This window comes from Citrobacter sp. Cb080, assembly GCF_030334745.1.
GTDB lineage: Bacteria > Pseudomonadota > Gammaproteobacteria > Enterobacterales > Enterobacteriaceae > Citrobacter > Citrobacter braakii.
In genome coordinates this window covers 57,672-105,106 of sequence record NZ_JAOWDG010000072.1, presented here as the reverse complement: position 1 = coordinate 105,106, position 47,435 = coordinate 57,672, and the positions used below count along the sequence as shown (strand labels likewise).

Here is a 47,435-nt window from a genome sequence, read left to right as displayed (position 1 = left end):
TGATCTTGACCCTCCATCTCCGAACAGCTTTTGTATCTTAAGTTAACGATGTCCGCTGCCGCCGGTATTCCCTCGGGGAGTGATATCCCAGCGCGCTGTGCGGGTGGTTTTCATTGTAATGCGTGAACGCTACTGCAAGGTTTCGCAGTGCTGTTCTCACATCCGGTTTTGGCATGAACGCGATATAGTCTTCTTTCATCGTTTTCACGAACCGTTCGGCCATGCCATTACTCTGCGGGCTGCTCACCGCTGTTGTGCAGGGCTCCAGATTCAGCTCTCTCGCGAACCTCCGCGTTTCATACGCGGTATACGCTGAACCGTTATCCGTCAGCCACTGCACCGCTGTGTCGGGCAACCTGTCGCCGAAGCGCTTTTCCACCGACCTCAGCATCACATCCTGCACGGTCGAACTGTCATAGCCTCCCGTGCTTGCTGCCCAGTCTATGGCCTCACGGTCGCAGCAGTCCAGCGCGAACGTTACCCGCAGTTTTTCGCCGTTGTCGCAGCCGAACTCGAAGCCATCTGAACACCAGCGCATATCGCTTTCTGCCACCGCTATCTTGCCCTTATGTTCACGCTTCGGTCGCTCTGGTTTGTGATGCAACAACAACAGGTTATGCTCACGCATTATCCTGTAAAGCCGTTTGGCATTCACAGGTAGCTGTCCCTCTGTGCGACGTTGCTTGCGCAGGATGCCCCACACGCGTCGATAACCATAACTCGGCATATCGCTGATAATGTTGAGGATAGCCGACAGTATTTCTGCGTCTGCTTCTTCATTACGCCGGTTACAGCGCCTGTCCTGCCAGTCGGCAGAACGGTTAATCCGCAGTGACAGTTGCGCACGCGACACGCCCATGGTCCGGCAGACCATGGCTATTCCCCGTCCTTTGGCAACAAGGGCGCGTGCGCTATCCATTTTCGCGACTGACCGTACTCCACGGCTTCTTTCAGGATCTCAACTTCCATCGTCTTCTTGCCCAGAAGGCGCTGAAGCTCCCGGACCTGCTTCAGAGCAGCAGTAAGCTCAGAAGCAGGAACGACTTCCTCTCCAGCCGCAACGGCGGTGAGGCTGCCTTCCTGATATTGCTTCTTCCACTTAAACAGCAGGCTGGGCTGGATACCATGCAGGCGGGCGACATGGGAGACATTCATACCCGGCTCCATCGTCTGCTGGATAATGGCGATCTTCTCCTGAGGAGTTTTACGTTTACGGACTTCTTGCCCTAACAGGATCCCGGTCATCTCAAAATTGGCGTTAGTGTTAGACATATATTCAAGCCTATCTCTTATCTGGAGATACAGCTACTGTCCGGTGTTTCAGGGGGCTACATCAGAATGATGAATGTACTCATTACCAGCACCACCTTTTCGTAAGTGAAAAACAAACAACTCGTATAAGCCAGTTCGATAACTGGTTCTATCAGATAGAAATAATCCTACTCCTGAGTTCACAACAATCCAACTTTTTGAATATCAACTTTGTATCTTATCGAAGTATTAAAGGAGCGCTAATTTAGCCGCGCTGGAAAGGTATCCAAGGTTATGGAATCGTTGGCACTTTACAACGTCCTGTCATTGAAAGGATAATTGATCCGGTATAAATAAGGTGGGCGGAAGCCTTGTTTGGCTATCAATTTACCCGCAGCAAATCACTGTATCTCGTTGTATAACGTGGTGAAAGCATGTCTCGCTTCATCGCCCACGGCTGCTGTATCCCTTGCCCGGCAAAGTAGAGCGTTCCTTTCCCCTGTTCAGCATTAAGAGTATCCAGTAGGTCCATCAATTTATCGCTGTTACGCCGCGGGACGTTATTATCAAAAAGATTCAGCTGTGCAACGCCAGAGCTAAAAAAATCCCCCAGCATAACGCCCGCTTTTTGATAACGTAGCCCCTCTCGCCAAACGGCGTCCAGGCTGCGCGTGGCTGCTGTAATAATGTCCCGGCTATCCTGAGTTGGCGTCAGCAGTTTTATCGATGCGCTGTTACCGTAATAAGGTTCATTCAGGGCAAACGGACTGGTTTTGATAAACGTAGAAATAAACCGGCAGTACTGGTGTTCTCTGCGCAGCTTTTCCGCAGCACGTGAAGCATAGGTGCAAATGGCCTCTCTCATGGCGTTGTAATCCGTGAGTTTTTCACCAAACGATCTTGAGCAGATAATTTCCTGCTTATCCGGCGCAAACTCTTCCAGCGCCAGACAAGGCTCACCGCGCAATTCCCGGACGGTTCGCTCAAGCACGACGCTGAAATGTTTACGAATGAAGCGAATATCGGTATCCGCCAGGTCGAGAACCGTTTTAATACCCATAACGTCCAGTTTTTTGCCGATACGGCGTCCGATGCCCCAGACTTCATCAACCGGGAGTGCTGCCATCAGCTTACGCTGGCGTTCAATATTTGAGAGATCCACGACTCCGCCCGTCTGTTCCTGCCACTTTTTGGCCGCATGGTTCGCCAGTTTGGCCAGGGTTTTGGTCTGAGCGATGCCGACCCCAACCGTGAGACGTGTTTTCTGCAAAATAGTTGCTCTGATTTCCTGACCAAAATCCGTAAGATCCCTGCAGTTTCGCACGCCCGTTAAATCACAAAAGGCTTCATCAATACTGTATATCTCCACGCGTGGCGACAACTCCTCCAGAATCGACATCACCCTGCTGCTCATATCCGCATACAGTTCGTAGTTCGAACTAAAACAGAACACGCCATAGCGCCTGAACAGATCTTTCTGTTTGAAGTACGGAGCGCCCATATTAACGCCAAGCGCCTTTGCCTCTACGCTACTGGCAATAACGCAGCCATCGTTATTTGAAAGAACGACAACGGGCTTCCCTTTCAGATCAGGCCGGAATGCCGACTCACAACTGGCATAAAACGCGTTAACATCCACCAGTGCAAACATCATCAGCCCGCAGCTTTAATGATAAATGTCACCACGCCAAATATATCCAGCGTGTCCTCGCTGCTAATCATGATCGGCGCGTAGGCGCTGTTCTCTGGCTTCAGCATCACAACCGGATGTAATTGCAGGCGTTTAACGGTGAATTCGCCCTCAACGGCGGCAATAACGATGTCTCCATGGGCAGGTTTTCTGGCGCTGTCGACAATCAGTAAATCACCCTCGCCGATCCCTGCTCCCCTCATAGAGTCGCCAGATGATTTAACAAAATAGGTTGCGCTGGGATGCCGTACCAGCAGGTCATTGAGGTCGATACGTTTCTCAACGTAGTCCTGCGCAGGAGATGGAAAACCGCAGGGCACAAGATCGCTAAATAACGGAAAGTGTTTAATTTCGCGGCGTTCCGCAGGCTGGAAAAACAACATAATAATCTGCCTCTCATTTACTGTATTTATATACAGTAGTTTTAATAAGAGCAGCAATCAAGTAGCGAGTGTGATGAACTGGACGTTGTTTAACCATCTTGTCGGTAAGTTTTTATGATGTCTGGAAAAATAATCGGCTAAAAAAATACCCCACATTTGCGGGGCATTACATCAGGAGCGTTTTCGCGGCATCATGCGCAGCAGCGTATTGTCCTTCCAGAAATAGTGGTGCATCAGGGCCGCAGCGGCATGCAGAGCAATAACAAAATAGCCCAGATTTGCCAGCGTCACGTGCCAGGACTTCAGCATATCCACTACATCAAAATTGGCCTCTGCCGCATGCGGCATAACGATGCCGAATGCAATCCACGGGTTACCCCGGTTGTACATCATCACCAGTCCAATAATCGGCAGAACAATAAACAGCAGATAGATAACCAGATGCCCCAGATGCGCCATTCCGGTCATCATCGGCTTCGGTTTTGGCACAATCGGCGGTGCCGGATATTTTAGCCTGACCAGCAGACGCGCCACCATCAGCGTTAAAATAGTGATGCCACAGGATACGTGCACCATGTTAAATAAGGGACGATAGCTGCGCGGGAAAAATCCGCGAAACTCCATAGCGCTGTAGGCCACAATGACCAACAAAAAGACCAGCCAGTGAATGCCAATTTGCAGGCCAGAATACTTATTCCCCATAACACTTCCTGAATAAAAACAATAATGCGTCACCATAACGGGCTTTTGTTAAAAATTCATTAACTTTTGCTCACTCGGCTTATTCTTATGGATCGCCAGCAAAGTGTGAGAATTGCGCCGGGTGGCGTACAGGCTCACCCGGCGAAAACTTAGGACTGCAGATACACCACCTGCGTTTGCAGATATTCGTTCAGACCGTGTTTACCGTCAGCCCCGCCAATCCCGGACTTGCGCCAGCCAGCATGAAAGCCCTGCATCGCCTCGAAGTTTTCACGATTAATATAGGTTTCGCCAAACTTCAGCCCTTTGATCGCCTTCATCGCCGTATTCAGATTCTGCGTATAGATCGATGAGGTCAGACCGTAATCGCTGTCATTGGCCATCGTCAGCGCCTGTTCCAGCGTATCAAACGCTACCACCGGCAGCACCGGACCAAACGTCTCCTCGTGCATAATCGCCATCTCCTGGCGCACGTCTAACAGTAACGTCGGTGGATAGTAATACCCTTTGCCGGAAACGGCCTTACCGCCCAGCACCACTCTGGCGCCTTCCTGCACCGCTCGTGCAACTTTCTGCTCTACACGCTCCAGCGCAGCGGCGTTAATCAGCGGCCCCATCGCAATATCATTGCGCTCAGCCGGATTACCAAACTGCACGGCTTTCATCGCCTCACCCAGACGATTGACGAATTGGTCATAAATACCTTTCTGAACGTACACGCGCTCGGCACAGTTGCATACCTGTCCGGTGTTGATCACCCGCGAGTCAACAATTGCCTTTACGGCCAGTTCAAGATCGGCATCATCCATCACGATAGCCGGGGCCTTGCCGCCCAACTCCAGACAAACTTTGGTGATATTTTTAGCCGCCGCAGCCATAATTTTCTCACCCGCCCCGACGCTACCGGTCATGCTCACCATGGCCACCTTCGGGTTTGCGGCTAGCGCCTGACCGACCGTTTCACCACGTCCCAGTACCAGATTAAATACGCCGCGCGGCAAGCCAATATCATCAACAATTTTGGCAAAGGCGATGGCGTTATTCGGTGTAAATTCACTCGGCTTAATGACAATGGTATTACCCGTCAACAGTGCGGGAGCCAGTTTGCGGGCAATCAGGAAAAATGGAAAGTTCCACGGCAGAATGCCCGTAGTCACGCCCAAAGCGCGCTTAAACAGCAGAATATTCTCGCCCGGACGATCGCTTTGCAGGATCTCGCCTTCATAGCGACGCGCCCACTCCGCCATATAATCGATATAGTCGGCGGTAAACGAGACTTCGACCTCAGCCAGTTGCTGTATTTTTCCCCCCTCCGCCACAATCAGGGCGCTGATTTCACTGGCTCGCTGACGGATACCCGCAGAAATTTTGCGTAACCAGTTCGCCCGTTCAATGGCAGGCAGCGCTTCCCATTGCGGCTGAGCGCGCTGTGCAGCATCGATCGCTTTACACGCATCCTCGGCACGTCCATCGGGAATACGTGAGATCACCTCTTCCGTGGCAGGATTGACGACATCAATCCAGGCATCATCGTGCCAGGTCACAAACTGCCCATCGATATACATAGGATGTTGTACGGGTACTGACATGCGGCTCTCCTGTGATTGATTTGTTTTTAACAAGTAAAACTATTGTTAATTAATATCAATCATGCAGGTCGTATTATGGCTGGAGTGGCTGTTCTGTGAGCGGCTTCATAAAAGCGTCTGGCAAAGTGATGATGAAGGGAAAAAACAGGTGTGATTTTTGCCCGTTTGCCGCAAAACGCCGACAAACGGGCAACAGGAATTACAGAGAGCGGCTCTCCAGTAAGTCAGTCAGCACGATGTCATTTTGCAACTGCTGCCAGGCTTGCTCAACGTTCTGAGGAATATCAACATGGGCGATAAAATCGCGGCCGCACGGCCCATAACCGGTGGCATCATCACGCAGGCGAGGAAGTTCACCGGTTATGAGAGACAGATAGCGATCCACTGACCACAAACCTTCTGCTGCTGGCACAAAATCCACGCCGTCTTGCTGTTGGGCCAGCTCAGGGATGAATCCAGGGAAACTCAACCAGCGCGGCGCATGCGGCTCATCGCGGGTTACGCGCTGAAAGGTTGCCATCGTGCGACGTTGCATAGTGGGATCCTGTACCACAATGACGGTATGAATACTTTCCGTCGCCTGATTCAATAATGCACAGCTAAAACGGGCATTCTCACCGCAGTTTGTTGACTGGTCTTCCACCCAAATCTTCTCACCCGGGATTTGCCAGAACTGATGTGCGATATCGGCAAGGATCGCCGCTTCCGCGCGCCCGGTGGTACGAATGATGTTGTAACGAGGATGCTCTGCAATCGCGTCATACAGAAATCGTGTGGAGTGACCGATGCCACCGCTAATCAACAAGGGAACCTGTTGCTCTTTCGCGATCCGGCAGGCGGCATCGATGGTCGGAATAACCGCGTTCCCTGCCAGAATCACGCAATCTGACCGAACGGTGATATTCCCCGTAAAATCATTCTGCGTCAACCATCGCCCAACGGTATTGATCGCCGCAAGCGTGGTTGCGGAAAGTGTCGGAAACTGGCTCATACTCATGACTCCTGATCTTAATACTTTATCGGGTTGCATACCGGGCGGTGACGTCACCTTACCCGGTATGCTGTCTGGTACCGATTTATCCCGAAATCTGCTCCATCGCCTGCAAAATACGTTTATCGGAAATCGGATACGGCGTACCAAGCTGCTGGGCAAAATAGCTGACGCGCAGCTCTTCTATCATCCAGCGAATCTCTTTGACATCGTCATCTTCACGGCGCGCGGGAGGTAGTTTATTGAACCACTGCTGCCAGGCCTGCTGCACGCTATCCACTTTCAGCATCTGCGCACGGTCACGATGCGGATCGATAGCCAGTTTTTCCAGACGCTTTTCGATAGCCTGCAAATAACGCAGCGTATCGCCCAGACGCTTGAAACCATTGCCGGTAACAAATCCACGGTACACCAGCCCGCCCATCTGCGATTTGATATCCGCAAGCCCCAGCGCCATGGTCATATCCACGCGCCCTTTCAGACGTTTGTTGATATTAAACACCGCGGTCAGGATCTGTTCGACCTGCTTAGCAATATCCACCACCGTATCGTTCAGTTCAGCCCGCACTTTCTCATGCAGCGCCGCAAAGCCTTCTTCGGTCCACACCGGACCACCGTTGGCGTCGATCAGTTGATCCACACCACAGGATATACAGTCGTCAATCAAATCCAGCACTTTACCGTACGGGTTAAAATACAGCCCCAGCTTGGCTTTGTTGGGCAGTTTCTCATGCAAATATTTGATTGGTGAAGGAATATTCAGTAACAACAGGCGGCGTAAACCGCACCACATCGCCTGCTGTTGCTCCAGCGGGTTATCAAACAGTTTGATGGCAACGCTATCACGCTCATCCACCAGCGCTGGCCAGGCTTTGACCTTATAGTTACCGCGTTTTTGCTCGTAACTCTCCGGAAGCTGACCGAAGCTCCAGATGTGCAACCCGCTCTGTTCGATACCGTCATCCGCCACCGCAGACAATGTTTCCTGAACTTTACCCTTCAGTGCGTCTTTCAGATCCTGCAGCGAACGTCCTTCCTGCAGCTTTTTGTTCTTATCATCCACTACCCGGAAGGTGATTTTTAGGTGATCGGGCACCTGATCCCAATGCCAGTCTTCACGGTCAACGGTCACGCCGGTCATGCGGCGCAGTTCACGCTCCAGCGAGTCCAGCAGCGGCAGTTCCAGCGGCGTCACGCGGCCTAAAAACGCTTCCGCATAGTTCGGCGCGGGCACAAAGTTGCGTCGTACCGGTTTCGGCAGAGACTTAATCAGGGCGATAACCAGTTCACGGCGCAGCCCCGGAATTTGCCATTCAAAACCGCTCTCTTCGATCTGATTGAGCAGCGGGAGCGGAATATGTACGGTCACACCGTCCGCATCGGCTCCGGGTTCGAACTGGTAACTTAACCGTAGTTTGAGATTGCCCTGATGCCAGAAGTTCGGGTAATCCAGCTTACTGATTTTTTCCGCACCCTCTTTGATGAGCATGCTCTTTTCAAAGTTGAGCAGATCCGGCGTTTCACGGCTGATCTTTTTCCACCAGCTGTCAAAGTGACGCGCGGAGACTACATCATGGCTGATGCGTTGGTCGTAAAACTCAAATAGCGTCTCATCATCAACCAGAATGTCGCGACGGCGCGATTTGTGCTCTAACTCTTCCACCTCTGCGCGTAACTTCAAATTGTCACGGAAAAACGCATGGCGCGTTTGCCAGTCGCCTTCCACCAGAGCATGGCGGATGAACAGTTCACGCGACAACGCGGGATCGATCTGGCTGTAGTTCACCTTACGAGCTGCAACAATCGGTAAACCGTAGACGGTAACCTTTTCTGTTGCCATCACTGCGCCCTGCGCACGTTCCCAGTGCGGTTCACTGTATGAACGTTTGATCAGATGCTGGGCAACCGGTTCGACCCACTCAGGATCGATGCGTGCAGCAATACGTCCCCACAGGCGGCTGGTTTCCACCAGCTCCGCTACCATCGTCCACTTCGGCGGTTTTTTAAATAGACCAGAGCCTGGGAAGATCGAGAAGCGAGCGTTACGCGCCCCGGTAAATTCCTGTTTATCGGCATCTTTCATCCCGATATGTGACAGTAAACCGGTCAGCAACGCGACGTGGATCTCTCTGTATTCAGCGGGTTCGCTGTTAACAGGAATCCCTAACTCTTTCACCACCTGACGCAGTTGCGTGTAGATATCCTGCCATTCACGCACGCGCAGGTAGTTCAGAAAATCAAGTTTGCACTGACGACGGAACTGGTTTGACGACAGCGCTTTCTGCTGCTCGCCGAGATAGTTCCACAGATTCACAAATGCGAGGAAATCAGACTCTTTGTCGTGGAAACGGCGATGCTTCTCGTCGGAGGCCTGCTGCTTGTCCATCGGGCGCTCGCGCGGATCCTGAATAGACAGCGCCGAGGTGATAATCATCGCCTCACGTACACAGCCATGTTTTTGCGCTTCCAGCACCATGCGCGCCAGACGTGGATCCACCGGCAATTGCGAGAGCTGACGGCCCAATGGCGTCAGTTTGTAAGCGGTTGCCTGTTCGTCGGTGGTTATCGCCCCCAGTTCTTCGAGCAGGCGTACACCGTCCTGAATGTTACGTTTATCCGGCGCTTCAACAAACGGAAACGCCGCGATATCGCCCAGCCCCAAGGCGGTCATCTGCAAAATAACGGACGCCAGGTTGGTACGCAGGATCTCCGGGTCGGTAAACTCCGGGCGCGACAGGAAATCGTCTTCAGAATACAGACGAATACAGATCCCCTCCGAAACACGACCGCAACGGCCTTTACGCTGGTTGGCAGAGGCCTGTGACACCGGTTCAATCGGCAAGCGCTGAACTTTGGTGCGGTAACTGTAACGGCTGATACGCGCAGTACCCGGATCAATCACATACTTGATCCCCGGAACGGTCAGCGAGGTTTCCGCCACGTTGGTCGCCAGCACGATACGGCGACCGCTGTGCGACTGGAACACACGGTTCTGCTCGCTGTTGGAAAGACGCGCATACAGCGGTAGCACTTCGGTATGGCGCAAATCCAGCTTATTCAGCGCATCGGCGGTATCGCGGATTTCGCGCTCGCCGCTCATGAAGATCAAAATGTCGCCCTGACTTTCACGGCCTAACTCATCTACGGCATCAAAAATTGCCTGCAATTGGTCACGCTCGGTGTCATCTGCGTCTTCAACAATTGGACGATAGCGAACTTCCACCGGATAGGTTCGACCAGAGACTTCGATAATTGGTGCATTATTGAAATGCTTTGAAAAACGCTCCGGATCGATGGTTGCCGAAGTGATGATAATTTTTAGATCCGGACGGCGCGGCAGAAGCTCTTTCAGATAGCCGAGCAGAAAATCGATATTCAGGCTGCGCTCATGCGCTTCATCGATGATGATGGTGTCGTACTGCATCAGCAGCCGATCCTGCTGGATTTCCGCCAGCAAGATACCGTCCGTCATCAGCTTAACCATGGTGTTGTCGCTGACATGATCGCTAAAACGGACTTTATAACCGATACAACCGCCCGGCTCGGTTTGCAGCTCTTCTGCAATACGGTTCGCCACGGTACGCGCCGCCAGACGACGCGGCTGGGTATGGCCGATCAGCCCTTTTACCCCGCGCCCGAGCTCCATACAGATTTTGGGTAACTGAGTGGTTTTCCCTGATCCCGTTTCCCCAGCGACAATCACCACCTGGTTATCGCGGATCGCTTCCAGAATATCCTGTTTTTTCTGACTGACGGGCAGGTTTTCCGGGTAGCTGATGACCGGACGCGCGGCTTCACGCAGCACAACTTTACCTGCAGCGTGATCAATCTCTTTTGCCATCTCCTGGTAAATGGCCTGTTGTGCATCAGGATTTTTAACCTTCTTCACGCCATGCAGGCGGCGGGCAAAACGCTGTCTGTCACGCAGCATCAGTGAATCCAGCTGTTGCTGCAACATGTTGAAGGTTAATTTTTGTTGTTCTGTCATAGCGTTAAAAGGCAGTGCTCTGCCGGGTTAAATCTCTTTTAGATGATAGGTATAGAGTACCACATCAGCGCTTTTCATGTGTTGTTCAATAATTTCGAACATAGGATTCGATATATTGCGCTATCACTGCGACAGGATTGTGAATAAAGTGTCAACAAGCAACGGGGCACCCCCCCTTCAAACACATAAAAGGAAACACCCATGAGCAAGGTATTAGTTCTTAAATCCAGTATTCTGGCAGGGTACTCTCAGTCTGGTCAGTTGTCTGATTATTTTGTTGAACAGTGGCGTGAAAAGCACTCCGCTGATGAAATCACCGTCCGTGACCTGGCTGCAAATCCTGTTCCGGTACTGGATGGCGAACTGGTGGGTGCGCTGCGCCCGAGCGATGCACCGCTGACACCGCGTCAGCAGGAAGCGCTGGCGTTGTCCGATGAGCTGATTGCTGAGCTGAAAGCGCATGATGTGATTGTTATCGCCGCGCCGATGTATAACTTCAACATCCCAACCCAGCTGAAAAACTATTTCGATCTGATTGCCCGTGCAGGTGTGACTTTCCGTTATACCGAGAAAGGTCCGGAAGGTCTGGTGACGGGTAAACGCGCAGTCGTGTTGACCAGTCGTGGTGGTATCCATAAAGATACGCCGACCGACCTGATCACGCCGTATCTGAACGTATTCCTGGGCTTTATTGGCATCACCGACGTGAACGTCGTCTTTGCTGAAGGCATTGCGTACGGCCCGGAAGTGGCGTCCAAAGCGCAGTCCGATGCGAAAGCCGCTATCGACAGCGTCGTCGCTGCCTGATAATTCACCCTCTCACCATCCGGTGGGAGGGTTTCTCCAGCATTTACTTCTTTACCTGCACCTGTTTGCCGTGAATGCGGTTAATATCGCGCCAGATGGTTGCATAATCTCTGCACTTCGCCAGATTTTCTTCCCAGCAATGCAGCAAAAATTGTTCTGGCTCGGCAACATCCCGGCTTAACAGCTTGAATATCCAACGATTCCAGACATACCACTTGAAAAGCCACATGATTTCACTCCGCAACGCGACCGGTGTTGAACTATATCAGCCTCAGTTTGATGCCGTGTGGCAACTATTGCGATGTCGATGAATAAGTCAGCGTCGTGCCTCTCTGGTTGTGTGCAGAGAAGATTTATTATTTTCTCAACCACTTACCATTGATGCCCTGGACGTACTCCCCTGGTTTAGCCCGAGCGACCAGCTTTTGTCCGGCCATTTTCGCCACTTCATCTGGAGGAATGTTATTGCTCTCAGCCAGTTGCTGATAGCTGGCGCTGCGTGCTTTATTAATCTCACTCACCAGCGCCTGCGTTTCGGCGTCGGTTTGCAATGCCACCAGATAACCATTAAGCGTTTCGCCCACCCGCCCCTGGGATCTGGCTTCATTCAAGGTCAATGCCCACACATTGCCACTGAATAAACTCAATGCCACCAGGATCACTGCAAGCTGTTTTTTCATCGTGACCTCAGAACAAATCGCTGCGCGATTTTAATAAGCTCTCAACGTCTTTATCGACTTTGATATGGATCTCATGCTCGATTTTGACGTTCATATTAATAGTGATCGGCTCTTTAGGCGCAGCCACTTCGATTCTGGGTGTGCACCCGATCAGCAGAGATGAAGCCAGCAGACCCAGCATGGCAGCTATCGTTTTCATTGTTGTTCCTCACATTCCTTGCCTTCCGGGCAATGGGATTCCGGCAGCGCTGCATTTTGTTCAAGCCATGCCTGTAAATTGTCGCCAAAACGCAAACTACGCCATAGCGTAAAGACGTTTTCCTCATGGGTGTAATTCAAATTAACCGTCCCCACTTTGCCATCCACCCGGCTATTGCCAGTTACGGTTGCCTGCATGGTTAAGACACCGAGATTATCCAAATTTATTTTCGTCCAGGAATGGCTTATTTCCATATAGCGCAGCCAGTTAATGGCCGCACCGGCTGCCATATTATCTTTGACGACGGCATCCGCCGTGTCTTTATCAATACGCAGCGTCATAGGCCCCGGGTTGGTCAGCCAGCCGTCTTTAATGATCCACTTTTCGTTATCCAGCCATAACGGCAACGCACCGCTGACCGGGCCAGACATAGCGAATTGCTTGGGATTAACCGCGCTGATAAGCTCGCTGGAAGAGATATTCTGCACCCGTAATAATGCCGGATCGTGCTGCGGCATCCGCAGTTGTTGCATGATGACTTTGCCCCCCAGCAGTTCGGCGCTGACATCGCTTAACAGTAACGGATTGTCTTCACTCCAGGGATACGCCCCCTGTAGATCGGCGGCGATATTTTTCACCGTCACCTGATTTACCACTTCCGCAATACGCAGTGAAATAGGTCCACGCGTACCCAGTTGCCATGCGCCTTCACTAAACCGGAAAGGCAACACAAAATCGACGCCATTAATTTGGTTATCGGGCATCCAGGCGCTACCGCCTTTTAATACCCCATGGCCGCCCGCTTCAAAGCCCTGTTCCGGGGCAGCCGAAAACGCAACCTGCGCATACAGTTCACCTTCACGTAGCTTCATTTTCCAGTCTGGTGGGATGAGAGGTTGGAATACGGTGAGCGATTGTTTTGGCCACCAGGCCTGTCCGCGCAGGCGGATCCCGTCCCAACGTCCATTTACCTGTACTGGACCTATCGCGCCCGCGTGAAGCTGGCCTTTAAACTGGAAAATCGTCGGGTCGGTGCCTTCCACGCTGAACTTCAGGGTTGACGGCGGTAACACGCTCCCCCCGGTAAAAGTGGTGTTCCCTGCGTCCAGCGACAGCGCGCCGCTAAAAGTCGGTTTGTTGGCATCCCGTACCCAGACGATCGGCTCGTCCATCACCAGGCGTGGGGTTTCCACCTTCATGGTGCCGTATTGCAGGTGGTCAAATCCGGTGGAGAGATCAAAAAGCTTCAGGGTGTTGTCATGCCATTCGCCCTTACCCGCCACGTCCCAACGCGCATGCATTGGCGTAAAGCTGCCTTTGCCCCAGTACCGCCACTGCCAGCGACCCGCGTCAGGGAGAAAATCATTTGCCAGACCATCCAGATGCAATTCAAAACCGCCCATCTGGTTTTCATGCGCGCGCAATATAGCCTGCAGACGGCCATCTACGCCGCGCTGTGTTACTTTTACGCCCGCCAGCGGCCAGCGAATTTCGTCAATATCCAGCGAGTCAATCACCCGTCCACGCGAACGCAGCAGCGCTCCTGGCTCGAAAGTAAGCTGCGGGTCGTTCAGGCTTCCGGTGAGTCTGGCGGGTAATTTGGCGTAGAAGATCAGGTCACCCTGTTTCGCCTCGCCTATCAACTGTAACGGCATATCACTACTATCCACACCCAGCTTACCCGGCCCCAGCGTTAATACGGCGTTTCCTTTACCTGCATCGCCTTGGGTCAATATGTTCAGACGCCCGCTCACCACCGCATTTTCCAGCCCGGCCTGCCAGTTTTCAACTTTCATGCCCAACCGCCCGCTGAGCGGGAATCCCTGATAAGGCCAGTTCCAGCGACCGTCGCTGATGGTTAATTGCTGACGGGTTATTTCCCACGGAAGATCGAGCAACGGATCGGCATTGTCCCGCGCCATAACGATCAGTTGTCCGCTGTTTTCTTGCCACTCCAGTTCGGCGTCCACCAGTGAGGGCTCCTGCGGCAAGCTCAGAGTAGCAACCGCATGACCGCTCACCGGTAGTCCATCAGGAACCAGTGGCATGGTAAATTCACCGACCAGTTTTACCGGCGGTTGCCCTTCAAACGCGGCTATATCCAGCTCATTTACCGTGAGATTTTGCCCGTGCAGACGCCCCTGGAATTTCACTTTTTCACCCTGGTAGCGCAGTTGCTGGGTCGATGGCGTTAGCGAGAGAGACAGTTTTCCCTGCCACTCCTGCCAGGGGGAGAGAATAACTTTGTCGATGTTAATCCAGGTATTGGGCAGCATCGATTGCCATTCAGCCAGCGTTTTGGGCGCTGCCGGAGACGCTTCTGTCTGCGGTAATTTAGCCAGGCAAGCGGAATCCAGCTCAATTGTCCCGACATTGAGCAACCAGCGGCTGGGATGGGAAAGATCGGCCTGAGTAATGCGCGCTAGCGGGCAATCATCGACCAGATAGCGGAGTTCCGGGATATGCAGCCCATGCCGTGTCAACCGTGGGCTCTCATCCAGCGCGATGCGCGTGCCAACAGGTAACCAGACGCCCACCAGCGTAGGAACCCACAGGCCAAGCGTCATGACCAACGTCAGCGGCACGAGAATCAATAATAAGAGAAGTGCCAGAGCGGCTTTATATTTACCCTTCATGGGTAGTTAATATCCTGATTTAGCGAAAATTTAAGCCGGTTTAGGCCAGTATTGTGGCATGTTTAACAGGATATGCCCACATTAAGAATAAATTCCCATGAAGTATATGCACTATTTATCAATCAACGAGAATTAATAAAATAATAATCAATTCAATAAGATAGTGCGTTATTTTATATGGCACGCTGTTACACGTGCCGTCGGGAATATAAAGAACTCAGACTCAATGAGGCCTCAGTTCTCCATCGCTATGTTTAGGTCCTAAACGACCAGCTTCTATCAGAATTTCCTCAATGAGCTCTTCGAGGCACTCCCTACCATGATGATCGCAGACCAGATGTACCTGCCGGGAAATCTCCTCAGGTTTCATACCATCACATAATGCCGCCTTAAGCATTAAGGTGGCCCATCGCTTTGCTTCAGAGTGAGTTAACATGACCCCTCCCGATATTTGCTACCTGTATAAGCGTAGCTGTCTGGATGTGATTCGGCTGGCTTTTTACCTGCATCGATTACGGGTATTGAGTTGGACGGAAAAATATCCAGTTGTTGAAATTGAGTAACCTGCCCACACTAACAACAGATGCGCTGAAATTATTCATTACGCCTATGACTATCAATAACTTTTTAGATTTTGTAAAATAATTTGAATTGGATTAATGTGACGTCAAAATCACTGGAGAAAGTCTTATGAAACTCGCCATCTATAGTACAAAACAGTACGACAAGAAGTATCTGCAGCAGGTTAACGAGGCTTTTGGTTTTGAACTTGAATTCTTTGACTTTCTGCTGACGGAGAAAACAGCCAAAACAGCCCATGGCTGTGAAGCCGTCTGTATCTTCGTCAACGACGATGGCAGCCGCCCGGTTCTGGAAGAGCTGAAAAAGCATGGCGTGAAATATATTGCGCTGCGTTGCGCCGGCTTCAATAACGTCGATCTCGACGCGGCAAAAGAGCTCGGCCTGCAGGTCGTCCGTGTGCCAGCCTATTCACCGGAAGCCGTCGCTGAACATGCGATTGGCATGATGATGACGTTGAATCGCCGTATTCACCGCGCCTATCAGCGTACTCGTGATGCCAACTTCTCTCTTGAGGGGCTGACCGGCTTTACCATGTATGGCAAAACGGCTGGGGTGATCGGTACCGGTAAGATTGGGATTGCGGCACTGCGGATCCTGAAAGGTTTTGGGATGCGCCTGCTGGCGTTTGATCCCTATCCAAGCGCTGCCGCACTGGAGTTAGGCGTTGAATATGTCGATCTTAAAACGCTGTTCGCGGAGTCCGATGTCATCTCCCTGCACTGTCCGTTAACGCCGGAGAATTATCACCTGCTCAATCACGAAGCCTTTGAGCAAATGAAAAATGGCGTGATGGTTATTAACACCAGCCGTGGGGCATTGATCGATTCACAAGCCGCTATCGATGCGCTGAAAAACCAGAAAATTGGTTCTCTGGGTATGGACGTGTATGAAAACGAACGCGACCTGTTCTTTGAAGATAAATCCAATGACGTGATTCAGGATGATGTGTTCCGCCGCCTGTCGGCCTGTCATAACGTGCTGTTCACCGGTCACCAGGCGTTCCTGACTGCCGAAGCATTGACCAGCATTTCTGAGACCACACTGCAAAATCTGGCACAGATCTCCAAAGGCGAAACCTGTCCAAACGCCCTCTTCTAATCCCTGTGCTCCCCTGGATTCAGGGGGGCATTTTCAGATAATCACCGATGCTAAAATCTTCAGTATCATTATTATATTGAATGTATTCCCGTCACAAACGTAGAGAAATTGAATGAAAAAAGTTGTCACGTTGATTGCGCTCAGCATGCTGATGGCTGGCTGTGTGAGCAATGGAAAAGTTTCCGTCAATCGCGAACAGTTGCAGCATCACCGCTTCGTTTTGCAGAGCGTGAATGGTAAAGCCGTCACCGTCGCTAATAACCCACCCGAATTGAGTTTTGGCGAAAACATGACGGTATCGGGAAAGATGTGTAATCAATTCCACGGTCAGGGCAAACTGTCCGACGGCGAGTTGAAGGTTAAAGATATGGCGATGACCCGCATGATGTGCGCCGATCCGCAGCTTAACGCGCTCGACGGGATCGTCAGCGACATGTTTAAGCAAGGCGCACAGGTCGATCTGACTGCTGACCAGTTAACACTGGCGACAGCAGAACAAACGCTGACGTATAAACTCGCGGATTTAATGTAGGAAACGCGGTGGCTTAATAGTTGCCACAGCTTCCGGCGGCAAGCGACTGCTCACTACAGCGTTTGCCGTTGGGTAACGCACACATTCCGATAGCTGAACCATCCAGCTGACGGGCAACGGAGAGCGAACCACCAATCATGGCGCAATTAGCTTCTCCAGAACTGGACATTGCGGCCTTCATCCCCGGTGCGACATGCGCGGCGGTTGCCTGCTGAACAGGTTCACTACTACAAGCCGATAATAATAACGCGGCACACCCTACCCAAAACGCTGCGCGCATCTTACTCCCCTCTGAATATTAACCAAACGACACAGCCATAAATAATAGGCAGCGGAAACACCGCCGTCGAGAGGCAATATGCGCATTTATGCGCACTGTTTACATTTTCTGGCAATTTTTTGGCTGCTCCTTTGATCAAACCATTCATTCTGTTTATTCGAGGGACACAAAAGCGAAAATCTGTCTTTAGCGCTTTTGCTAAACTAAAAGGATAACTACAGGATTCGCCGCTGTTACGCGTGTCCCTTTTTTTGCGCAATGTAAGGGTGTCAGTATGATCACAATTGACGGTAATGGTGCGGTTGCTTCGGTCGCATTTCGTACCAGCGAGGTTATCGCCATCTACCCGATTACGCCCAGTTCGACGATGGCTGAACAGGCGGATGCCTGGGCCGGGAACGGGCTTAAAAACGTGTGGGGGGATACCCCTCGTGTCGTAGAAATGCAGTCGGAAGGCGGTGCGATAGCGACCGTTCACGGCGCGTTGCAGACCGGTGCGCTCTCTACGTCGTTTACTTCATCGCAGGGCCTGTTGCTGATGATCCCGACGCTGTACAAACTGGCCGGTCAGTTGACTCCGTTTGTGCTGCACGTTGCGGCGCGTACGATTGCCACTCACGCATTATCCATCTTTGGCGATCATTCCGACGTGATGGCGGTGCGCCAGACGGGATGCGCAATGCTGTGCGCCAGCAGCGTTCAGGAAGCACAAGACTTTGCGCTAATTTCGCAAATGGCCACCCTGAAAAGCCGGGTCCCGTTTATTCATTTCTTTGATGGTTTCCGCACATCGCATGAAATCAATAAAATAGTGCCGCTGGCCGATGACACAATCCTCGGGCTGATGCCGCAGGCGGAAATCGATGCTCATCGCGCGCGCGCGCTCAACCCGGAGCATCCGGTTATTCGCGGTACGTCTGCGAACCCGGACACCTACTTCCAGTCACGCGAAGCAACAAACCCGTGGTACAACGCGGTTTACGATCACGTAGAACAGGCGATGAACGATTTCGCTGCTGCGACGGGCCGTCAGTACCAGCCATTTGAATACTACGGTCATCCGCAGGCAGAACGCGTCATTATTTTGATGGGCTCGGCGATTGGAACCAGTGAAGAAGTCGTCGAAGAGCTGCTGGCACGCGGCGAGAAAGTAGGCGTTCTGAAAGTGCGTCTGTTCCGCCCATTCTCTGCCAGACATTTACTGCGCGCCCTGCCGGAAACGGTACGGAGCATCGCCGTCCTGGATCGCACCAAAGAGCCCGGCGCGCAAGCTGAACCGTTGTATCTGGATGTAATGACCGCGCTGGCGGAAGCCTTTAACTGCGGCGAACGAGAAACGCTACCGCGCGTGATTGGCGGGCGTTATGGCCTTTCTTCCAAAGAGTTTGGCCCGGACTGCGTCATGGCGGTCTTTAATGAGCTGAGTAGCGCGAAGCCGAAATCTCGCTTTACGGTCGGTATCTATGATGATGTCACCAACCTGTCGCTACCGTTACCGGAAAACACTCTGCCCGGTACCGCGAAGCTCGAGGCACTGTTTTACGGGCTGGGCAGTGACGGTAGCGTGTCGGCCACCAAAAACAACATCAAGATTATCGGTAACTCTACGCCGTGGTATGCGCAGGGTTATTTCGTCTATGACTCGAAAAAAGCAGGCGGTCTGACGGTTTCTCACCTGCGCGTTAGTGAACAACCTATTCGCTCAGCGTATCTGGTGTCGCAAGCCGATTTTGTTGGTTGTCACCAGTTGCAATTTATCGATAAGTATCAGATGGCTGAGCGCCTGAAACCTGGCGGTATATTCCTGCTTAATACCCCGTACAGTGTGGATGAAGTCTGGACACGTCTGCCGCAGGAAGTTCAGGCTGTTCTGAATCAGAAGAAAGCGCGTTTCTACGTGATTAATGCGGCCAAAATTGCCCGCGAATGCGGTCTGGCTGCACGTATTAACACCGTTATGCAGATGGCGTTCTTCCATCTGACGCAAATCTTACCAGGCGACAGCGCTCTGGCTGAATTGCAGGGTGCGATTGCGAAAAGCTATAGCAGTAAAGGACAGGATCTGGTTGAACGTAACTGGCAGGCGCTGGCCCTGGCGCGTGAATCCGTCGCCGAAGTGGCGCTTCAGCCGGTTGACTCACATAGCGCTAATCGCCCACCGGTGGTTTCTGATGCCGCACCTGATTTCGTGAAAACCGTCACCGCGGCAATGCTCGCCGGTCTGGGCGATGCTCTCCCCGTTTCAGCGCTGCCGCCAGACGGCACCTGGCCGATGGGCACCACGCGTTGGGAAAAACGCAATATCGCCGAAGAGATCCCCATCTGGAAAGAAGAGCTGTGTACCCAGTGTAACCACTGCGTAGCCGCTTGCCCGCACTCGGCTATCCGCGCCAAAGTGGTTTCACCAGAAGCGATGGAAAATGCCCCTGCCAGCCTGCATTCTCTGGATGTGAAATCACGCGATATGCGCGGTCAGAAATATGTCCTGCAGGTTGCGCCAGAGGATTGCACCGGGTGTAATCTGTGCGTCGAAGTATGCCCGGCGAAAGATCGCCAGAACCCGGAGATCAAGGCCATCAATATGATGTCGCGCCTTGAGCACGTGGAAGAAGAAAAAGTTAACTATGACTACTTCCTCAATCTGCCGGAAATCGATCGCACTAAACTGGAACGCATTGATATTCGTACCTCGCAGTTGATAACACCGCTGTTTGAGTACTCTGGGGCCTGCTCTGGCTGTGGTGAAACGCCGTATATCAAATTGCTTACGCAGTTGTACGGCGACCGCATGCTGATCGCCAATGCGACCGGCTGTTCATCAATTTATGGCGGTAACCTGCCCTCAACGCCTTATACTACCGACGCCAATGGTCGCGGGCCTGCGTGGGCAAACTCCCTGTTTGAGGATAACGCCGAGTTTGGGCTGGGCTTCCGCCTGACGGTGGATCAGCACCGTGTACGCGTCATGCGTTTAGTGGAACAGTTTGCCGATAACATTCCGGCTGAACTGAATGACGCCCTGCACGCTGAAGCTACGCCAGAGGTGCGCCGTGAGCAAGTTGCAGCACTGCGCCAGCACCTGAAAGATGTCGACGGCGCACAGCAGTTGTTAACCGATGCCGATGCGCTGGTCGAGAAATCTATCTGGCTGATTGGCGGTGATGGCTGGGCTTACGATATTGGTTTTGGTGGCCTGGATCACGTCCTGAGCCTGACCGAGAACGTCAATATTCTGGTTCTGGATACCCAGTGTTACTCCAATACAGGCGGACAAGCGTCGAAAGCTACGCCGCTCGGGGCCGTCACTAAATTTGGTGAGCATGGCAAGCGCAAAGCTCGCAAAGATCTTGGCGTCAGTATGATGATGTACGGGCACGTGTATGTTGCACAAATCTCTCTGGGCGCGCAGTTGAACCAGACGGTGAAAGCTATCCAGGAAGCGGAGGCCTATCCAGGTCCGTCGCTGATTATCGCCTATAGCCCATGTGAAGAGCATGGTTACGATCTCGCACTAAGCCATGATCAGATGCGTCAGCTCACGGCAACCGGGTTCTGGCCGCTGTACCGCTTTGATCCACGTCGAGCAGATGAAGGTAAGCTGCCGCTGGCGCTGGACTCTCGCCCACCGTCAGACGCCCTGGCCGAAACATTGCTTAACGAGCAGCGCTTCCGTCGCCTGAATGCCCAACAGCCAGAAGTCGCAGAACAGCTCTGGAAAGACGCCGCAGCCGATCTGCAAAAACGCTACGACTTCCTTGCGCAGTTGGCTGGAAAAGCGGAAAAGAGCGGTACCGAGTAATGCGTTTATCTCAGTATTAACCTGGAACTCAAAAAAAAAAGCCCGAACGGTTGTTCGGGCTTGTCAATTTATTCGCTGGCTAATTAATAATAGCTATCAATACGTCAACGAAAAATAAAACGTGACAATAAAGGCATATAACACGCGCAGAATAGCCCAACACAATTCACTTGTATAATTTTTATTTCATATATTTACCACCAATACATTCACCATAATTATCATCATTTCCGTAGAATTATTTCTTTAAGGTTTTACTTAAGGCGTAACAATTCATATTTATCCCTTTACGGAACTTCTCCTTTAGCATGCTTTTACTCCCTACATGGGTAGTCACAGGTTAATAAAAAAACTAAAGGATTATTTCAATGAACAGAAAGGTACTGGCTCTCGTAATTCCTGCCCTGCTGGCTGCAGGCGCTGCTCACGCTGCTGAAGTTTATAATAAAGACGGCAACAAATTAGATCTCTATGGCAAAGTAGACGGCCTGCATTATTTCTCTGATGACGCTAACAGTGATGGCGATCAGACTTATATGCGTATGGGCTTCAAAGGCGAAACTCAGGTTAACGATATGATCACCGGTTATGGCCAGTGGGAATATCAGGTTCAAGCTAACGGCACCGAAGGTGATAAAGGCGACTCCTGGACTCGTCTGGCATTCGCAGGTATTAAAGTCGGCGACTACGGCTCATTCGACTACGGCCGTAACTACGGCGTAATGTACGACGTTGAAGGCTGGACTGATATGCTGCCGGAATTCGGTGGCGACTCTTACACCAAAGCAGACAACTTCATGACCGGTCGTGCGAACGGCGTGGCGACCTACCGTAATACCGACTTCTTTGGTCTGGTTGACGGTCTGAACGTGGCGTTGCAGTACCAGGGCGCGAACGAAAATCAGTCACCAGAGCAGGAAGGTACCAATAACGGTGGCGACGATCGTAACATGAAGAACTCCAACGGTGACGGCTTCGGTATCTCCTCGACCTACGATTTGGGTATGGGTGTAAGCTTCGGTGCAGCATACACTTCTTCTGACCGTACTAACGAGCAGGTTAACAATTCTACCGCGGGCGGTGATAAAGCTGACGCGTGGACAGTCGGTCTGAAATACGACGCGAACAACATCTACCTGGCAACCATGTACTCCGAAACCCGCAACATGACCCCTTATGGTGGCTCAAACGGTAGTGATAATACGATTGCCAACAAAACTCAGAACTTTGAAGTGACTGCGCAATACCAGTTCGACTTCGGTCTGCGTCCGGAAGTTTCTTTCCTGATGTCTAAAGGTAAGGATCTGGGTGTAAACGGATCTGATGGCGACCAGGATCTGGTGAAATATGCATCCGTTGGCGCTACTTACTACTTCAACAAAAACTTCTCCACCTATGTTGATTACAAAATCAACCTGCTGGATGAAGATAAAAACTTCTACAGCCAAAACGACATCTCTACCGATGACGTAGTAGCACTGGGTATGGTTTACCAGTTCTAATCCGTCAGCCCGCTGGCAACAGCGGGCTCTCTTTATGTTCTAACAATTCTGTTTTATCCAGATCAAAACATTATATCTGTTGCGCTAAAACACATCTTTGATAGATGATATCTTGCATTAAGACCTGTAGTAGAGGATACCTGCAATGAATCATCATCCTGTAAAATCATCCCGTATTGCATCCGTCGGCTATGACGAATCCTCCCGCACGCTAGAAATTCGCTTTCACCAGTTGTCTACTCTGCAATATCAGCATGTCCCTGCTCGTATTTTTCGTGATTTCCTGAGCGTCGTTTCTAAAGGTCGATTTTACGATGGAGTAATAAAAGGGAAGTTTCCTGAAATAAAAATAAAGTGATGCCAAAATGTGATCTTTGTCATTGTACATAAAGTGCCATTACGCGGTAAGCTTTGGGTGGATACTTAAACAGGAGGTTTTATGAACAGAACGATTCTTGTACCCATCGATATTTCAGACTCAGAATTAACTCAACGTGTTATTGCCCATGTTGAAGCAGAGGCAAAAATTGACGATGCACAGGTTCATTTTTTGACCGTAATTCCGTCACTGCCCTATTATGCTTCCCTGGGATTGGCCTACTCGGCAGAGTTACCGGCCATGGAAGATCTGAAAGCCGAAGCAAAATCTCAACTGGAAGAGATTATCAAGAAGTTCAATATCCCAACGGACAGAGTGCACGTTCATGTCACAGAAGGTGCGCCAAAAGATAAGATTCTGGAGATGGCCAAAAAATTACCGGCTGATATGGTCATTATTGCCTCACATCGACCTGACATCACTACCTACCTGCTGGGGTCTAACGCCGCAGCCGTGGTGCGTCATGCGGAGTGTTCGGTACTGGTAGTCCGCTAAGCTGTCTGGCCCGCACATCGCTGCGGGCTTTTTGTTTCTACCTCTTATACCCCACGATTCCTGTCCTAAATGTGCTGACATTTTTCCCGCTTATCCGTACCATACACGCCACAGTTTTTATATCAGACTTCTTTTGCCGGACTATCCGGCGTGATGCATACTCTTCTGATGCCACACTATGAATTGAGCCTCTATTAAATGTCGCAAAATCAAGATATTAGCAAGAAAGAACAATACAACCTGAACAAATTGCAAAAACGTCTGCGCCGTAACGTGGGCGAAGCCATTGCCGACTTCAATATGATCGAAGACGGCGATCGCATTATGGTGTGCCTTTCCGGGGGGAAAGACAGCTATACCATGCTGGAGATCTTGCGTAATTTGCAGCAAAGCGCCCCGATCAGTTTTTCCTTAGTTGCGGTTAACCTCGATCAGAAACAACCTGGCTTCCCGGAGCATATTCTGCCGGAATATCTGGAACAACTGGGCGTGGAGTATAAGATTGTCGAAGAAAACACCTACGGGATCGTCAAAGATAAAATCCCTGAAGGCAAAACGACCTGCTCGCTCTGTTCTCGCCTGCGTCGCGGCATTCTGTACCGCACGGCAACTGAGTTAGGCGCCACCAAGATTGCGCTCGGTCACCATCGCGACGACATCCTGCAAACGCTGTTTTTAAACATGTTCTACGGCGGGAAGATGAAAGGTATGCCGCCGAAGTTGATGAGCGATGACGGTAAACATATCGTTATCCGTCCGCTGGCTTACTGCCGTGAGAAAGATATCGAGCGTTTCTCCGAAGCGAAAGGTTTCCCGATTATTCCATGTAATCTGTGCGGCTCACAGCCTAACCTGCAGCGTCAGGTCATTGCCGATATGCTGCGCGACTGGGACAAACGCTATCCAGGGCGTATTGAAACCATGTTCAGCGCAATGCAGAACGTTGTACCTTCACATCTGAGCGATATCAATCTGTTCGATTTTAAAGGCATCAGGCACGGTTCAGAGGTTGTGGACGGCGGTGATTTAGCGTTCGATCGTGAAGAGATCCCGTTGCAGCCTGCGGGGTGGCAGCCAGAAGAAGATGATGCTCAACTGGATGAGCTGCGCCTGAACGTCGTGGAAGTGAAGTAAGTCGATAGTGCCGGATAAGCGGAGCGCCATCAGGCGCTCCGACGAGTGGTTATTTCAATAACCGAACCCGGCAAGTCTTGCCTTTTATCTTACCGTTTTGCAATTGCTTCCATGCCTTATGCGCTACAGTCTGGCGAACAGCGACATAGACATGCGCCGGATGAACGGCAATTTTGCCGATATCGGCGCCTTCCAGACCAATATCACCGGTCAGCGCACCGAGAACATCGCCGGGACGCATTTTAGCCTTTTTACCGCCATCAATGCATAACGTCGCCATCTCAGCTTCCAGCGGCAGGATTGGGCCGTTAGCTGGAGCTGGCAGCCAGTTCAGCTTCAGTTGCAGCATTTCAGAAAGAATATTGGCCCGCTGCGCTTCTTCCGGTGCACAGAAGCTAATCGCCAGACCACTGTTGCCGGCACGCGCGGTACGTCCGATACGATGGACGTGGACTTCCGGATCCCACGCCAGTTCGAAGTTAACCACCAGCTCAAGTGATTTAATATCCAGACCACGCGCGGCCACATCGGTAGCAACCAGAACGCGCGCGCTGCCGTTGGCAAAACGCACCAGCGTCTGATCGCGATCGCGCTGCTCAAGATCGCCATGCAGTGAGAGAGCGCTTTGCCCCGCCGCATTCAGTGCGTCACACACGGCCTGACAATCTTTTTTGGTATTACAAAAAACTACGCATGATGCAGGTTGATGCTGACTGAGCAATTTTTGCAGCAGCGCAATTTTGCCGTGGCTGGAAGTTTCGAAAAACTGCTGCTCAATCGCCGGCAGCGCGTCAACGGTATCAATTTCGATCGTTAATGGATTTTGTTGCACCCGGCCACTAATGGCGGCAATGGCTTCCGGCCAGGTCGCAGAAAACAGTAAGGTCTGACGCGAAGCCGGCGCAAAGCGAATGACATCATCAATCGCATCGCTAAAGCCCATATCCAGCATGCGATCGGCTTCATCCATCACCAGCGTATTCAGGGCATCCAGAGAAACAGTGCCTTTTTGCAGATGGTCGAGTAAACGCCCCGGCGTTGCGACAATAATATGTGGCGCATGCTGCAGGGAGTCACGCTGTGCGCCAAAGGGCTGCCCACCGCACAACGTTAAGATCTTGGTGTTAGGCAGAAAGCGCGCTAAGCGACGCAGCTCACCCGCCACCTGGTCAGCAAGCTCGCGCGTTGGGCACAGCACCAGGGACTGCGTCTGAAACAGCGCGACATCAACATGCTGTAATAATCCAAGACCAAAAGCCGCCGTTTTGCCACTGCCGGTTTTAGCCTGCACGCGAACATCTTTCCCCGCCAGAATTGCCGGTAACGCAGCAGCCTGAACAGGCGTCATTTCAAGATAACCCAGCTCGTTAAGATTCTCGAGTTGGGCAGCAGGTAAAACATTCAGGGTTGAAAAAGCGGTCACAATTTAATCTCGCGGTAAAAACTCACAATCAGCAGGCGCGTATCCTCGCAGATCTGCGCCCGCGATGCGACAATTTAATCGGCTCTTCATCCGGTGGGGGATCCGGCATTGGCTGCGGACGAGGTATGGGATCGGGAATGGGAACCGGGTCGGTCGGTAGCGAATCAGTGTGCGGCGTTGCAATCAGACAGTTCATATACCCCTCCAGTTATTCAGGTTGGCTCTTTTAGGGTAGACGCTGATTTCCTGCAGGCAAAAAAAAGCCGACTAATCTAAGTCGGCGTCGTACGAATCAATTGTGCTATGCAGTAATTCAAAAAAGGAAGTAAGACAATATGGAGCGCAACGCCCATCGCTTGACGTTGCATTCACCTGCGAGAGAGATATTGCCCCGAATAGGTAGATGGTTTATTGACTTCGCTCAAAAACCAGGACGTTTTCATGCGCAAAAGTCACTAAAAAACGTTGTTGTTACAACCATTTACTACGATGCAACCATAAAGTAACACCACCAATCAGGACCACTAACAGAATACAAAAAAGTGAGAAGCCAAACTGCCAGCCACCGCCAGGGATACCGCCGAGGTTAACGCCAAACAGCCCGGTTAAAAATGTGCTGGGAAGAAAAACCATTGCCATCAATGACATTGTATACGTTCGGCGAGCCAGAGACTCCTGCATAACCTGCGCAATTTCATCCGCCATAATACCGGTCCTGGCAATACAGGCATCTATTTCATCCAGCCCTCTCCCTAGCCTGTCAGCGATATCCTGCATCCGCCGCCGATGGTCGTCGGTCATCCAGGAAAAACGTTCGCTCGCCAGCCGGGAATAGACATCGCGTTGAGGCGCCATATAGCGGCGCATCACAATTAACTGCTTACGCAGCAATGCCAGGAAACCACGCGGCGGAATCTGCTGATCAAGCAGGTTATCTTCCAGATCGATAATCTTATCGTGCAGTTGTTCGATAAACTCACTGGCATGATCGGTTAGTGCATCGCAAACATCCACCAGCCAACTACCACAATCAGCCGCTCCCGTGCCTTCCTGGAGATCGCTGACCACATCATCCAGCGCCAATACTTTACGCTGACGCGTTGAGACAATCAGACGTTCATCCATATATAAGCGCATCGCAACCAGTTGGTCAGGTCGCTCGTCGGTGCTGCCGTTAATACAGCGCAGCGTAATCAACGTACCTTCCCCTACCCGGCTTACGCGTGGGCGCGTGCTTTCACCCGCCAGCGCATCACGCACGTTATTGGGAAGTAAAGGCGTTGTCGCCAGCCATTGCGCGCTTTCAGGATGGGTATAATTAAGATGCAGCCAGCAGGGGTGTTGACTGTCGATAACATCGTTATCTTCCAGTGGCTTCACCCCACCACGGCCATCCAACAGCCAGGCAAACACGGCATCCGGCACATTAACATCCGTTCCCTTAATGGCTTCCACAGCGCCTCCACAAACATTCAGCTTTTTTCGTTAGTCTAGCTGTCAGAATATGTTAAGCAATATCTCATTGTCCCATTGTGCTGAAATGATTCATAAAAAGTATCTGATAATAAGAAAAGCGCCGACGAATGCGGCGCTGGTTACGAGATGCCCCTCTCAGGCCCGCTGGCGTCTCTCTGATTCAAGCGCATGACTTAAGCGAAATTTATGCGTTCGCGATTGAAGGTCAATCACCTGGTTTTTCAGGATACCTGAGGAGTCAGAAAGCTCATCAACCATAATGGCATTACTTTGGGTGACGTTCTCCAGTTCGGCCAGAGCATGGGTAATTCTGATTATTCCTTTCTCCTGCTCCTGCGTAGTGGTTAATATCTCGCCCATCAGTTGGTTTAATTGCCCGGCCCCCCCGACAATATCATGCATGTTTTTCTCAGCTTCACGCACAATAGCAGCGCCTTGCTGAACATTTTGATGGGTTTGGGCAATCAGTTGCTTAATATTCTTAGCTGCATCTGCACTGCGGTGTGCAAGCATTCTTACCTCACCGGCCACCACAGAAAAACCTTTGCCATGTTCACCGGCCCTTGCAGCTTCCACAGCAGCATTCAATGCCAGAATATTGGTCTGGAATGCAATACCATCTATCAGCGTAATAATTTCTGTCATTTGCTGTGCGCATTCGGTAATTGAACGCATATTTGTCGCAACCTGCACCATTAATTCGCCACCCTGACGTGCGCATTGCGTGGCAATTGTTGCCTGGGCGCTGGCTATTTGCGTGTTATCAGCATTATTCCGCGTATTAACCGCTATTTCATCCATGTTGGCAGCCGTCTGCATTAATGCTCCGGATTGCTGTTCTGTTTTCACTGAAAGCTCGGCGCTGCGTTCCGCCAGCTGTTCAGAAAGCGCCATCGCCGTTTGCGAGGATGTTCTGATCTCATTAACGAGTGCTGAAATATTACTTGATAAACTATTGATGCCAGGAATTAGTCTACCCGCACAGTTATTACCAAATTCGGGAATACTGATTGCCAGATTCCCGGATGTTACTTCTTCAATGCTTCTTTTAACCGTATTAATCGGCATGACCAGATATTTCGTCATGTACCACCACAAACATAATATAGAAATAATGCTTACCGCATTAGTGCCAATAATAATTTCTGGGGTAGCCGAAAAAATCATTTCAACAACATTGAGCACAACCGCCGTAATGAGCAGAAATAAAATAATAAAGGTTCTGACGCTAATATCATTTAACATTTTAACCCTGTGCACCAAGAAATAACGTGGATGTTATTTTTATAGCATCTGCAATACAGATTTCCATTGCTCTGTGACGAAAGCTGAACTTTCAATGAGAGCCAACAGACCTTTTACTTAAGTCAATAAATTACACTGGCCATTCATAATAGTTCAGCACTTTATCCCACCAATGGCGGTAATGTTCCCCACCATCAGATTATTGTGATGGCGAGCACGTGACGAGCATAAAACACACAGAAACATAGTTTTTATGAATGTTTATATAAGTAAAGGCTTGTCATTTTCAATATCTTGCCCTTCGCTCTAATACTCATTGTAAAAACACAAGAACATTCCTGGTTTTATCAGGTTAACTGGACAAAACCTGCTAGATTTATCATCACGGCTTTTTTTCGATAGGTAGCAAGATGTTGCACGTGTCGTGGGACCCTGTATTGATTGGGATTTCCTTTGTTGTCGCATTTATTGCCTCCTTTATTGCCCTCGACAGTGCGGGTAAGGTAGCAATCTCCAGCAAACGTGAATCTACCTTCTGGCGGCTATCTGGCGGCGCTACGCTGGGTATGGGGATCTGGTCGATGCATTTTATCGGTATGCTGGCCATGAAAATGACTATGCCGATCAATTATCACCTATCACTCACCGCGTTTTCGTTCTTTATTGCGCTCATTTCTGCAACCCTCGCCATCAATATCGCTATTTCCGGTAATACGTTATCAACAAAACGACTGGTCATTGCCACCAGCATATTGAGTGCCGGCGTTGTCACGATGCACTACGTTGGCATGTATGCCATTATCGAACATGTGGCCATCTCATGGGATCGCTCGCTGATTTTGCTCTCTGTAATTATTGCCGTCGTTGCGTCTGGCGTAGGTTTATGGCTGGCCTTCCATTTACGCCAAAACACCCGTCGCGTGCTGATTAACCGACTTATTGCTGCCCTTATTATGGCGCTGGCAATTGCTTCTATGCATTACACCGGTATGGGAGCGGCAACGTTCACCCATTTTGGACACACTGCGCACGATGGGCTCAGTACGCTGGAACTCTCTGTCTGGGTCTGCGCCGTCACGCTGATTATTTTGGGTATCATGCTGGTCGTCTCGATGGTGGATTCACAACTGCGCACTTCCCGACTGGCTGACAACCTGCATCAGTTGAACTGCCAGCTTGAACATCAGGTCCACTTCGACGCGCTGACCGGACTAGCTAATCGAACGCAAATTGATACCTGCTTACAGGCCTGCCTGCGGCATTCCAAATTGCATCAACAGCATTTCGCGTTGGTATTTATCGACCTCGATCGTTTTAAAGTCGTTAACGATACCTGGGGGCATCACATCGGTGATCAACTGCTGATTGCCAGTACACAGCGTATCTACAGTTGCCTTGATGACTCAATGACGCTGGCAAGACTGGGGGGAGATGAATTTATCCTGCTGGTTCCAGACTGCAACCCGCAGGCTATCTCCGCCTTGCTTGCGCAAATTTCAGATGCGATCGGTGACCCCTTTACCTTATTCGGTCATACCATTCGGGTTTCGTTAAGTGCGGGGAGCAGTATTTATCCCGAACATGGCTCGACACTGCATGAGCTAAAAGTGAAGGCCGATATGGCGATGTATCATGTCAAACAGGCGGGCAGAAACGGCTGGGCTATTTATAGTCCCAGATGGAAGCTATCGCTGATACGCCGCCGACATTTCTACAGGAACTTTCACAAGCGCTTGAACGCAACCAGTTTGAGCTATGGTATCAGCCTAAATATACCGCCGGAGATCATTCCCTGACTGGTTTTGAAGCATTATTACGCTGGCATCATCCGGAGCGCGGCATGCTGCTACCGGCTGAATTTCTGCCTGCGCTGGAAGAAACGGGCCTGATTATTCCCGTCGGCAAATGGGTTATCCAACAGGCATGTTTGCAGTTGCATCAGTGGACATTACAAGGGAATACAGAATGGACGCTCGCCGTTAACCTCTCCCCCGCCCAGTTTGAACAGCATGATATTATTGATGTTGTTTGCAACGCCCTGGCGCAATACCAACTTTCACCTGCCTGTCTCACGCTGGAGCTCACGGAGAGCACTGCACTTAAAAATTTAAAACGCAGTATTGAAATCCTGAATGCTTTCTCTGCTTTGGGGATCACCGTTTCTATTGATGATTTCGGCACTGGTTATTCAAATATACTGATGTTGAAGTCACTTCCGGCACGGGAATTAAAAATCGACAGGATATTTGTCAAAGATATTAGCGAGAACAGTAAAAATACAAAAATTGTGTCTACCATTATTGACATAGCTCACTCCATGAATATGCGCGTGGTGGCTAAAGGAATAGAAACCCAGGAGCAGGAATTACTTCTTACCCAGATGGGATGTAGCATGCTGCAAGGTTTCCTGTTTGCAAAACCGCTGCCAGCGCATAAGATTCATGAACTGATACAACCAGAAAACAGCATCAAACAAAAGCCAGTCGTACAACCCTTGTCTCACCGACAATCAATAACTTTGTGAGACTGTAATATCTAAAATATTCGCCATTAAACGGGCAATACAGCAGATAAAGATAACGGGATTATCGATGAGCACAACCGAGCTGCATTCACTGGATTTGTTAACCTTTCCGGTGTGGATTGTTTCGCCACAAACTGAAGAACTGGTGTTCGCTAATATCGTTGCACGTGAGCTAATGCAGGATCTCTGTTTTTCCCCACTGCGCAAGGGCATATTCTCAACGCATTCTCAACATGATTTAACCATGTATCTCAGTGACTTGAGCAATCATCATCACGTTGTTGAGATCCTCACGGTTTACCGCGATGGTGAGGAAATCGCGTTGGCTAGCCGCCTGTCCATTAAATCTCTGCCGGGCGTGGGGGATGTTATCCTTTTCGAAGGCATTGAAACGCCTACTGCGCAAGGTCTGAAAGCCAGCCGTTCAGCAACTTATCAACGAAAAAAACAGGGCTTTTATGCGCGTTTTTTCCAGACCAACTCCGCGCCAATGTTACTGATTGATCCGTCCCGCGATGGCCTGATCGTTGATGCAAACCTCAGTGCCCTGAATTTTTATGGTTACAACCTTGATGTGATGTGCCAGAAACATACCTGGGAGATCAACATGCTGGGCCGCCATATATTGCCGGTGATGCATGAAATCGCCCATCTGCCCGGCGGCCATAAGCCTTTGCACTTTGTCCATAAACTGGCAGACGGCACCTCACGTCATGTGCAAACCTACGCCGGACCGATTGAAATTTACGGTAATAAACTCATGTTGTGCATTATTCATGACATTACCGAACAAAAACGGCTGGAACAGGAGCTTGAGCATGCCGCTCTGCGTGACCCTTTAACGGGATTACTTAATCGCCGACATTTTTATCAGGTAACCGAGCCGGAGCAGACGCATGCGGTATCATTGACGCAGGACTACAGTCTGTTGTTGATCGACATCGATCGTTTTAAAAGCATTAACGATCTCTTCGGTCATTTAAAAGGCGATGAAGTGCTTTGCGCTCTGGCCCGCACGCTGGAATCCTGTGCACGAAAAGACGATCTTATTTTTCGCTGGGGTGGTGAAGAATTTGTGCTGCTGCTACCGCGAACCTCGCTGGATGTCGCCCTCAATCTTGCAGAAGTGATCCGCGCAACGGTAGCCAAGGTTACTCTCCCTGGTCTTCCCCGCTTTACCGTCAGCATTGGCGTTGCGCGGCACGAAACGAACGAAAGTATTGATGAATTATTCAAACGCGTGGACGACGCGTTGTACAAAGCCAAGCACGAAGGCAGGAACAGAGTACTGGCCGCCTGATGAATACGTTGATCAGCGGCTGCGCTTAGCGTGACGCTCCCAGTTTTCCTGTTTTGCCTGCGCGGTTTTACGTAATGCCACATAGCATGCCCCGCTGCCGCCGTGATGCGGCAAAGCGGCGCAGTAGGCCTGGACGTCATCAAATTCTGTCAGCCAGCGCGCCACATAGCTGCGAACAATATTGGCATGAGCATTATCGTCACGCCCCTTACCGTGTATCACCAGCACGTTACGTAATCCATCTTGCTGTGCCTGTAGAATAAAACTGAATAGCATCTGGCGGCATGTTTCTACGGGCTGGCGGATGAGATTAAGGCTCGCCTGCTGCGGATATCTTCCGGTTCGCAGTTTGTCAGTCACGCCGTGCTGTAAACCTTCGCGACGAAACTCAAGCGGCTCGTTCAACGGGATAATATCGAGAAACCCCGTCGTGAGAAAGTTATCCAGTTGAAGCGTATCGATACGCGCCGGAGTGCGGATATTACGCGTTGGCTGCCAGTGTACATCGGCGCAGCCCTTCAGTGGTTGGACATCCCCCATAGCATCCAGAAACAGCGAAGCATCATCAAGATTCATGTTTCTTCCTCCAGCGAATTACGACGAGCATTATCATAACCGCGCACTATTATACCGACAACGGTTTACGATTATTTCCAATAATTCACCTGGCTCGCTCCGCTGAAAAGATCTACTCACGACATACAGATATCCGTTTTTAGGGGTATAGCTGCAACTGTTGCTGCCGTGATAATGTGTAACCTCGCCTGAACGCTGTAATGAGAGAAACGGATGCTGAACTTACTGGAAGACACCATCGACACGCCGCTGGGCCCGCTGTGGGTTATTTGTGATGAGCAATTTCGCCTGCGCGCAGTGGAATGGGATCAGCACCGCGATCGCATGGAACAATTGCTGGATATTCATTACCGCACAGAAGGTTATCAGCGTATTACAGCCAAAAACCCTGGCGGATTAAGCGATAAACTGTCGGAGTATTTTGCCGGGAATCTCAGCATTATTGACACGCTGGAAACGGCAACGGCTGGCACGCCTTTCCAGCGTGAAGTCTGGCAAGTATTACGCACTATCCCGTGTGGGCAAGTCATGCACTATGGTCAACTGGCCGAACAGTTAGGGCGCCCCGGTGCAGCAAGAGCCGTCGGTGCGGCCAATGGCGCCAACCCGGTAAGCATTGTGGTCCCCTGCCATCGCGTCATTGGGCGTAACGGCACCATGACTGGATATGCTGGCGGCGTGCAGCGAAAAGAGTGGTTATTGCGTCACGAAGGTTATTTGCTACTCTAGATTCCAGGCAATTAATGCCTTATCCGTCACACTTTCGCATAATGTGACCACAAATTTAATGCGGTTAATCAAGGAGTTACAAACATTCATTCCGGTTATACCTGAATTATTCTCTATTGGGAGTAGCTCAGGCTTACGTGCTCACCAAAAAGATGTTAAAATTGACAAATATCAATTACGGCTTGAGCAGACCTATGATCCCGGAAAAGCGAATTATACGGCGCATTCAGTCTGGCGGTTGCGCTATCCATTGCCAGGATTGCAGCATCAGCCAGCTTTGCATCCCGTTCACACTTAACGAGCATGAGCTTGACCAGCTCGATAACATCATCGAGCGCAAAAAGCCTATCCAAAAGGGGCAAACGCTCTTTAAAGCAGGTGATGAACTTAAATCACTCTACGCTATCCGCTCCGGAACGATTAAAAGCTATACCATTACCGAACAAGGCGATGAGCAAATTACCGGCTTCCATCTGGCGGGTGATCTGGTCGGTTTTGACGCGATTGGCAGCGGACATCACCCGAGCTTTGCCCAGGCGCTGGAAACCTCAATGGTTTGCGAAATTCCTTTCGAAACCCTTGATGACCTGTCCGGAAAAATGCCGAATCTGCGTCAGCAGATGATGCGTCTGATGAGTGGCGAAATCAAAGGCGACCAGGATATGATCCTGCTGTTGTCGAAGAAAAATGCAGAAGAGCGCCTGGCGGCCTTTATCTACAACTTGTCTCGCCGCTTTGCCCAGCGCGGATTCTCGCCTCGTGAGTTCCGTCTGACCATGACCCGCGGCGACATCGGTAACTACCTGGGTCTGACGGTTGAAACCATCAGCCGCCTGTTGGGTCGTTTCCAGAAAAGCGGTATGCTGGCAGTGAAAGGCAAATACATTACTATTGAGAATAGCGACGCGCTGGCAGTTCTTGCTGGCCACACGCGTAACGTTGCGTAATCTTTCCGCAAGCATTTCTGTTATCCTTCTGTCAAATCGCTAAATTTTCCCGATTTATTGATCTGGCAGGAGGTTCTCCCCTGTTTCAATCCACATTATTGGGTTACTCTTTTAATTACAAACTGCGATGACAGTTGTAAGGAGACCCTGTATGGCTATGTATAAAAATATGCTGGTCGTCATCGATCCAAACCAGGACGATCAACCAGCATTACGGCGAGCTGTTTATTTGCATCAACGGATTGGTGGCAAAATTAAAGCCTTTTTGCCAATCTATGACTTTTCCTACGAGATGACTACCCTGCTGTCGCCCGATGAGCGTACGGCAATGCGTCAGGGGGTCATCAGCCAGCGAACAGCATGGATCCGTGAACAAGCAAAATACTACATCGAAGCAGGGATCCCTCTTGAAATTAAAGTGGTATGGCATAACCGTCCCTTTGAAGCCATCATCCAGGAAGTCATTAGCGCTCAGCATGACCTGGTCCTCAAAATGGCACACCAACACGACCGCCTCGAAGCCGTAATTTTCACCCCTACCGACTGGCATTTATTGCGCAAATGTCCAAGCCCGGTATGGATGGTTAAAGATCAGCCATGGCCTGAAGAGGGTAAAGCGCTGGTTGCGGTGAACCTCGCCAGTGAAGAGCCTTATCACAACGCGCTCAATGAAAAACTGGTCAAAGAGACGCTGCAACTAGCAGAACAGGTTAACCATACTGAAGTGCATCTGGTTGGCGCCTACCCTGTTACGCCAATCAATATCGCAATTGAACTACCTGAGTTTGACCCCAGCGTTTATAACGACGCGATCCGTGGACAGCATCTGCTGGCCATGAAGGCATTGCGCCAGAAATTCAGTATCGATGAGAAAGTGACGCACGTTGAAAAAGGATTGCCTGAAGAGGTCATTCCTGATTTAGCCGAGCACTTGCAGGCGGGTATTGTAGTACTGGGTACCGTCGGTCGTACCGGTATTTCTGCCGCGTTCCTTGGTAACACCGCTGAACAGGTTATCGATCACCTACGCTGCGACCTGCTGGTCATCAAGCCGGATGAATATCAGACGCCAGTTGAACTGGATGATGAAGAAGACGATTAACCACACAACTCAATGCCGGATGGCGATCTCATCCGGCATAACAAACGCTTAGTGTTGCTCTTCGCCGCCGAGGAAATAGATTCCCAGCGGGATAGCCAACAGAATCGTAAACACCATGCTGTAGACACAAATCATTGCCGATTGAATAGCGTACATTGAAGCGGTCCAGTCGGATAGCGGAATGTCATATTGTTCAATCACACCACCGATCGTCGCTCGCGTCACGACCGACGCTGCGATAATAAACACCCCAAGCAGGCACAACAAAAACTTCCGTCCCTTCGCTGTCTTCAGCTTAGCCATGATCATAGTACTGTCCTTTTGCTGATGAAAACCTTGTTACTTTGCGCTAACAATACCATGACATCAACTGACTGTCTGCTACATAAACCGCTTTCAGGGTGGATACCAGCGCTATTTCGCCGAAAATAGCGCTAATTGCATTATATATCTCCCCTATGGATTAATGATCTGACCGCCAGAACTGAGTAAAATATTCGAGGATTAGGATATCAGAAGATATTCCACTACCACGGAGCTGTTGGAAGAATCATGATCGCTGAACTGTTTATAAATAATGCGTTTAATTTGACGGTAATTCTCAGCTGCTGTGCCGCGCTGGTTCTGATGAGCGTCTGGTATCATCGTGGAGAGCGTCGCTGCAAAGGATTCATATTTCATGCCGCGCAATTTCTTGTCTATGCCATTATCATCGGGACGTTAGGCAGTATTGCTAATAACGTTATCGAAAATTACAGCCTAAAATTTATCTCCTCCAGCGTGGTCGACTTTATCTGCACCTCGTTGATTGCGCTGATCCTTACCATCAAACTTTTTCTGGTAATTAATCAGTTTGAAAAGACGCAGATTAATAAAGGCAGAGATATCACCAGCGCGAGGATCCTGTCGCGAATCATCAAGATTACCATCGTGGTTGCCATCATTTTGCTGTATGGCGAACATTTCGGTATGAGCTTATCCGGCCTGTTAACCTTCGGCGGCATCGGCGGTATCGCTGTAGGTATGGCAGGCAAAGACATTCTGAGCAACTTTTTCTCAGGGATTATGCTCTACTTCGACAGACCCTTTAGCATCGGCGACTGGATCCGCTCCCCGGACCGCAATATTGAAGGTACAGTTACGGAAATCGGCTGGCGAATGACCAAAATAAACACCTTCGATCATCGTCCGTTATATGTCCCGAACTCGATTTTCTCCTCTATCAGCGTAGAAAACCCAGGAAGGATGACGAATCGCCGCATCAAAACGGTGATCGGGTTACGATATGAAGATGCTGATAAAGTCAGTGCCGTTGTCGAGTCGGTCAGAGAAATGCTGCAAAACCATCCGGGAATAGACCAGAAACAAACCCTGCTGGTTTATTTTAATGAATTCGCCGATTCATCGCTGAATATCATGGTGTATTGCTTCACGAAAACCACCGTGTGGCAGGAATGGCTTGCGGTACAGCAGGACGTTTATTTAAAGATTATTTCGATAGTCAAGGCACACGACGCCGACTTTGCGTTCCCCAGCCAGACGCTGTATATGGATAATCCTGAAGTATCGCCATCGACACACTAACAAAAGAAAAGGCGCGGAAATCCGCGTCTTTTTTCTGCACTTATTTCAATGAGGCAATATCAATGACAAAGCAGTACCAGCGCCAGCGTTGGAATATACGGATTCAGGTCATGTAGATACGGGACTGTATCAATAATCAGCTCAAAGTGATTCACTTCGGGCATCGGATTCTTTACCTGCAGAACGCGTGCCCCGCACAGCTCAGGGGAGCAGGTTGTACTCAGTGTCGCTTACCGGTTCAAGCCACTCGTTCGATGCGCCAGCTGCCGGGATTTCCACAGCGATATGGGCAAACCAGCTATCACGCGCGGCACCGTGCCAGTGTTTCATTCCCGCCGGGATGTGTACGACATCACCAGTTTTCAGTTCGCGCGCCGGTTGATTCCACGCCTGATACCAGCCTCTGCCGCCGGTCACCAGCAAGATTTGTCCCCCTTGATGATGGATATGCCAGAAGTTACGACAGCCCGGCTCAAATGCTACGTTACCAATGACCACGCCTTCCATGGAGAGCATAGTCAGATAGCTGTCGCCAGTGAAATATTTCGCATACGCTTCATTTTTCTCTCCGCGAGGAAAGACGCTGTTACCATCAAATTGTTGACTCATAATCTCCGCGCCGGCGCTGGAGACGGTATTCCGTTGATTTTGCATTTCGACTCTCCAAAACGGTGGCAGCACGCGCCACCGATGCTGAAAACTATAAAAATTATAGAGACTCGACAGGCGGGTGATTAGAGGTGAAAAGAAGGACAACCTTATGAATCATGCTCATCAATAGTCGGTAACAGGTACAACATTTCTACTGGAGATGGCGTGAAGCCTTAGGCCACAATTTCAATCAAGTTGCCGTCAGGATCGCGTATCACCGCTTCGTAATAGCCATCACCGGTGGTGCGCGGGCCAGAAACTAATATCCCCTGTTCTTTTGCACGCATCGCCATGGCATCAACGTTTTCACTGCCGCCAACTGAAATGGCGAGATGCACCCAGCCTGAGGTGTTATTGTCGGGAGCATGTTTTGTCAGTCCAGGCTTAGTCATTAACTCAATCGCGATATCCTCACCAATTTTGACAAAATAGGATTCAAATCCAGGATTGGTTTTACTGCAGTATTTTTCGTTGATCTTTGCGTCAAAAAACGTGACCCAGAATTGAGCTTGTTGCTCAAGATCCCGTGTCCATAACGCCACATGCGCAACCTTCATAGCTAACCTCTTCTTGTTGTATCCAAACAATAGGTTCCCTAAAGGGATGTTGACATCGTGAACCATAATGCACAATTATGCTTGTTATTGCTCGATGTTTATTTCACTGGAGTATTGATGCTCGATTACGCAGCATTCCCTGAACAGCGCCAGGCGCTTATCTATCAGATCTTGCAGGAAAACGGCAGAGTCATCTGTTCCGAACTCGCCAGTAGGTTAGGCGTTTCGGAACATACAATCCGTCGCGATCTGCATGAACTGAGTAAAGATGGCGTGTGTAAAAAAGTCTATGGCGGCGCAGTCATTGCACTCCCTGAATCCGAAGACATCACCGTGCGCAAGAGTATTAATGTGGCGAAAAAGAGCAACATCGCGCAGAGATGCGCCCGGATGGTCAAATCCGGAAGCTGCATTTTTATCGACACGGGCAGTACTAATCTGGCGATGGCTGAAGCCCTACCCGCCGAGCTGGCGTTAACCGTGGTAACAAATTCCCCGGAGATTGCCGCCGTTTTACTAAAAAAACCACTGTTTGACGTCATTATGCTGGGCGGCGCGGTGCAACGATCTTCTGGAGGGTGCGTGGGTGCCACCGCTATCTCGCAGGTGCAGGGCATTTTATTCGATCAGGGATTTATTGGCGGCTGCGCGATGTCGCCTGAATCCGGCTTAACCGGATTTGATTACGCGGATTGTGAGTTCAAAAAAGCGGTGATCAAACAGTGTAATGAAACCATTGTCGCGCTGACGGCTGAAAAGATCCCGGCCGTCGCCCGTTATGTCGTTACCGAAAGTAGCAATATCGATGTAATTGTCGTCGAGGAAAATATCAGCAAAGAGTATGCCACGGCGTTTCAGGCGCACGACATTCGTATTTATACAGTGTAACCCATTCTATTGGGTGATACTTTTCCATTGCTTTCATGACCCACCTTCCCTACAGCCTTGTCTGTTCGGGAAATCGCCAATGCAACGTCCCGAACAGGCCAGCGATATCAGTGCTTCACAATATACATTGTGCGGCTATAAGCCACATCTTCAGGGTTAGTAATCGGATACCCTTTCAGCCACGGTTTAATTAAACGCCCGTTGGTGTACTGATAAATCGGCGCAATGGGGGCCTGTTCCATCAGAATGTTCTCCGCAGCGTTATAATCAGCATTGCGTGCTTTCTGCGTATTCTCCAGGGTTGCCTGGGTCAACACTTTATCGTACGCCGGATTATTAAAGCGGGAGATATTGCCCGTATGGGTTGATGTTAATAGCGACAGGAACGTAGATGGCTCATTGTAATCGCCCACCCACGAGGCGCGGATCACATCAAAATTACCGGTATTGCGGCTATCGATATAAGTTTTCCACTCCTGGTTTTGCAGTTTCACGTCAACGCCGAGATTTTTCTTCCACATAGACGCAACAGCAATAGCGATCTTCTGATGATTTTCAGAGGTGTTATACAGCAACGTCAGTTTAAGTGGTTTCTGTGGACCATAGCCCGCCGCACGCAGCAGCGTTTTCGCCTGCGCGTTCAGCTCTTCCTGACTCATTTGCTCAAACGGTGAAGGTTCCGGCACAAACCCTGCCGTTACATCCGGCGTAAAATGCCATGCGGGCTTTTCGCCGGTACCCAGAACTTTCTCCGCCATCAGGCGACGATCGATAGTCATGCTGAGCGCCAGGCGCACGCGTGAGTCGGCAGTCGGCCCCTTCTGGGTATTAAAGGCATAATAGTAAGTGCCAAGCTGCGGCGGGGTATAAACCTGGCCCGGGATGTCCTTCAACAGTTTCTGATACATGTTTTTCGGGAACGACTCGGTAATATCGATATCACCAGCAAGATAGCGCTTGGTCGCTGCCGATTCCTGGTTAATAGGCAGGAAGGTGACTTTTTGCAGCACCGTTTTGGCGTTGTCCCAATAATGCGTGTTCGGCACAACGTCCAGTTTTTCGTTCACCACGCGATCTTTGAGCACATAAGCGCCGTTACCAATTAGATTACCCGGTTTGGTCCAATCTTTACCGCTCTCAACATTAGCTTTTTGTACCGGATAGAAAGCAAAACTCGCCGTCAGATTGGCAAACCATGGCAGCGGTTTATCCAGTTGGACCTTCAATGTACGCGCATCGATCGCGCTAACGCCGAGCTTATCTGGCGAGGCTTTTCCATCAATTATCGCCTGTGCGTTGTTAATACCCGCCAGCGCAGCAAACCAGGCAAACGGCGACAGCGTTTTCGGGTCAACCAGACGCTGCCAGCTATAGACAAAATCCTGCGCCGTTACCGGCGTACCATCTGCCCATTGCGCATTGTCGCGCAGCGTAAACGTCCAGATACGGTTATCGTTGCTTTTCCACTGAGTGGCAACACCGGGCACAATCTCGCCCTTCTCATTCTGGTTGACCAGCCCTTCAAATAAATCACGAATAACCTGAATTTCAGGAAGCCCGACGGCCTTTGCCGGATCCAATGACGCCGGTTCGTCTTTGATATGACGCACCAGTTCTTGTTTTTCTGCCAGTACCGTTCCGCTGGGAACATCAGCAGCCCAGGATAATGAAATGCTGCTTACCAATAGCGCACAACAGGTTACTGAAACAGAATGCTGCATAAAATACCCTCAATTCCGGCTACTAAGTGAATGTGTAATTATTTGTATCGCCAGCAGGAAATGCAATTAACTTTCGACAAGGAAATAATATTACATCTGAAAAGATAAGTGTGTGAAAACGATTTGATTATCCATACATTTTGCACAACACTGCGAGTAACAATCCACGCATTCAGAGATGACTATGACCGTTACCCGACCCCGTGCCGAGCGCGGCGCATTCCCACCTGGAACCGAACATTACGGACGTTCATTATTAGGCGCGCCGCTAATCTGGTTTCCCGCAATGGCGGCCGATCGTGAAAGCGGTCTGATACTGGCAGGAACGCACGGCGACGAAAACGCATCGGTTGTCACCCTTTCCTGCGCATTGCGTACGCTTAATCCTTCCTTACGTCGTCACCATGTGGTGCTGGCGGTTAACCCTGACGGTTGCCAGCTCGGGCTGCGCGCAAATGCGAACGGAGTGGATCTAAACCGTAACTTTCCCACTGCCAACTGGAAAGCGGGTGAAACGGTGTATCGCTGGAACAGCAGCGCAGAAGAACGCGATGTGGTGTTGTTGACCGGCGAAAATCCGGGCTCAGAACCAGAAACCCAGGCGCTGTGCCAGCTTATTCACCGAATTCATCCTGCGTGGGTGGTCTCTTTTCACGATCCGCTGGCCTGTATTGAAGATCCCAGACGCAGCGAATTAGGCGCGTGGCTGGCGCAGTCGTTTGAATTACCCCTCGTCACCAGCGTAGGTTATGAAACGCCCGGCTCATTTGGAAGCTGGTGCGCAGACCTGAACTTACACTGTATAACCGCCGAATTTCCGCCCATCTCTTCAGATGAAGCGAGCGAGAAATACCTGCTGGCCATGTCCAATCTCCTGCGCTGGCACCCTAGAGATGAAGTTGTCCGGTCGTAAAATGCAGGGCCGGCTCCGCGTCGCTGGCAAGCCAGGTCGGGCCATCAAGATCGGCAAAGTTAACCTGCGGCGTAAGGGGTAACGCCGCGCCAATCGCCCGGGAAGTACACAACATGCAGCCCAGCATTAGCGTAAATCCCTGCTCGCGGGCTTCGGTTGCCAGCGCCAGCGCCTCCGTCAGGCCGCCTGTTTTATCCAGTTTGATATTGACCATTTCATAGCGCCCGTGCAGCGCTTTCAGGCTGCTGCGGGTGTGGCAGCTTTCATCTGCGCAGATCGGCAGCGGATGCACAAAATTTTCCAATGCGGCATCGTCCTGCGCTGGCAGCGGCTGCTCCAGCATCGCCACCCCTAAATCAGCCAGCAGCTGGCAGCGCGCCGCCAGACCTTCTGCCCGCCAGGATTCATTGGCGTCGACAATAATCGTTGCATCAGGGACTGCGGCACGAATAGCAACCATCCGCTCGCTAATCAAGCGCGCATCCAGTTTAACTTTTAGCAGTTTCGCGCCATTTTCCCACAGTGCAGCCGCACTCACCGCCATTTGTTCCGGCGTGCCAATCACCACGGTTTGCGCCGTCGTCACCACTTCCGCCAGCTCACTTCCCACCAACTCTGCCAGTGACAATTGCTGTTGACGCGCACTCAGATCCCACAACGCGCAGTCCACAGCATTACGCGCGGCTCCCGCTGGCAGCAGCTTTTGCAGCTCTTCACGCGTCAGTCCATTTTCCAGTTGTGGGGCAATGCTCATAATTTGCGCCAGCACTGAGGCATCGCTTTCACCATAGCGCGGATACGGTGTGCACTCGCCGATACCCGTGACGCCGTTTTCTGCCACTTCAACCACTACCACATGCGCTTCGGTTCTGCTCCCACGGGCAATAACAAAGGGAGTGTGCAGCGGCCAGGCTTCCTCATACACCTTAACTGTTCTCATTTGCTTTCCTTAATGCAGTCCCTGAAGCGGATATCCGCAAATAGCGTTTGCCGTGTTAACTGCTGATGGCATAAACTAGCCTCGACGTTAACTATATGTAAACAGGAAGATAACCATGTCACAAACCGTTCATTTCCAGGGCAACCCGGTTACAGTTGCCGGCTCAATTCCTCAGGCTGGAAGCAAAGCTCAGGCTTTTACCCTTGTGGCTAAAGACCTGTCTGACGTTACGCTGGGCCAGTTCGCAGGCAAGCGCAAAGTGCTGAATATTTTCCCAAGCATCGATACCGGCGTTTGTGCGGCATCGGTACGTAAGTTTAACCAACTGGCGACAGAAATCGACAATACCGTCGTACTGTGCATTTCGGCCGACCTGCCATTCGCCCATTCACGTTTTTGCGGCGCGGAAGGTCTGAGCAACGTTATCACGCTGTCCACCCTGCGCAACGCAGAATTTCTGAAAAACTACGGCGTAGAAATCGCTGAAGGCCCACTGAAAGGTCTGGCTGCACGTGCCGTGGTCGTTATTGATGAAAATGACAACGTCGTTTTCAGCCAACTGGTCAATGAAATCACCAACGAGCCAGACTACACTGCTGCGCTGGACGTACTGAAAGCTTAAACCACGTCTGCATACAAAAATGCCTCCGCAGGGAGGCATTTTCATTTACCGCGTTACTCTTCGCTTTTTTTCTGCTGGCTCAGGCCATATTCACGCAATTTGTTGGCAATCGCGGTGTGCGAAACGCCAAGGCGCTTGGCCAGTTTGCGCGTGCTGGGATAATTCATATAAAGCTGCGTCAGCACAGAGCGTTCAAAGCGGCTGGTAATTTCATCCAGCGATCCTTCCATCACCTCTTCTCCGACCGCAACCGTTGCCGCATCGTAATCCGGCAGTAAAATATCCTGCGGCCGCAGCTCATAGCCTTCAAGCTGGGTCAGCGCCCGGTAGATGGCATTTTTAAGCTGACGCACGTTGCCCGGCCAACCGTAGCGGGTTAACACCGTGCTGAGATCGGCAGACAGCTTCGGACGCGGCACGCCCTGCTCGTCGGCGAAGCGCGCCACAAACAGTTCGGTAAGCGGCATAATATCCTGCGGGCAATCGCGTAGCGGCGGCAGATTTAGCGTCAGTACATTCAGACGATAATAGAGATCTTCACGGAAAAGCCCTTTCTGCACCATTTCCACAAGGTTCTTTTGCGTCGCGCAAATCACGCGGACATCAACATGAACTTCGTGATCTTCTCCCACGCGGCGGAACGTGCCGTCATTGAGAAAACGCAGCAATTTGGTCTGCATACGCGGCGACATTTCACCAATTTCATCTAACAGAACCGAGCCGCCATTCGCCTGCTCAAAGAAGCCTTTTTTGCCTTCTGGAGCATGGCCAAACAGCTCACTTTCGACCGCATCCTCAGGAATTGACGCGCAGTTCAGCGCCAGATACGGCTTCGACGCACGCGGGCTTGCCAGGTGGCAGGCATGGGCAAAGAGATCTTTGCCGGTGCCGGTATTACCAGTAATCAGCAGCGGCGCACTCAGAGTCGCCAGCTTACGCGCCTGTTCCACTACGTGTTTCATTTTGGCGCTGACGGCAATAATCTGGCTAAACGCGCTCAGATCCTGCGTAGTCATATTTTGCAGCTGACGCCCCATCCGGATGGTGGAGCGCAGCATGACAACAGCACCGGTCAGCATCTGCTCCTGATTTTCACCCTGCAAATGGACAGGCGTAATCTCCATCAGGAAGTTCTGTCCGTTAATTACGACATGCTCGCTATGAGAATCCTGCGGATTGCTTTCGAGCCAGCGCTGGAAGTTAAACCCATTGATTAACTGGGCGGCGGTATGATTGCGCATCCGATCCTGAGTGTGCGCGAAAAGCTGGCAGCTCGCAGGGTTCGCCATCTCGATTTTGCTTTTCATATCCAGAGAAAGGACCGGTTCTGGTAACGCCTCAAGCAGCGCACTCAGCGCAAGATGTTCTCGTTCGGAAGGCATCCAGGGCACGGTACGCACATCCGTAACCCCTGAAATACGGCGGATTTCAGCCATCAGACTACTGAAGTTGGTGAACTCCAGTTCCGCAAAATTGAGGTAAATCCGCCCGATGGGGTCAATCTCGATACCGCGTAAATCAATGCTTCTCAGCACCAGTAAATCGAGCAATTCGCGGGTCAGACCAAGTCGGTCTTCACAAAAGACTTCCAAACGCATAGGAACCTTCACCTGGACAAGGGATTATGTATTAAATGATAAGACAGTATTGGGTTTGCAGGAAGAACTCTGTCAACAAATATTGACAGCTCGCTGGAAAATCAGGCGCCAGGACGTAAAGTTAAACGACTGGCGCCCAATTTTTAGCTAACTTTCGCGCGGCGATTTGTTCTTTTGTAAGGTTTCTTTCACCTGACCAATCAGTTGACGGCGAAAATCGCCCAGTCGTGGCTTATCGTCATCGATCCACGGCAGCGGTCGGCAAAGTTCCATGGCTTTAATACCCAGACGCGCCGTTAATAATCCCGCGCCAATACCCTGCGCGGCACGCGTCGATAAGCGAGCGGCTAAATCCTGCGACATCCAGTCCATTCCCACTTCCCGCACCAGCTCACTGGCCCCGGCAAAAGCGATATTTAGCAGCACCAGGCGGAACAAACGCAGGCGGCTGTAATAACCGAGTTCAATGCCATACAGCGATGCGATGCGATTAATCAGCCGCAGGTTTCGCCAGGCAATAAACGCCATATCCACCAATGCCAGCGGACTGACGGCAATCATCAGCGTGGACTCCGCCGCTGAACGGCTAATCTCACGTCGGGCCTGCGCGTCCAGCACCGGCTGCACAAGATGGGCATACAGGCTGACGACTTCGCGATCGTTCTGCGTTTCATGAATTGAGGCATACCAGCGCTGTAGTGCCGGGTGGGACTGATCGATACCCGCCTGCTGCGCCAGCTTTTCACAAAATGCACGACCTTTTCCGGTTCCATGGCTGTGGAGCAGATCTCGCGCTTCATCACGCTCATGCGCACGCTGGCGCAAACGCCATAGCCGACGCCACTCGGTCGCAACCGATCCGACACCTGCGCCGATAATCAATGCGCCAGCGGCACATCCTCCCAGCGCGACCCAGTCCTGAGTCTGCCAGGCGTTCATAGTCCATTGTACGCCCTGAGCGACAACGCTCGCGCCAAACAGCGCCAACCCGCCCATTACCATTTTGCGCCACAAACTGCGTTTGGGGCGTAGGGCCGCATCAATGACGGCCTCAGCCTGACCTTCGTCTTGCAGAGGTTCATCCACTGTCGCCGGAGAAAAAGTCTGCGCCTCTGTTTCGTTGAACATCTGCTGCGCTTTAAACGCCGCGTTTTGTTCCACGTCCAGCGGACCTGAGAAATCGATACGCGGTTTTAACGGCTCGCTCATCGCAATTTATCTCCTATTAAAAACTCCATCGCGGCATCAAGACGAATATGCGGTAAGGGTTTATCAACATCCATAACCTGCGGGCGAAACGCCTCAAACTGAAAGCCCTGGCTGTCCCAGAATGCTTGTCCAGGTAAACGCGCGGGCACTTCCCCCGGATAAACGGTTAGCGGTTCACCATCGCTCAGACGATGACCACGCAGCGCCGGGATCTTTTCGCCTTTCACATCGATCAGGCCGCTGGTGGTTGCCTGTACTGATGCCAGTCCCAGACAATCCATGCTGATACCTTCGAACGCAGCGTTTTGCCAGGCGTCCTGGATCAACTGCTGCAATAACGACACCATATTGGCGTGCTGATCGACCGTCACATGGTCGGCTTTGGTGGCGGCAAACAGCAGTTTGTCGATCACCGGGGAAAACAGCCGACGAAACAGCGTGCGCTGTCCATAATGGAAACTTTGCATCAGTTGGGTGAGCGCCAGACGCATGTCATTAAACGCCTGTGGCCCGCTGTTGAGCGGTTGCAGACAATCGACCAGCACAATCTGACGGTCAAAGCGCAGGAAGTGATTCTTATAAAATCCCTTCACGACTTTTTCACAGTAATAATTAAACCTGTCGCGCAGCATGCCTGCATTGGTGTGTTTGTCTGCCTGCGCCAGCTTCGATTCCCCCCAGGCATCAACGTCCGGCCACGGGAAGAACTGCAG

General features: G+C 50.9%; 41 protein-coding genes and 1 pseudogene (1 of these 42 only partly in view). 17 read left to right on the top strand and 25 right to left on the bottom strand.

Going from position 1 to position 47,435, the window contains the following annotated elements:
* Positions 1-37: 37 nt before the first annotated feature.
* The 7 genes from OGV38_RS15335 to hrpA all read right to left on the bottom strand — a co-directional run bounded on the left by OGV38_RS15335 (position 38) and on the right by hrpA (position 10,594).
* A protein-coding gene (locus OGV38_RS15335) for an IS3 family transposase (RefSeq protein ID WP_117086587.1) occupies positions 38-1,245 on the bottom strand; the annotation gives its coding sequence in 2 pieces (ribosomal slippage) (positions 38-924 and positions 924-1,245; 1,209 coding nt in all).
* Between the two features lie 388 nt (positions 1,246-1,633).
* Positions 1,634-2,902, bottom strand: a complete 1,269-nt coding sequence (locus OGV38_RS15330; protein WP_155574294.1) for a Y-family DNA polymerase — start codon at positions 2,900-2,902, stop codon at positions 1,634-1,636.
* Positions 2,903-2,904: 2 nt separating this feature from the next.
* A complete protein-coding gene (locus OGV38_RS15325; RefSeq protein WP_016153176.1) occupies positions 2,905-3,324 on the bottom strand; it encodes a translesion error-prone DNA polymerase V autoproteolytic subunit in 420 nt (139 codons plus the stop codon).
* Between the two features lie 171 nt (positions 3,325-3,495).
* Entirely contained in the window at positions 3,496-4,026 is a 531-nt protein-coding gene (cybB, locus tag OGV38_RS15320; RefSeq protein WP_019076843.1) for a cytochrome b561, read from the bottom strand.
* A gap of 149 nt (positions 4,027-4,175) precedes the next feature.
* On the bottom strand, positions 4,176-5,615 hold the full coding sequence (gene aldA, locus OGV38_RS15315) for an aldehyde dehydrogenase (RefSeq protein ID WP_016153178.1): 1,440 nt from the start codon (positions 5,613-5,615) through the stop codon (positions 4,176-4,178).
* 199 nt (positions 5,616-5,814) lie between these two features.
* Complete coding sequence (locus OGV38_RS15310; protein ID WP_286473860.1) at positions 5,815-6,606, bottom strand: YdcF family protein; 792 nt, start codon at positions 6,604-6,606, stop codon at positions 5,815-5,817.
* Between the two features lie 85 nt (positions 6,607-6,691).
* The gene (gene hrpA / locus OGV38_RS15305) at positions 6,692-10,594 is read right to left on the bottom strand and encodes an ATP-dependent RNA helicase HrpA (RefSeq protein WP_131350849.1); all 3,903 of its coding nucleotides are present in this window, start codon (positions 10,592-10,594) and stop codon (positions 6,692-6,694) included.
* A gap of 201 nt (positions 10,595-10,795) precedes the next feature.
* Here hrpA and azoR point away from each other — a divergent pair, with 201 nt between their 5' ends.
* Entirely contained in the window at positions 10,796-11,401 is a 606-nt protein-coding gene (gene azoR, locus OGV38_RS15300) for an FMN-dependent NADH-azoreductase (protein ID WP_006684422.1), read from the top strand.
* Positions 11,402-11,444: 43 nt separating this feature from the next.
* Here the strand turns inward: azoR and OGV38_RS15295 are convergent, their stop codons facing one another.
* The 4 genes from OGV38_RS15295 to OGV38_RS15280 form a co-directional block, all read right to left on the bottom strand.
* A complete protein-coding gene (locus tag OGV38_RS15295) occupies positions 11,445-11,630 on the bottom strand; it encodes a hypothetical protein (protein WP_016153181.1) in 186 nt (61 codons plus the stop codon).
* A gap of 127 nt (positions 11,631-11,757) precedes the next feature.
* The gene (locus tag OGV38_RS15290; RefSeq protein WP_049041608.1) at positions 11,758-12,081 is read right to left on the bottom strand and encodes a YdbL family probable chaperone protein; all 324 of its coding nucleotides are present in this window, start codon (positions 12,079-12,081) and stop codon (positions 11,758-11,760) included.
* Between the two features lie 7 nt (positions 12,082-12,088).
* Positions 12,089-12,280: a YnbE family lipoprotein gene (locus OGV38_RS15285; protein WP_016156612.1), complete on the bottom strand. Its 192-nt coding sequence runs from the start codon at positions 12,278-12,280 to the stop codon at positions 12,089-12,091.
* Entirely contained in the window at positions 12,277-14,916 is a 2,640-nt protein-coding gene (locus OGV38_RS15280; RefSeq protein WP_104652043.1) for a YdbH family protein, read from the bottom strand. Before OGV38_RS15280 ends, OGV38_RS15285 begins: the two co-directional genes overlap by 4 nt.
* 690 nt (positions 14,917-15,606) lie before the next feature.
* Here OGV38_RS15280 and OGV38_RS15275 point away from each other — a divergent pair.
* Together OGV38_RS15275 and hslJ are read left to right on the top strand one after the other, a co-directional pair.
* Positions 15,607-16,596, top strand: a complete 990-nt coding sequence (locus OGV38_RS15275) for a 2-hydroxyacid dehydrogenase (protein ID WP_003833196.1) — start codon at positions 15,607-15,609, stop codon at positions 16,594-16,596.
* Positions 16,597-16,708: 112 nt separating this feature from the next.
* Entirely contained in the window at positions 16,709-17,128 is a 420-nt protein-coding gene (hslJ, locus tag OGV38_RS15270; RefSeq protein ID WP_016153186.1) for a heat shock protein HslJ, read from the top strand.
* 13 nt (positions 17,129-17,141) lie between these two features.
* Here the strand turns inward: hslJ and OGV38_RS15265 are convergent, their stop codons facing one another.
* Positions 17,142-17,408 carry a putative hemolysin gene (locus tag OGV38_RS15265; protein WP_003020360.1) on the bottom strand — a complete coding sequence of 89 codons (267 nt, stop codon included), beginning with the start codon at positions 17,406-17,408 and terminating at the stop codon, positions 17,142-17,144.
* Between the two features lie 274 nt (positions 17,409-17,682).
* Here OGV38_RS15265 and nifJ point away from each other — a divergent pair, with 274 nt between their 5' ends.
* The 5 genes from nifJ (at position 17,683) to ttcA (ending at position 24,717) form a co-directional block, all read left to right on the top strand.
* A complete protein-coding gene (nifJ, locus tag OGV38_RS15260; RefSeq protein ID WP_137379715.1) occupies positions 17,683-21,207 on the top strand; it encodes a pyruvate:ferredoxin (flavodoxin) oxidoreductase in 3,525 nt (1,174 codons plus the stop codon).
* Positions 21,208-21,575: 368 nt separating this feature from the next.
* Entirely contained in the window at positions 21,576-22,709 is a 1,134-nt protein-coding gene (gene ompC, locus OGV38_RS15255) for a porin OmpC (RefSeq protein WP_065554417.1), read from the top strand.
* Between the two features lie 145 nt (positions 22,710-22,854).
* Entirely contained in the window at positions 22,855-23,067 is a 213-nt protein-coding gene (locus OGV38_RS15250) for a KTSC domain-containing protein (RefSeq protein WP_016153189.1), read from the top strand.
* An 81-nt stretch (positions 23,068-23,148) separates the two neighbouring features.
* Positions 23,149-23,583: a universal stress protein UspF gene (uspF, locus tag OGV38_RS15245; protein ID WP_016153190.1), complete on the top strand. Its 435-nt coding sequence runs from the start codon at positions 23,149-23,151 to the stop codon at positions 23,581-23,583.
* Between the two features lie 198 nt (positions 23,584-23,781).
* Positions 23,782-24,717, top strand: a complete 936-nt coding sequence (gene ttcA / locus OGV38_RS15240; RefSeq protein ID WP_016156617.1) for a tRNA 2-thiocytidine(32) synthetase TtcA — start codon at positions 23,782-23,784, stop codon at positions 24,715-24,717.
* Between the two features lie 49 nt (positions 24,718-24,766).
* Here ttcA and dbpA read toward each other — a convergent pair whose 3' ends face one another.
* From dbpA to OGV38_RS15220, 4 genes are all read right to left on the bottom strand, one after another.
* A complete protein-coding gene (gene dbpA / locus OGV38_RS15235) occupies positions 24,767-26,140 on the bottom strand; it encodes an ATP-dependent RNA helicase DbpA (protein ID WP_016156618.1) in 1,374 nt (457 codons plus the stop codon).
* 28 nt (positions 26,141-26,168) lie between these two features.
* Positions 26,169-26,336, bottom strand: a complete 168-nt coding sequence (gene ynaL / locus OGV38_RS15230) for a proline-rich small protein YnaL (RefSeq protein ID WP_016153197.1) — start codon at positions 26,334-26,336, stop codon at positions 26,169-26,171.
* A gap of 275 nt (positions 26,337-26,611) precedes the next feature.
* Entirely contained in the window at positions 26,612-27,595 is a 984-nt protein-coding gene (zntB, locus tag OGV38_RS15225; protein ID WP_016153198.1) for a zinc transporter ZntB, read from the bottom strand.
* A 156-nt stretch (positions 27,596-27,751) separates the two neighbouring features.
* Complete coding sequence (locus OGV38_RS15220; protein WP_049040722.1) at positions 27,752-28,861, bottom strand: methyl-accepting chemotaxis protein; 1,110 nt, start codon at positions 28,859-28,861, stop codon at positions 27,752-27,754.
* A 410-nt stretch (positions 28,862-29,271) separates the two neighbouring features.
* Between OGV38_RS15220 and OGV38_RS15215 the strand changes: the two are divergent.
* Positions 29,272-31,385: pseudogene (locus tag OGV38_RS15215) on the top strand (putative bifunctional diguanylate cyclase/phosphodiesterase).
* Between the two features lie 67 nt (positions 31,386-31,452).
* Positions 31,453-32,685 carry a GGDEF domain-containing protein gene (locus tag OGV38_RS15210; RefSeq protein WP_181500351.1) on the top strand — a complete coding sequence of 411 codons (1,233 nt, stop codon included), beginning with the start codon at positions 31,453-31,455 and terminating at the stop codon, positions 32,683-32,685.
* Positions 32,686-32,697: 12 nt separating this feature from the next.
* Here OGV38_RS15210 and smrA read toward each other — a convergent pair whose 3' ends face one another.
* Positions 32,698-33,261, bottom strand: a complete 564-nt coding sequence (gene smrA, locus OGV38_RS15205; protein WP_053388543.1) for a DNA endonuclease SmrA — start codon at positions 33,259-33,261, stop codon at positions 32,698-32,700.
* A gap of 213 nt (positions 33,262-33,474) precedes the next feature.
* On the opposite strand from smrA, the gene ogt reads away from it, so the two are divergent.
* The 3 genes from ogt (at position 33,475) to uspE (ending at position 36,039) form a co-directional block, all read left to right on the top strand.
* Positions 33,475-33,990 (top strand): methylated-DNA--[protein]-cysteine S-methyltransferase, encoded by a 516-nt coding sequence (gene ogt, locus OGV38_RS15200; RefSeq protein WP_103928244.1) that lies wholly within the window; start codon positions 33,475-33,477, stop codon positions 33,988-33,990.
* 194 nt (positions 33,991-34,184) lie between these two features.
* Positions 34,185-34,937: a fumarate/nitrate reduction transcriptional regulator Fnr gene (gene fnr, locus OGV38_RS15195; RefSeq protein ID WP_003020397.1), complete on the top strand. Its 753-nt coding sequence runs from the start codon at positions 34,185-34,187 to the stop codon at positions 34,935-34,937.
* Between the two features lie 151 nt (positions 34,938-35,088).
* Positions 35,089-36,039: a universal stress protein UspE gene (uspE, locus tag OGV38_RS15190; protein ID WP_016153204.1), complete on the top strand. Its 951-nt coding sequence runs from the start codon at positions 35,089-35,091 to the stop codon at positions 36,037-36,039.
* A 48-nt stretch (positions 36,040-36,087) separates the two neighbouring features.
* On the opposite strand, the gene OGV38_RS15185 is transcribed toward uspE, so the two are convergent.
* Complete coding sequence (locus tag OGV38_RS15185) at positions 36,088-36,348, bottom strand: DUF2534 family protein (protein ID WP_003020403.1); 261 nt, start codon at positions 36,346-36,348, stop codon at positions 36,088-36,090.
* Between the two features lie 243 nt (positions 36,349-36,591).
* Here OGV38_RS15185 and OGV38_RS15180 point away from each other — a divergent pair, with 243 nt between their 5' ends.
* Positions 36,592-37,623, top strand: coding sequence for a mechanosensitive ion channel family protein (locus tag OGV38_RS15180; RefSeq protein ID WP_016153205.1), 1,032 nt, complete (start codon positions 36,592-36,594; stop codon positions 37,621-37,623).
* 201 nt (positions 37,624-37,824) lie between these two features.
* On the opposite strand, the gene OGV38_RS15175 is transcribed toward OGV38_RS15180, so the two are convergent.
* Together OGV38_RS15175 and OGV38_RS15170 are read right to left on the bottom strand one after the other, a co-directional pair.
* Positions 37,825-38,232 carry a cupin domain-containing protein gene (locus OGV38_RS15175; RefSeq protein ID WP_029139554.1) on the bottom strand — a complete coding sequence of 136 codons (408 nt, stop codon included), beginning with the start codon at positions 38,230-38,232 and terminating at the stop codon, positions 37,825-37,827.
* 215 nt (positions 38,233-38,447) lie between these two features.
* Positions 38,448-38,831, bottom strand: a complete 384-nt coding sequence (locus OGV38_RS15170; RefSeq protein ID WP_047358107.1) for a VOC family protein — start codon at positions 38,829-38,831, stop codon at positions 38,448-38,450.
* A 117-nt stretch (positions 38,832-38,948) separates the two neighbouring features.
* On the opposite strand from OGV38_RS15170, the gene OGV38_RS15165 reads away from it, so the two are divergent.
* Positions 38,949-39,719: a DeoR/GlpR family DNA-binding transcription regulator gene (locus OGV38_RS15165; RefSeq protein WP_065554831.1), complete on the top strand. Its 771-nt coding sequence runs from the start codon at positions 38,949-38,951 to the stop codon at positions 39,717-39,719.
* Positions 39,720-39,826: 107 nt separating this feature from the next.
* Here OGV38_RS15165 and mppA read toward each other — a convergent pair whose 3' ends face one another.
* Entirely contained in the window at positions 39,827-41,440 is a 1,614-nt protein-coding gene (mppA, locus tag OGV38_RS15160; RefSeq protein ID WP_016153209.1) for a murein tripeptide ABC transporter substrate-binding protein MppA, read from the bottom strand.
* Positions 41,441-41,624: 184 nt separating this feature from the next.
* Here mppA and mpaA point away from each other — a divergent pair, with 184 nt between their 5' ends.
* Positions 41,625-42,353 carry a murein tripeptide amidase MpaA gene (mpaA, locus tag OGV38_RS15155; protein WP_286473863.1) on the top strand — a complete coding sequence of 243 codons (729 nt, stop codon included), beginning with the start codon at positions 41,625-41,627 and terminating at the stop codon, positions 42,351-42,353.
* On the opposite strand, the gene ycjG is transcribed toward mpaA, so the two are convergent.
* On the bottom strand, positions 42,328-43,293 hold the full coding sequence (gene ycjG, locus OGV38_RS15150) for an L-Ala-D/L-Glu epimerase (protein WP_047417302.1): 966 nt from the start codon (positions 43,291-43,293) through the stop codon (positions 42,328-42,330). The genes mpaA and ycjG overlap by 26 nt on opposite strands.
* A gap of 115 nt (positions 43,294-43,408) precedes the next feature.
* Here ycjG and tpx point away from each other — a divergent pair, with 115 nt between their 5' ends.
* Positions 43,409-43,915, top strand: coding sequence for a thiol peroxidase (gene tpx, locus OGV38_RS15145; protein ID WP_016153212.1), 507 nt, complete (start codon positions 43,409-43,411; stop codon positions 43,913-43,915).
* Between the two features lie 53 nt (positions 43,916-43,968).
* Here the strand turns inward: tpx and tyrR are convergent, their stop codons facing one another.
* The 3 genes from tyrR to OGV38_RS15130 all read right to left on the bottom strand — a co-directional run.
* Complete coding sequence (gene tyrR, locus OGV38_RS15140; protein WP_016153213.1) at positions 43,969-45,513, bottom strand: transcriptional regulator TyrR; 1,545 nt, start codon at positions 45,511-45,513, stop codon at positions 43,969-43,971.
* A 147-nt stretch (positions 45,514-45,660) separates the two neighbouring features.
* A complete protein-coding gene (locus tag OGV38_RS15135; protein ID WP_016153214.1) occupies positions 45,661-46,722 on the bottom strand; it encodes a YcjF family protein in 1,062 nt (353 codons plus the stop codon).
* On the bottom strand, positions 46,719-47,435 hold the 3' portion of the coding sequence (locus tag OGV38_RS15130) for a YcjX family GTP-binding protein (protein ID WP_016153215.1). Its footprint extends 681 nt past the window's final position; 717 of the gene's 1,398 nt are visible here — the last part of the coding sequence; its start codon lies beyond the right edge, outside the window; its stop codon occupies positions 46,719-46,721. The genes OGV38_RS15135 and OGV38_RS15130 overlap by 4 nt, the downstream gene beginning before the upstream one ends.

Bases quoted from the DNA above. Each gene is read 5' to 3' on its own strand.
- OGV38_RS15330 (WP_155574294.1), bottom strand. From the start codon at position 2,902: ATGTTTGCACTGGTGGATGTTAACGCGTTTTATGCCAGTTGTGAGTCG.
- OGV38_RS15325 (WP_016153176.1), bottom strand. From the start codon at position 3,324: ATGTTGTTTTTCCAGCCTGCGGAACGCCGCGAAATTAAACACTTTCCG.
- cybB (WP_019076843.1), bottom strand. From the start codon at position 4,026: ATGGGGAATAAGTATTCTGGCCTGCAAATTGGCATTCACTGGCTGGTC.
- aldA (WP_016153178.1), bottom strand. From the start codon at position 5,615: ATGTCAGTACCCGTACAACATCCTATGTATATCGATGGGCAGTTTGTG.
- OGV38_RS15310 (WP_286473860.1), bottom strand. From the start codon at position 6,606: ATGAGCCAGTTTCCGACACTTTCCGCAACCACGCTTGCGGCGATCAAT.
- hrpA (WP_131350849.1), bottom strand. From the start codon at position 10,594: ATGACAGAACAACAAAAATTAACCTTCAACATGTTGCAGCAACAGCTG.
- azoR (WP_006684422.1), top strand. From the start codon at position 10,796: ATGAGCAAGGTATTAGTTCTTAAATCCAGTATTCTGGCAGGGTACTCT.
- OGV38_RS15295 (WP_016153181.1), bottom strand. From the start codon at position 11,630: ATGTGGCTTTTCAAGTGGTATGTCTGGAATCGTTGGATATTCAAGCTG.
- OGV38_RS15290 (WP_049041608.1), bottom strand. From the start codon at position 12,081: ATGAAAAAACAGCTTGCAGTGATCCTGGTGGCATTGAGTTTATTCAGT.
- OGV38_RS15285 (WP_016156612.1), bottom strand. From the start codon at position 12,280: ATGAAAACGATAGCTGCCATGCTGGGTCTGCTGGCTTCATCTCTGCTG.
- OGV38_RS15280 (WP_104652043.1), bottom strand. From the start codon at position 14,916: ATGAAGGGTAAATATAAAGCCGCTCTGGCACTTCTCTTATTATTGATT.
- OGV38_RS15275 (WP_003833196.1), top strand. From the start codon at position 15,607: ATGAAACTCGCCATCTATAGTACAAAACAGTACGACAAGAAGTATCTG.
- hslJ (WP_016153186.1), top strand. From the start codon at position 16,709: ATGAAAAAAGTTGTCACGTTGATTGCGCTCAGCATGCTGATGGCTGGC.
- OGV38_RS15265 (WP_003020360.1), bottom strand. From the start codon at position 17,408: ATGCGCGCAGCGTTTTGGGTAGGGTGTGCCGCGTTATTATTATCGGCT.
- nifJ (WP_137379715.1), top strand. From the start codon at position 17,683: ATGATCACAATTGACGGTAATGGTGCGGTTGCTTCGGTCGCATTTCGT.
- ompC (WP_065554417.1), top strand. From the start codon at position 21,576: ATGAACAGAAAGGTACTGGCTCTCGTAATTCCTGCCCTGCTGGCTGCA.
- OGV38_RS15250 (WP_016153189.1), top strand. From the start codon at position 22,855: ATGAATCATCATCCTGTAAAATCATCCCGTATTGCATCCGTCGGCTAT.
- uspF (WP_016153190.1), top strand. From the start codon at position 23,149: ATGAACAGAACGATTCTTGTACCCATCGATATTTCAGACTCAGAATTA.
- ttcA (WP_016156617.1), top strand. From the start codon at position 23,782: ATGTCGCAAAATCAAGATATTAGCAAGAAAGAACAATACAACCTGAAC.
- ynaL (WP_016153197.1), bottom strand. From the start codon at position 26,336: ATGAACTGTCTGATTGCAACGCCGCACACTGATTCGCTACCGACCGAC.
- OGV38_RS15220 (WP_049040722.1), bottom strand. From the start codon at position 28,861: ATGTTAAATGATATTAGCGTCAGAACCTTTATTATTTTATTTCTGCTC.
- OGV38_RS15210 (WP_181500351.1), top strand. From the start codon at position 31,453: ATGAGCACAACCGAGCTGCATTCACTGGATTTGTTAACCTTTCCGGTG.
- smrA (WP_053388543.1), bottom strand. From the start codon at position 33,261: ATGAATCTTGATGATGCTTCGCTGTTTCTGGATGCTATGGGGGATGTC.
- ogt (WP_103928244.1), top strand. From the start codon at position 33,475: ATGCTGAACTTACTGGAAGACACCATCGACACGCCGCTGGGCCCGCTG.
- fnr (WP_003020397.1), top strand. From the start codon at position 34,185: ATGATCCCGGAAAAGCGAATTATACGGCGCATTCAGTCTGGCGGTTGC.
- uspE (WP_016153204.1), top strand. From the start codon at position 35,089: ATGGCTATGTATAAAAATATGCTGGTCGTCATCGATCCAAACCAGGAC.
- OGV38_RS15185 (WP_003020403.1), bottom strand. From the start codon at position 36,348: ATGATCATGGCTAAGCTGAAGACAGCGAAGGGACGGAAGTTTTTGTTG.
- OGV38_RS15180 (WP_016153205.1), top strand. From the start codon at position 36,592: ATGATCGCTGAACTGTTTATAAATAATGCGTTTAATTTGACGGTAATT.
- OGV38_RS15175 (WP_029139554.1), bottom strand. From the start codon at position 38,232: ATGAGTCAACAATTTGATGGTAACAGCGTCTTTCCTCGCGGAGAGAAA.
- OGV38_RS15170 (WP_047358107.1), bottom strand. From the start codon at position 38,831: ATGAAGGTTGCGCATGTGGCGTTATGGACACGGGATCTTGAGCAACAA.
- OGV38_RS15165 (WP_065554831.1), top strand. From the start codon at position 38,949: ATGCTCGATTACGCAGCATTCCCTGAACAGCGCCAGGCGCTTATCTAT.
- mppA (WP_016153209.1), bottom strand. From the start codon at position 41,440: ATGCAGCATTCTGTTTCAGTAACCTGTTGTGCGCTATTGGTAAGCAGC.
- mpaA (WP_286473863.1), top strand. From the start codon at position 41,625: ATGACCGTTACCCGACCCCGTGCCGAGCGCGGCGCATTCCCACCTGGA.
- ycjG (WP_047417302.1), bottom strand. From the start codon at position 43,293: ATGAGAACAGTTAAGGTGTATGAGGAAGCCTGGCCGCTGCACACTCCC.
- tpx (WP_016153212.1), top strand. From the start codon at position 43,409: ATGTCACAAACCGTTCATTTCCAGGGCAACCCGGTTACAGTTGCCGGC.
- tyrR (WP_016153213.1), bottom strand. From the start codon at position 45,513: ATGCGTTTGGAAGTCTTTTGTGAAGACCGACTTGGTCTGACCCGCGAA.
- OGV38_RS15135 (WP_016153214.1), bottom strand. From the start codon at position 46,722: ATGAGCGAGCCGTTAAAACCGCGTATCGATTTCTCAGGTCCGCTGGAC.